The sequence below is a fragment of the Ochrobactrum sp. BTU1 genome (assembly GCA_018798825.1).
GTDB lineage: Bacteria > Pseudomonadota > Alphaproteobacteria > Rhizobiales > Rhizobiaceae > Brucella.
Map to the genome: position 1 here is coordinate 1,988,015 of CP076354.1, position 46,986 is coordinate 2,035,000.

A 46,986-nucleotide genomic window follows, 5' to 3' on the forward strand; every position below is an offset into this window, starting at 1 on the left:
TCGCTCTAATACTTTTTATTTACAGCATAATCTTATCGATCCTCGTTTCATTCCGGTCGGATTATGTTCTAATACAGCTATCTATATTGAACCCAAAAGCCCCGACAACACTATGTTGCCGGGGCTTTTTCTTTGAGAACTTGATAAATAGGATGGATTTTCGCAAACGAAAGTGCACCCTATTAATTAGCCTGCAAATCTTATCAAAGAGGCGGGATAATCGCTCTAAAATACCCCTATTGCTTTCGTTTGATATTCATATTATTTCGATTAAGTTCATTTAATGCATAAATGAAATAAAGGGTGTCAGCGAAAAAGCATTGGGAGTGCTGCAATACGGGCCTGAATTATGTTGAAGTGGCCACCCGCTCAAAAAGAGCAACGTGGTTTTTGGAGAGATGCATATATTCATTCGAGATTAGCGAAAATGGGTTGCAACGGAATACATATTCGCATCCTGACAAGATCTCTGCCATTCGAGCGGGAGGAGCATAGTAAATGACACAGTTCGTCGGTTCCATCGATCAGGGAACCACCAGTTCACGTTTTATCATTTTTGACCGGAACGGCGATATTGTCGCCATGGATCAGCGCGAACACGAGCAGATCTATCCCAAGGCTGGCTGGGTTGAGCACAATGCCAATGAAATCTGGCGCAACACGCAGCATGTTATCGGCGAAACACTGAAGAAAGCGAAGCTCAAGGCTTCCGATATTGCATCCGTCGGCATCACCAATCAGCGCGAAACAACGCTGCTGTGGGACAGGAAGACCGGCGCACCGCTTTACAATGCCATTGTCTGGATGGACACACGCACGGACGAGCTGGTCGATCATTTTGTCAAAGATGGTGGCGCGGATCGCCTGCGCGATAAGACGGGACTGCCGATTTCGACTTACTTCTCGGGCCTTAAACTGCGCTGGATACTCGATAATGTTCCCGGTGCGCGCGAAAAGGCCGAAGCAGGCGATGCGCTGTTCGGCACGATGGATAGCTGGCTTGTCTGGAATCTCACCGGCGGCGCAAAAGGCGGCATTCACATCACCGATGTAACCAATGCGTCACGCACGCAGTTGATGGACTTGTCTACGCTCAAATGGGACGAGGAAATCCTGCAGCTGTTCGGTATTCCCGCAGCTTGTCTGCCGGAAATTCGTTCTTCCAGCGAAGTCTATGGCGAGATTACCCTGCCCGCGCTTGTCAGTGTGAAGCTTGCAGGCATTCTGGGCGATCAGCAGGCAGCCCTTTTCGGTCAGGCCTGCCTTGAGCCGGGCGAAGCCAAGAACACCTATGGCACCGGCTGCTTCATGCTGATGAATACTGGCGAGAAGCTGGTTCCATCCACCTATGGGCTTCTAACGACTGTTGCCTATCAGCTTGGTGAGCAAAAGCCGGTCTATGCGCTGGAAGGGTCTATCGCAATCACCGGCGCACTGGTGCAATGGCTGCGCGATAATCTTGGCATTATCAAAACCAGCGCTGACATTGAAACACTGGCGCGCACGGTCGAAGACAATGGCGATGTCTATTTCGTTCCGGCCTTCTCAGGCCTTTACGCACCACATTGGGAAGATTCCGCACGCGGCGTCATTGCTGGTCTGACGCGCTTTGCCAATAAAGGTCACATTGCCCGCGCCGCCCTTGAAGCAAGCGCCTATCAGGTGCGCGAAGTGCTGGAAGCTATGGTCAAGGATTCAGGCGTAGAGATTACTGAACTGCGTGCCGATGGTGGCATGACCATCAACGAGCTGCTCATGCAGTTCCAGTCCGACATTCTGAATGTTCCGGTCGTGCGTCCGAAGATCATCGAAACCACAGCACTTGGTGCCGCTTATGCGGCTGGGCTTGCCGTCGGCTATTGGAAATCGACAAACGACATTATTGAGAACTGGCAGGTCGGCCAGCGCTGGCATCCAAAGATGACGGCAAAGGAACGCACCAGTCTGTTCAACGCGTGGGAAAAGGCCGTGCAGCGGTCTCTCAACTGGGTTGATTAAAACTAAAGCATGTCGCGGAAAAGTGGGAACCGGTTTTCCGATAACGACATGCGTAAAAACAATGAGTTAGAGCGAGCGTTGTGGATACAATTAACCGCGACACGCTCTAAGGCTCTCGTAACAGACCGAACTTGAAAACGATCAATGATTATCGACAGCCGGTGAGCACATCCGCTCACCGGGCGGCTTTTTAGTACCTAAATTATTCTCTCGGAGTAGATGATGAGTAATGGTTTTATCGGTGAATTTCTCGGCACGATGGTGCTTATCCTGTTGGGCGATGGCGTGGTTGCAAACGTGCTTCTTGCAAAATCCAAAGGCCAGAATTCCGGCTGGATCGTTATTACCGCAGGCTGGGGCTTTGCGGTTCTCTGTGGTGTGATGGTTGCCGTTGCGGCTGGCAGTGCGGGTCATCTGAACCCCGCTGTGACGCTTGCTTTTTATGCGGCCGGTACTTTTCCGGCGGCTGAAGTAGCACCCTATATTGCCGCTCAGATGCTTGGTGCTTTCGCAGGCGCAGTGCTTGTCTATCTTGCCTACCTGCCTCACTGGAAGCCAACGGAAGACAAAAGCCTCAAGCTCGGCGTCTTCTGCACCGGGCCTGCCATCCGCAACATACCAGCCAATTGCCTGACGGAAATAATCGGCACATTTGTTCTGGTCTTTGTGGTCATTGCCATTGGTGCAAAGGCTGTTGGTGCAAAGGCTGTTGGTGCAACAGGCGTCCTTGGACCACTGATGGTCGGCCTGCTTGTCTGGGCGCTCGGTGTTTCACTGGGCGGCCCCACCGGCTATGCGATCAATCCGGCGCGCGATCTCGGACCACGCATCGCCCACGCATTGCTGCCTATTCCGGGAAAAGGCGGCTCGGATTGGTCTTATGCCTGGGTGCCCGTAGCAGCGCCGATCATCGGCGGCCTTCTCGCGATCACATGCGCCAAAGCTGCTGGCATGATGTAATGATTGAGCGATGAAATCAGCGCGCCGGGATGCGCGCTGACTTTCCTTATCGATCCGCTGGATAAGGTGTTCTTGCGGCAAGCAGAATGCCAATCGCAAAGAAGAGCACCAGCACCGACATCCCTATTGCGGCTGAATGGGTGATCGCGGTTATGGATGCCACGAGGAAGGGGCCGACAAAGCTCGTTGCCCGCCCTGCCAAGGCATAGATACCGAAATAACGGCCTGATTCTTCAGGCCTGATGCTGCGGGCAAACCACGATCGGGAGGACGCCTGCACAGGGCCGAAGGCAGCGCCCAGCATGACGCCGTAAACCAGGAAGGCATGTTCCGCAGGGGTCGCGAACAAACCTTGAGCCGGCAAATATTCCAGTGGCATGATGCCGAACATCAGATAATCGCGCCCTGTCGATACAATCCCAACGGACGCCAGCAACAAAAGCCACAGTGAAATCATAACGATGACTTTAGAGCCAAAACGCGTATCCATGCGGCTCGCAACAAGGCAACTGAAAATCGCCATGACATTGGTGATCATGCCGAACAGGCCGATCTCAGTGATCGACCACTGAAACATGGAGGCGGCATAGCCTGCACCCAGTGCAATGATTGCATTAACGCCATCCTGATAGACCATCCGCGCGATGAGAAATCGTGCGATCCCGGGGCGTTTACGAACCTCGCTTAATGTTGCCTTGAGCTCAGACAGACCTTTGCCCAGCGCCTGTCGCAAGGGCTTTCCTCGCGCCTGATCAGGCGTAAAAAGAAACATCGGCAAAATAAATATCAGATACCAGAGTGCGGAGATTGGCCCGGTTATACGGGCATCTTCGCCTTGCACAGGATCAAGCCCGAACAAGGGTTTCATACCGATAATCGTTTTGCCGGTTTCAGGTGAAGCGGCGAGGCAAAAGACCACAAAGATCAAAACGATCATGCCACCGAGATAACCAAGGCCCCAGGCTAGATTGGAAACGCGCCCAATCTCCTCACGCGGCACGAGGCGCGGCATCATCGAATCGTTGAAGACGATGGAAAACTCTGCCGAAACCATTGCAATGCTGAAGGCAAGCAGAACCCAGAACAGGTTAGCGCCAGGCACTGCCAACCAGAGCGTCATCAGACTGACGATCTTTAGTACGGCAAAGAACCCGATCCACGGCTTGCGAGACCCTGTCTGATCGGCAATCGAACCGAGAATGGGAGAAAGAATTGCGATAGCGAAGCCTGCGGCAGCAAAACCGTAACCCCAGGCGATCTGCCCGGCTTCTGCAGTCTCGGCCATGCGTGAAATGAAGTAAGGACCAAAGATGAACGTGATCACAACTGTAAAAAACGGCTGAGCCGCCCAGTCGAAAAATATCCAGCCCCATACGCCGCGTCGCGAGGCATAACCTCCCGCGCTTAAAGGTTGATCGCTCAACAAATTGCTCCTCGCCCCCGGTGTTAAAAAGCTATTCGGTCATAAATAAGCCAGACCTTATACTGCGGTATCACCACCGACAATAAACAAAAAGGGCGACCTAAGCCGCCCCTTTTAATCAGAGTTGTCGAACCCTCATTGGGTTAAATCGGACATCAGCCCTGCGGCAACTGCCAGACGCGACACGGTGAGATCGCCGCCTTCGGTCAGAGCAACCATACGGTTTCTGATCTGGTCGATACGCGCCGCATCTTCCGCAAACCATGCCGCCGCCGGATCCTTGTCCTTGCCGTGCTTTTTCAGTGCTGCAATCGTGATGCCACGCGCTGCCTGCGTGATCGTATCGCTCGCACGCGATAGTGCCAGACCGTCATAATAGTCGGTGACTGGAATGGTGCGTGCTGCTTCTTCGATACGACCAATGCGGAAGGCTTCCGATACACCGAAATAAGCCTTGGCGGTTGCAACAAGATCGGCAGAAGCCAGATGTGCGATCAATGCGATATCCGGCATGATGCCTGCAAGCTGCAGATTGGCCAGACGCTGAGCAAGCTTCTCAGGCGCACCCTTTTCAACAAAGGTCGCCTTGTCGGCCTGCACGGCATCAATCAAGTAGTCCGGCATCAGACTATCGAAGCGTGGCTCAAGAGCCGAGCGCGCCGTGGTGATGGTGTTCACCAGTTCCGTCAGGTTTGCACGCGTGGTGTCGTTGCGCAGAACCCAGGCGGTCGTCGCAAGCAGCATCTCGCCAACCAGATGATAGAACTGGTTCTGCACATCACCCGCCACCTTGTTATCGAGCGCATCGATAGCGTCATAGATCGCATTGATCTCAAAGCCATCGCGCACCGCCACATAAGCGCGGACGATATCGGCAGGCGACTTGCCTGTCGTATCGGCCAAACGGCTGATGAAGGTGATGCCGCCACGATTAATAATATCGTTAGCCAGCAAAGTAGCGACGATTTCGCGCTTCAGGCGGTGATTGGAAATTTCGTCAGCATAGGTTTTCACCATACGCTTCGGGAAGTAACCAAACAACAGCTGCTCGAAATACGGCTCGTCTGGAAGCCTGCTTGCCACCAGATCGTCCGACAGTGACAGCTTGGCATAAGCGAGCAGAACCGCGAGTTCCGGACGCGTCAGCGGCTGTCCTGATTTCTGACGATCATTAAGCACTGCGTCCGATGGCAGATACTCGACCTTGCGATCCAGCAGCTTGCGCGCTTCAAGCTCGGCCATGAAGCGAGCCTGATAAGGCAGCTCCGTGAGGCCCTGACGTTCGCTTAATGAAAGTGCGAGCGGTTGCAGATAATTGTTGCGCAGCACCAATTCCGACACATCGTCGGTCATACTCACCAGCAGCTTATCGCGTGCAGGACGCTTGAGCTTGCCCGAACGCATGGCAGCAGCCAGTGCAATCTTGATGTTGACCTCAACGTCAGAGCAATTGACGCCTGCAGAGTTGTCGATGGCATCGGTATTGCTGCGGCCACCAGTCAGTGCATATTCGATGCGTCCGCGCTGCGTGACACCGAGATTTGCACCCTCGCCGACAACCTTCGCCCGAACTTCCGAGCCCGTGATACGGATTGCATCATTGGCACGATCACCAACCTGCGCATCCGTTTCAGCACCAGCTCGGATATAGGTACCGATACCGCCGAACCACAGAAGATCAACTTCCGCCTTCAGGATCGCCGTCATGATTTCCTGCGGCGAAGCAGTGGTTTTGCCAAGGCCAATGGCCTTTGCCGCTTCTGCCGACAGCGTGATCGTCTTCTGACTGCGGCTATAAACGCCACCGCCCGACGAGATCTTCGAACGATCGTAATCCTGCCAGCTCGAACGCGGCAGTTCGAACAGACGTTTGCGTTCTGCAAAACCGTCGGCTGGAACAGGGCTTGGATCAATGAAGATATCGCGGTGGTCGAAGGCTGCAACCAGCTTGATCTGCTCCGACAGGAGCATACCGTTACCGAACACGTCGCCCGACATATCGCCCACACCTGCAACCGTAAACGGCTCGGTCTGGATATCCTTGTCGAACTCACGGAAATGCCGCTTCACGGCTTCCCATGCACCGCGCGCAGTGATTGCCATACCTTTGTGATCGTAACCGGCAGAACCACCCGATGCGAAAGCATCATCGAGCCAGAAGTCATGTGCCTGGCTGATCGCATTTGCCGTATCGGAGAAGGTTGCTGTGCCTTTATCGGCAGCAACAACGAAATAAGGATCGTCATTGTCGTGACGAACCACTTCCGCAGGCGGCACAACATCATTGTCATGAATATTATCAGTGACCGACAGAAGCGTGGAAATGAAGACCTTATAGGCATCACGACCGGCTTCAAACACGGCATTGCGATCGCCGCCAACCGGCAGACGCTTCGGATAGAAGCCGCCCTTGGCACCAACCGGCACAATCACCGCATTCTTGACCTGCTGTGCTTTTACGAGACCCAGGACTTCTGTGCGATAATCCTGTGCGCGGTCCGACCAGCGCAGACCGCCACGCGCTACAGCGCCAAAGCGTAGGTGTACGCCTTCCACTTCGGGGCCATAAACGAAAATTTCGCGATACGGACGCGGATCAGGCAGACCTTCGACAAGCCGTGGATTAAGCTTGAACGCGAATGTCACGCGTGGCTTGCCTTCAGCATCCGGCTGATAGGCATTGGTACGCAACGTTGCTTCGATCAGGTTGCGGAAACGACGCAGAATCTGGTCATCATCGATGCTTGGAACGCCGAGAAGTGCCGTTTCGATACCGTCGACCAGCTTCTTTTCAGCAGCGTCGCGACGCTTGGCCGATGGGTTGAAGCGCAGATCAAACAGCGAATAAAGATCACTGGCGATTTCCGGATAGCGGTTGAGTGCTGCGGCAATGAAACCTTGCGAATAGGCAATACCTGCCTGCTGCAGATAGCGGCCATAAGAACGCAGGATCATGATCTGGCGTGCGCTCAGACGTGCGGTCTGCACCAGAGCGTTATAACCGTCATTGTCAGCGAGAGCGTCCCAGACATTGCGGAACACATCTTCCAGCATCTCGCCATCATCGGACAGATCAACAGGCGCGCCATAGGCGTTCACGAGCTGCATGTCATGCACGTAAACTGCAGCACCATCGTTGCCTGCTTGCGGCAGATCGATGGTCTGCTCGCTAACAACGCGGAAGCCCATGTTTTCAAGAAGCGGCACGCGCTGTGACAGCACAACCGGCGCGCCATGATGGTAGAGCTTGAGCGAAACCGCATCCGGACCATCGGTGCGATAACGATAGAAGTCCACGAAAAGCGGGGCTTCTGCACTCAGGCCAGCAATGCGTTCTGCATCGACCAGCGCTTCCGGAGCGGTGAAGATTTCGCGATAGGATTGCGGGAAGCTCGAAGCCAGAGCAATGGTCTTTGCATCTGCGCTGTCCGAGCTTTCACGCACGGCGTCTTCCCATGTGCGAACGATCGAACGCACTTCTTCTTCCAGCGCATCGCGATCCACATGCGGCGTGGAACGTTCATGACGACGGATGACGAACTGAACGCGCGTCAGACCATTCTGCAGGAAGACTGGATGGAATTCGAAGCTGTCGCCGCTATAAATTTCAACGAGGTAGCGACCAATCTTCTCACGCACGACAGAGTCGTAACGGTCACGCGGGATATAGACCAGCACGGTGGCAAAACGGCCAAAGCGGTCAAGACGCGGGATTGCACGAACGCGTGGGCGCTCGCCAAGAGCCAGGATCAGTTCGGCATTGGCTGTGAGGCTTTCCGCATCGATCTGGAAAAGTTCATCACGCGGATATTCTTCCAGCACATTCACAAGCGCCTTGCCGGAATGGTCTTCGCGGTTGAAGCCAAGGTGCTTGATAACCGTATCAGCCTTGGAACGGATGAACGGAATACCGGCAACCGAGCTGATATAGGCAACGGATGTGAACAGACCAACGAGACGCAGCTCGCCAATCGCGTCGCCATTTGGCCCAAAAATCTTCACGCCAACATAGTCGAGGTAAGACCGGCGATGCACCAGTGAAAGCGAATTGGCCTTGGTGACGATCAGCGGTTCGCTGCTATCGAGGAATTCTGTAACCTCGCGCGGCGTAACCGTGTCATCGTCGTCCTTGCGCAGAACGCGGACTTCGCTGTCATTGAGGATGCCGAGTGTTTCCTTGACCGGAACCAGCTCACGCTTTTCGCCCTTGCCCTTGAAGGTTAGCTCGCGCATTCCGAGGAAAATGAAGCGATCATCACGCAGCCATTCAAGGAAAGCGATTGCCTCCGGCATGGCTGGATCAAGCGTCAGTTCCTGAACGCGCTTGTAATCGGCGATGGCGTCATCAAGACGCTTCAGCATCGGTTTCCAGTCGCTGACAGCAGCGCGAACCTGTCCGAGCACGCGCTTGATGGCGGCGGTCAGATCAGCTTTGGCCTGCTTGTCGAGGGCTGGCAGATGGATCTGCACAAGGCTGACGCGCTCAACGCCCTTGGCGGGTGCGAGCTGCGAAGCTTCGCCCAGAATTGTAAGGCCGTCCTTTTCCCGCTCGATATCGAGAACCGGGTGAACAACCATGAAAATCTGGCTGACATGATCGTTCAGCTCACCCATGATCGAGTCGAGCAGGAACGGCATGTTGTCGTTGACGATGGTAATTACGCTGACGGGGCGGCCATGGCGTTCGATGCTGTTATCGACGCTGATGATGCTCTTGCCCTTGCGATAAGATTCAAGCGCTTCATAGCCGTACTGGGCAGATTTATCGAGCGCTGCAGCATCGTAAGCCGCAAGATCTTCGGGCGGTGCCCATTCGAAGAGAAGCTGCGAAAAGGCGATGAGCGCCTTCGACTGTCCTCCCTTCTTCTCCTCCTTGGCTGCCTTAGAACCCTTAACTTTGCTCGACCGATCCTGCTTTGCAGTCACGTCGGATACTCCTGTCATGATGGCAATGCGCGCCAAACTAGCAGATTGCCCATGCGTTTCGATGACAAATCGTTGAAAACAACCAAATATTTCCGTGAAAGTCAGAAAATTCGCATCTAATCCATTTAAATTGGAACAAAACTTCGGAAAGCTTTTCAAAAATTTTAGAATATGCCGTTTGGCTTTCCGGAAATAGTCATGCGAGCTTTACGTAAGCGTCACAAAAGCTAAATTTCGCCACAAATGAGCGTCGAATCTGCCGCGCAATTCAACCGATCAAAGCTCGATCAGATGGTCGTCCAGTTCATTGATATTGTGCTCGCCCGCGGGGAAATGATTTTCCAGCAAAGCCCCCGCCTGACCAATCGCCAGCACGAAACCTTCGGCCACTTCCGCACGCGAAGCATGATGCGTCAGTGTGGCAACAATGCCGTTCCATTCTTCCTGCTCGACCCGCGCATGAATGCCTGCATCGGCAATCACCTCCGCATAATGTTCAGCCATGGAAACAAACAGCAGAATACCGGTGCGATGTTCGGTGATGTGGACATTGCGCGCCAGAAACTGCTGTAGCGCATTGAGATGCGCGCGCTTGTAGCGAATACGGCGCGGCACCAGCAGAAGACGGATTGACGGCAAAAACCGCAGCACCAGCATCGCTGTGATGAACGAGGCCAGCACGGCCAAACCGAACATCGGCAGGCGAATATCAAACCAGTACCAATGCGCAAGAAACGCTGCAATCACCGATGCGATAAGGATGCCGCAGGTCGCAACAAAACCCGCCGCAAAGAAATAGTCATCACTGGTGCGTGCCAGAACCGCGTAGATTTCACCGCTCGTATTCGTTTCAGCAGCACGGATCGCCTCGGCAATGCGCTTGTGATCCTGATCGCTGATAAGGTTTTTGCCTCGCACAGAATTCTCCCTTACCAGCTACCCGAAGCGCCGCCGCCACCCGACGAACCACCGCCGCCGGAAAACCCGCCGCCACCGCTGCTGCCCGATGACCATCCGCCACCACCGCCGGAAAAGCCACCGCCGCCGCCGGAACCGCCACGGGAATTAAAATCCATCACCATGCCAAGCCAGCGATATTTTCCCGGACCGATCTTTTGGCCAAAAATCGGTGTCAGGATTGCCATGCCGAAACCGCCGAAGAAGATCAGGGCCCAGAAGGTAATGAAAACGACGAAAACCCAATCGATGTCATCGGAACCGGAACTCGTCTGAACATTCCGCTTGGCACGCGCTTCAAGTTCGGCAGCATCGCCGGACAGCACAGACAGAATGCCATCGACACCCTGCACGATACCGTTTGAATAATTGCCGGTGCGGAATTCCGGAATAATCGTGCCATTGATGATGACGCTCGAAAGCGCATCCGTCATCGTGCCTTCAAGCCCGTAACCGACCTCGATACGCACCTTGCGATCATTGGGTGCCACAACCAGCAGAATACCGTTGTTTTCCTGCTTCTGACCAAGCGCCCAGGCACGGAACAAGCGATTGGAATAGCTTTCAATGTCCTCGCCATTGAGGCTTGGAACAGTCACCACGACCACCTGATCGGATGACTTTGCTTCAAAATCCGCGAGTTTCTGGGTGAGTTGCTGCCGCTCAGCCGGATCAATGATCCCCGCCGCATCAACGACACGTCCCGTCAGCACCTGTGCCGGCTGTGCTGCATCCTGCGCATTCGCACCAACCGCAACAAAACTCGCAAACAGAAAAAACAGAAAAGCCGCAAGCAGTCGTGGCCCATTCAGGCCACGAACGACCGCCTCACGAAAGGGAAGCAAAGCTGCCACGGAACGCCCGATCAGTTGTTGAAGTTGACCTGAGGCGCCGACTGGCTTGCAGCATCTGCAGTGAATGTCTGCATTGGCACGGCATCACGATACCAGATCCATGTCCAGATCATCGTCGGCATGGTGCGGATCGCCGTATTATAGACGCGGACCGCTTCGATATAATCGCGGCGTGCTACGGCAATGCGGTTTTCCGTGCCTTCAAGCTGCGACTGCAGTGCGAGGAAGTTCTGGTTGGCCTTGAGGTCCGGATAACGCTCCACCACCACCATCAAGCGCGAAAGCGCACTGGTGAGGTTGGCCTGATTGTCCTGAAACTGCTTGAAGAGCTCTGGATTATTGAGTGTCTCCGGCGTGATCTGCACCTGCGTTGCCTTGGCACGCGCGTCGATGACAGCCTGCAGAGTTTCTTTTTCGTGGGCAGCATAACCCTTCACAGTCTCAACCAGGTTGGGAACGAGATCGGCACGGCGCTGATACTGGTTCTGCACTTCGCTCCACGCAGCCTTGGCTTTTTCCTCATTGGTGGGAATGGTGTTGAAACCGCAAGCCGAAAGCAGCGGCACAAGCATCACAAGACCCAGAGCAATGAAAATACGGCGAACCGATGCTGGGAATGAGAAAGAACGGATAGCGGTCACAGCCGACATAGTGTTCTCCTGAAAAAGGCGCCTTCGCAGCGCCAGAGACAATCATGGTTGCCCGCATATGCGTGTTCACGAAAATGCGAGCCGTCAAATCAATAAGATAAAGCAATTTCTCGCATCGTCCAGCCCGTTTGCCAAGATGATCCGAGCATCGTCCTGGACGAAACAAACTGACGCTCTTCTATCATGTTGACTCTATCAACATTCAGTATATTGATAGAGTCAACATAACAGGCGACGTGCAAAGGCAGATGCGGGTATGACACTCAATCAAAATCAGGACGATATTAGCAAGCTGCGCGCTTTCAACCGCGTCTATACGCGTCGCTTAGGCCTACTCAACGCTCATCTCGACAAGAGCCCGTTCACGCTCACTGAAGCGCGCATTCTCTACGAGATCGCACATCGGGCCATGCCGACTGCCGCAGACGTCATGCGCGTTCTCGGGCTTGATCGTGGTCAGCTCAGCAGAACGCTGAAACGATTTGCTGAACGTGGCTTGCTGGAAACATCGCAGCACCCTGATGGTGGCCGTAGCCGTCCGATTGAACTGACCGACGCAGGGCGAAAAGCCTATTCGGCACTCGAAAGCAACACCTGCAAGGCTGTCGGTGGGCTACTCGACGAACTGCATCCGGACCAGCGCACCAATCTGGTGGCTGCCGCAGGCACCATCATGCGCATATTCGATGAGGATCACCGCCCGGAAGTGAAGTTGCGCGACTTGCAGGCTGGCGACCTCGGCTGGATCATCCATAGGCAAGCTTTGCTTTACAGCAAAGAATATGGCTGGAACCACGAATATGAAGCACTCGTCGCCCGTATTCTTGCCGACTACATTGAATCCTTTGACCCAACACATGATGGAGCCTGGGTGGCTGAACTCGATGGTCGCATCATTGGCTCGGTCTTTCTGGTGCGTGGAGACCGGCCAAAACTTGGCAAACTGCGTTTGCTATATGTCGAGCAGGAAGCACGCGGAACAGGTGTCGGGGCGAAGCTGGTAAATGCTTGTATTGAACGCGCCCGCGCAGTCGGTGACGATCAACTCACCTTATGGACGAATAGCGTTTTGACCACAGCCCGGCGTCTCTATGAGCGGGCTGGATTCCAGTTTGTCGACGAAGCACCGCACCATTCGTTCGGCGTTGATCTGATCGGACAGACCTGGGAAATGGATCTGAAGTAAAATCAGGCAGACCTTTAATCAGAACATAAAAAAGGCAGCGGATTGCTCCGCTGCCTTTTCATTCGCAATGTGCGAAAGATTATTCGCTTGCAGCTTCTTCAGCTGGAGCAGCTGCTGCGGCAGCAGCGGCTTCTGCTTCAGCTGCAGCCTTTGCAGCTGCATCTTCTTCAGCCTGCTTGGCAAGAGCGAGACGCTCCTGAGCCTTCTTACCTGGCAGACCCTTGGTCAGGTTGCTGCGTTCTTCACGCTTTGCAAGACCGGCCTGATCGAGGAAGCGAAGAACGCGATCGGTTGGCTGTGCGCCCTGTGCAATCCAATGCTGGATGCGGTCAGCGTCGAGCTTTACGCGTTCAGCGTCTTTAGCAAGCATTGGGTTCCATGCACCAACGGTTTCGATGAAACGGCCGTCGCGTGGGCTGCGAGCGTCAGCAACAACAACGTGGTAGTAAGGACGCTTCTTGGAGCCAGCGCGGGCGAGACGGATCTTAAGAGCCATTTTTTCTTTCCTTTAGACAATAGTTCTGCCCTGACGGGCAATTGGTTGAACCGCTTTTACGGTGTTCAGTTTCCGCTGTGATTGGCAGCGGCATGCTCATGGTGCCGAATGACTTCCTTCACGATGAAGTTCAGGAATTTTTCGGCAAAATCTGGATCAAGATGGGCGTCAACTGCGAGGCCACGAAGGCGCTCGACCTGACGCTTCTCACGGACTGGGTCAGCAGCAGCAAGGCCGCGCTCAGCTTTCAGGACACCCACAGCCTTGGTGCAGCGAAAACGCTCCGCAAGCATGTGGATCAGTGCTGCATCGATGTTATCGATGGACGCACGCAGTGCGAGAAGTTCAGCAGGTACAGTGTTCTGTTCGTCAGCCATCTTACTCACTTCTTCTTCGGCAAACCGGGAAGACCGCCGCCAAGACCTGGAAGCTTAGGTCCACCTAAACCTGGAAGGCCACCACCGGGAAGACCCGGCAGACCACCACCCTTGGTGAGACCAGCTGCTTCTGCCTGTTTGGCAAGCGCTTCAAGCTGCTTTGGGTCCATTTTGGATAGATCAGGCATACCGCCCATACCGCCAAGACCACCAAGGCCCATCTTGTTGGCAAGGCCGCCCATCATCTGCTTCATCATTCCGCCCTTGCCCTTGCCCATGACTTTCATCATGTCGGCCATCTGGCGGTGCATCTTGAGAAGCTTGTTGATGTCGGCAGCATTGGTGCCGGAACCCTTGGCAATGCGCTGCTTGCGGCTGTGCTTGAGAAGGTCGGGATTGGCCCGCTCAGCCTTGGTCATCGAGCCTATGATGGCGAGCTGACGATCAAATACCTTATCGTCAAGACCGACTGCTGCAGCCTTGTCCTTCATTCCGCCCATGCCGGGCATCATGCCCATGATGCTGCCCATACCACCGAGCTTTTTCATCTGGCCCAGCTGGTCAGCAAGATCGTTGAGATCGAACTTGCCTGACTGCATCTTTTTGGCCATCGCAGCGGCTTTTTCCGCATCGATGTTTTCGGCAGCCTTTTCGACGAGCGAAACAATGTCGCCCATGCCCAGAATTCGGTCGGCAATGCGCTTTGGATAGAACTCCTCAAGCGCATCCATTTTTTCGCCGGTGGCGATCAGCTTGATCGGCTTGCCGGTGATGGCGCGCATCGAAAGCGCTGCACCGCCACGGCCATCGCCATCCATACGGGTGAGGACGATACCGGTAATACCCACGCGTTCATCAAAATTGCGCGCGAGATTAACGGCGTCCTGACCGGTGAGGCTGTCTGCCACAAGCAGGATTTCATGCGGATTGGCGGCCTTGCGGATATCCGCCATTTCCACCATCAGCGGCTCGTCGATATGCGTGCGACCAGCAGTATCGAGGATCACCACATCATGACCGCCAAGCTTTGCAGCCTGGACGGCGCGCTTGGCGATTTCAACCGGCGACTGGCCAGCGATGATCGGCAATGTATCGACAGAGGTCTGGATGCCAAGCTGACGAAGCTGTTCCTGTGCTGCCGGACGACGTGTATCGAGCGACGCCATCAGCACCTTCTTGCGCTGACGTTCGGTCAGACGCTTGGAGATCTTGCCGGTTGTCGTCGTCTTACCTGAGCCCTGCAGACCCACCATCATAATGACGACAGGTGCCGGTGCGTTCAGGTCAATCGAAACGCCTTCAGTGCCGAGCATTTCGATAAGTTCGTCATGGACGATCTTAACGACCATCTGGCCGGGCTTGATGCTTTTCAGAATTTCTGCGCCGACTGCCTTCTCACGAACGCGATCGGTAAACGAGCGAACCACTTCCAGCGAGACGTCGGCTTCAATAAGCGCACGACGCACTTCGCGCAGCGCAGCCGTCACGTCGCTTTCAGAAAGAGCGCCGCGTCCGGTAAGGCCGTTCAGAATGGAGCCAAGACGCTCCTGAAGTGATTCAAACATCGAGTTTCCTTTTAATCCGAGAGGAGGCGTAAGGCTTCGTCAGGGATACATCGTTCTTTGATCAGACCAGTTCAAGAAGCAACCAAAGCGATACAGCACCCGAGGGCGCATCGCGCTGTCGGATGTGGACCTCCGGGATCTCTTTATACCTAATGGGTCCCGGTCGGTGGCTCGCGTTCTGAAGATCGCGGATAGATTGGGTGTGGCTTTAGGGGCTTGAGCCTGCAATGTCAAGCAAAAGCCAGAAAACGGCCCCGACACGATAGGTGCGGGGCCGCTTATACAGGCTTTATTCTGCTTGTGAACCAACAAGCGGATCACCGATGCCCATCATATAGAATCCGATCAGCAACAACGTACCTGCCAGTGTCACATAATAGATAGTCGGAATGATCGTCATGCGCATCGTCAAGCCTTCGCGACCCAACAATCCCACAGTTGCAGAAGCGGCCACAACATTATGAATAGCGATCATATTACCTGCTGCGGCACCCACTGACTGTCCCGCAACCATCAAAGCTCCGGAAAGTCCCAACCCTTCTGCAACACCATATTGGAATTGGCTGAGCATGAGATTCGAAACGGTATTGGAGCCCGCAAGGAACGCGCCGAGAGCACCGACGGACGGGGCGAACAACGGATAGATGCTGCCTACCTCGACCGCTACCCAATCTGCCACCATCAGCGGCATACTGACCAACTCCTTTGAATTGACGCCGGAATTGATCATCACACGAACCATCGGAACCGTGAAAAGCAGAACAAAACCTGCTCCGAGCAAGGTCTTCGTACTTTCACCGAACGCCTTTGATAGTTGCGTGACAGACATGCGGTGAATGAAGAAGGTGATCAGACAGACAATAACGAGCAATCCACCGGGCAGAAACAAGGGCGCAAAGTCACCACTTATACCTGTCTCTCCCATGATGTTGGTTGCGGCGAAAGTCACCGACTTCAAAGCATTTCCAACAGCAGGGAATGTGCGACTTACAACGAGAAACAGCGCAAGAAGTATATATGGCGTCCAGGCAAGTCCCAGCGATATCTTTCGAGATGTCAGCTCATCGAGCTTCATCTCGACGCTGCCCATCCAGCCTTCAGGCCACGCTGACGCTGGCGCAAAATCCCAGGTTTGCTTTGGCATTAGAAATCCGGCCCGTGCTGCAAGCGTTGCGAGAGCCAGCCCCACAAGTCCCCCGATCATTGACGGAAATTCAGCACCCAGAAACACAGCGCTGAGAACATAAGGAATAGTGAATGCGAACGCTGCAAAAATGGCGAAAGGCAAGATGGCGAGCCCTTCAGTCCAAGAACGATTTCGACCGAAGAAGCGTGTCATGATGACAACGAGGAAAAGCGGCATGAAAGTCCCACAAACTGCATGCAGGATGGCCGCTTCCGAAGTTATGATGTGAAAGAAGTGTTCCCAGTTCGAACCAGCGCTTTGGAGCTGATCCGTCAATGCCTCGCGATTAAGACCCGATTGAACGCCAACAATCAGTGGCGTTCCAACTGCGCCGAAAGAAACCGGGGTCGATTGAATAATAAGACCGAATGTGACTGCAGCAAGTGCTGGAAAGCCAACGGCAACCATTAACGGGGCGACAACAGCAGCAGGCGTCCCAAAGCCAGATGCCCCTTCGATGAATGAACCGAAAAGCCAGGCAATCAGAAACACCTGAATGCGTCGATCAGGACTGATTTGTGCGAAACCGGAACGGATCGCAGAAATGCCACCCGAATGTTTTAATGTATTGAGCAGCAGGATTGCACCAAAGATAATCCAGAGCAATCCGGCGGTCTGGATCAACCCCTGGATGGTAGAAGCGATGACACGGTTGCCACTCATGCCCCATAGAGCCATCGCAATAACGACTGTAATCAAGTAAGTGACCGGCATGGCGATCCGGGCTTGAATACGAAATCCAACCAGCATTACACCGGCTACGAAAATCGGCAAAAATGCAAATAAAGCAAGAAATCCATTCGACATGTGGCGTCCTCCCTCGTCAATGTCGTGGCCTTAAAGATCAAACTGCAATCATAGTGGTAAATAGTTTTTACCAGCTAGGCTATAGTCCATCGGTATAAAGCACTTTGTCAACCAGAGCGAAAATTGCCGTTCTCAAGCCTTAAACTTGTCAACCTCCCTTATTCTAGCGATAAAACAAACGAAATGGTGGGACTTGGTGTCCTGTTCCGACATGACATTTGGCGTAAAGAATGGCAAATTCGCGCCGAAGTAGAATCAACTCCAAAGGAGAAACGAATGGCATTGATTGCCAAGGGCCGGTCTTGGACCGCAGCAGCAGTTCTTGCAGTGGGTATGATGACGGGTGCAGGTGTTGCCGAGGCAGCCCAGTGCGGCAACAATGCCGTCGGCTATAGTGCCTGGCTCCAGCAGACATTGAAGGAAGCACCGGGCCGCGGCGTCGGCAAGCGTGCGCTCGATGCGCTGGGTAAAACCAAATACGCTCAGGCCACCATCAATGCTGACCGCAATCAGAAGAGCTTCAAGCTCTCCTTCGAGCAGTTCATGCAGAAGCGCGGCGCAAACACGATCATCCAGCGCGGCAAATCGATCAAGAAGCAGAATGCAGCGCTCTTCGCCAATATCGAAAAGCGTTATGGCGTTCCTGCTGGCCCGCTGATCGCGATCTGGGGCATGGAAACCGGCTTCGGCGCATATCTGGGCAAGCAGCATACGCTTTCCGCAGTTGCAACGCTTGCCTATGACTGCCGCCGCAGCGATTACTTCACCGAACAGCTTTACGCAGCGCTGAAGCTCATTGACCGCGAAGATCTTGATCCAAACGCAGTCGGCGCAATGCACGGCGAAATCGGCCAGACCCAGTTCCTGCCAGTCAACGTCCTGAAATATGGCGTGGATGGTGATGGCAGCGGTCATATCGACATGGCCCGCTCGAAGGCTGACGCACTATATTCGACCGCCAACTTCCTGGTCGGCCACGGCTGGCGTCGTGGTGCTGGCTATCAGCCGGGTGAAGCCAATTATGGCGCAATCCAGGGCTGGAATGCTGCGCAGGTCTACCAGCGCGCTATTGCCGTCATGGGCAAGGCAATCGACGAATAATCATACTTATGGCGAAGCGAGAACATTGTTTCGCCATAAAATGAACAGAGAAAAGCCCCGAATTTCGGGGCTTTTTTCGTCTTATGCTGCTGTTTCCGGTGCTTCTATGACCGAACCTTCAGGTCTTTTGAAGTCACCTGTCTGCTGATCCATCACCCAAAGCTCGCCGGTCGAGATATCGAACCATGCGCCATAGAGGGTGAGCTTGCCCTTCTTCTCAAGAATATCGACACATGGGAATGTGCGCAGATTGTTGATCGAATAGCGGATCGAAATACGCTCCAGCGCGGTCTGACGTTCGGTCGGCGTCATCAACTGGTTGCCGCTGACGGTTTCTGCCGCTGGCGCAATCAGGCTCATCCACTTACCGATAAAGTCGCTTGGTGAAAGCGGCGCGCTTTGCGTATCAAGCGCTGCTTTAATACCACCGCACCGGCCATGGCCCATGACTACAATATTCTTCACCTTGAGGCTCTGCACTGCAAATTCGAGTGCCGCAGAAGCCGCATGGAACTCACCATCCGGTTCATAAGGTGGAATAAGATTGGCAACATTGCGCAATACGAAGATTTCGCCCGGTGCCGTGTTGAAAATTGTTTCCGGAGCGGCGCGGGAATCGCAGCAGGCAATAACCAGGGTTTCTGGTGCCTGACCTTTTTCAGCGAGTTCCTTATAACGTGCCGTTTCAGACGCGAAATGCTCGCTCATAAAGGTTTGGTAACCGGCGAGGAGTGTATCTGGAATATCAGCCATGACTTTCCATTATCCCTATCGAAAACGCAGAGCAATCAAAAACGTGAGGCCGCAACTTGCGACCCGTTGCCACTTACAGCGGTTCCAGTTAAGACTGAATCGTTGGAACCGCTGTAACTATTTGTTTTTACGCATTATCCGACGCAAAACCGGTTCCCACTTTTGCTGGAAATGCTATAATCCAACTCTTATGCACGCAATCCCTTGGTTGGATGCACCAATCGTCGGGTTTGTACCATAGCCATCGGCGTTGCGAGGCTTGAGGCGTCCGCTTCAAGCATCAGCTCATCGGCACCCCGTTTCGCTGAACGGGCCATGATCTCGAACACTGCCGCCGTTGTTCTTTGCAGCGCCTTTTCTTCTGAAAAGCCAGCAAGCCTGCGCGCCAGAAACACCGCCGATGTCAGATCGCCAAGGCCATTGGTCGGCCCATCGACACAACGATGTTCCGCCATCAGCGCAAGGGTTGGTGTGAGCAGAATATTGCCGATGCTACCCGCCATCAATGGAAATGCAGATGTCACCAGCATGGTCGCTGGCCCGGTATCAAGGGCTGCTTCCATCAATGCCTTGTTGTCCTCAAGCTCGACACCCGTCAGCCATGACAGCTCAAAACGATTGGGCGTTGCAATATCGGCAAGCGGCATCAGGTGATCGCGGATACCGATCGCTGTGGCCTCCGGCACGTAAAGACCTTTCTGATCGCCAATCACCGGATCGCAAAGGTAAAGCGCATTGGGATTGCGCTCCTTCACCTTTTTAACCAGTCCCGCCACGGCTTTCGCCTGTTCGGGGTTACCCAGATAGCCGGTGAGGATAGCGCCCACTTCGCCAAGCCATGGCGCGCGCTCAAGATCCTGCATCAGTGTTGCAAATTCCTGCGCGGGCGGCACAATACGCCCTGCAGGACCATGGCCCGGATGCCATGGCAATACCACCGTCGGCACAGCCCAAACGGGAAACCCGAGCGTTTCCAGAGCGAAAACGGCGGCACGGTTTCCGACAGAACCGCGAACGACATGGCTCGAGATGACAATAACGGTTGTCGCGTCCGAAGGCGCAGAAAGCGTCATGTTAAACCTGGCTTTGCATGAGATAAGAAATGAGCCAGACGATAATCGCCAGCGTGATGATGAGTCCAAGTCCGCGTCCGATGCGGGTGGCCCAGAGTTCGATAGGATCGTTCTCCGGTGCATCATTGGCAGCAAGATGGCTTGCAGTACGGGAAAGCCCACGACGCACAATACCCTCGGGGCCGGTCTGCTCCCGCTCCAGTCGTTCAAGAATGCGTTGAGCCTCGTCCTGGCGCTCGCGCCCCGGACTGCCGCCCTCGCCTATGCCCGCCTGATGGCGCTCACCCATAATCTGCCTGCCCTCAAGAAAAGACTCGTTTCCCGGAGACCCGAACCGGGACAGGACACAGCATCACGCCCGGATTGCAGTTCTGCAAGCAGAATATTGTCTGATCAGCCTAGTTTCACGATGAGCTTACCGAAATTGCCACCTTCCAGCATCGAAATGAAAGCCTTGGGAGCATTCTCAAGCCCCTCAACGATATCCTCGCGATAACGCACATGGCCGTCAGCAATCCATTTTGCCATTTCATGATAAAAGGCCGGGCGCTGATCGGCAAAATCACGTTGAATGAATCCGCGAATAGTCAGGCTTTTGGTCAGAATATCGCGCATAAGCAACGGCAACCGATCCGGCCCGTCAAAAGCACCACTCTGATTATATTGCGCGATCAGCCCACAGACAGGCACTCTCGCAAACTGGTTGAGCAGCGGCAGAACGGCGTCCAACACCTTGCCACCGACATTCTCGAAGTACACATCGATGCCCTTTGGGCAAGCTAAAGCCAGTTCCTGCGCAAAATTATCCGAGCGATGATCGAGGGCCACATCAAACCCAAACTCGTCGATCAGCGCTTTGCACTTGTCCGCCCCGCCCGCAATACCGACCGCCCGCGCGCCTTTAAGCTTGGCAATCTGTCCAACCGCAGAACCAACCGGGCCAGTCGCGGCGGCTACCACAACTGTTTCGCCCTCTTTGGGCTGGCCGATTGTCAGCAAGCCGGAATAAGCGGTGAAGCCCGGCATTCCCATGACACCGAGCGCCGTCGTGACAGGCACCTGCTGGGGATCGAGCTTGCGCAACGTGGAAGCATCGGCAACCGCATAACTCTGCCAGCCGGAATGCGAGAGAACAAAATCGCCGGGAAGAAAGCCCGCGCTTTTGCTTTCCACCACTTCACCGACTGTTCCCCCTTCCATGACAGCACCGATATCAACGGGTGCCGCATAGGATTTGGCCGCACTCATTCGCCCGCGCATATAAGGATCGAGCGAGAGATAGCGGATTTTCAGCAGAACTTCGCCCTCGCCCGGCTGCTGGATTGCGGCCTCATCAAGCCGAAAATTCTCTGCCGTGGGCCGTCCATCGGGACGCGATGCAAGGACGATACGGTGGTTTATTTTTCCGCTCATGTGGCACTCCTGCAAAACTCGGGCTGATGACTAAGCCTGCAACATAGATGAATCGCACAGACCTTCAAACGACCGCATGGAAATCTTCATGCTTGTTTTTAACGGAGAGATGGAAACTCAGTTCCCTCCCTGTCAGCGCATTGAAAAAGAAAACCCGCCTCATGGCGGGGCATCGTGGGGCGGGGTTTCTCACTTGGCGGGAGGTATTTGACGTCACGCCCCAATGCGGAGCCAAGACGCGCAACATGAAGAAGCGTCTGGCGTCACTTCATCGTTGGGATAACGAATTCCGCACCATCCTTAACGCCATGCCGCGTGCCCGCAGCAAGGCGAGGACACGCAACATAAAGAAGCGTCTGGCGTTACTTCATCGTTGGGATAACGAATTCCGCACCATCCTTAACGCCATGCCGCGTGCCCGCAGCAAGGCGAGGACACGCAACATGAAGAAGCGTCTGGCGTTACTTCATCGTTGGGATAACGAATTCCGCACCATCCTTAACGCCAGACGGCCAGCGCGAGGTGACTGTCTTGGTTTTGGTGTAGAAGCGGAACGCATCCGGGCCGTGCTGGTTGAGATCGCCGAAGCCCGAAGCCTTCCAGCCACCAAAGGTGTAGTAAGCAATCGGAACCGGAATTGGCACATTGATACCGACCATGCCGACCTGAACGCGGCTGGCAAAATCGCGGGCTGCATCACCGTCACGGGTGAAGATAGCGACGCCATTGCCATATTCATGCTCATTCGGCAGTGCGAGGGCTTCTTCGTAGTTCTTGGCGCGAACAACCGAGAGGACCGGACCGAAGATTTCTTCCTTATAGATGCGCATGTCTGACGTCACATTGTCGAACAGACAGCCACCCATATAGAAGCCGTTTTCATAGCCCTGCATCTTGAAGCCACGACCATCGACTACGAGCTTTGCGCCTTCCTCGACACCGAGATCGACATAGCCACGAATGCGGTCGAGAGCGGCCTTGGTGACAACCGGGCCATAATCGGCCGAATTATCAGTCGAAGGGCCAATCTTCAGAGATTCAACGCGTGGGATCAGCTTTTCCATCAGACGGTTTGCGGTATCTTCACCAACCGGAACAGCAACCGAGATCGCCATGCAGCGTTCGCCAGCCGAACCGTAACCGGCACCGATCAGCGCATCCACGGTCTGATCCATATCCGCATCCGGCATGATCAGCATGTGGTTCTTGGCACCACCGAAACACTGGACGCGCTTGCCGTTCGAGCAGCCGCGACCATAGATATACTGAGCAATTGGTGTCGAGCCGACAAAGCCGATTGCCTGTACATCCTTATCGTCGAGCAGCGCATCAACTGCATCCTTGTCGCCGTTGACGACGTTGAAAATGCCAGCCGGAAGACCTGCTTCCATGAACAGTTCGGCCAGACGCATCGGCACGCCCGGATCGCGTTCAGATGGCTTCAGCACGAAGGCATTGCCGCAGGCAATCGCTGGGCCAGCTTTCCAGAGCGGGATCATGGCAGGGAAGTTGAACGGCGTGATACCGGCAACAACACCAAGCGGCTGACGCATCGAATAGGTGTCGATGCCCGTACCTGCATTGTCGGTGAATTCGCCCTTCAGCATATGAGCGGAACCGAGGCAGACTTCCACCACTTCCAGACCGCGCTGAATGTCGCCCTTGGCGTCAGCAATCGTCTTGCCGTGCTCGCGGGCCAGCAGTTCTGCAAGGCTGTCATATTCAGCTTCGACGAGTTCAAGGAACTTGCGCAGAATGCGAACGCGACGCTGCGGGTTGGTTGCAGCCCATGCTGGCTGAGCCGCCTTAGCGTTTTCGACCGCTGCACGTACTTCATCTTTCGTGGCGAGTGCCACAGTGCCCTGAACCGTGCCGTCAAGCGGCTGAAAAATATCAGCCGTACGACCGCTTTTGCCGGCTACATGCTTGCCGCCAATGAAATGTCCTACAGTACGCATCGGAATGCCTCCCAGCTGTGGTGTTCAATAAGGCGACACTAAGAGCCACCTTCTTCAAACACATCCTGACTCTGCAAATTCACAATTGCAAGTCGCTGAAAAGCGTATCCGTTGTGCATTTTTTATAGTACGGTCTTCCGAAGAATACGCTTGAGCAGAGAGTGCCATGAACTGGGATGATATTCGGATATTTCTGGCCGTTGCGCGTTCGGGGCAAATTCTGGGAGCGGCCAAAAGATTAGGCATCAACCACACCACGGTGGCACGTCGCCTGACAGCGCTTGAAGCCGCACTCTCGACAACACTTCTGACACGCCGCACCAATGGCTCGACACTGACGCAGGCGGGTGAAGAGTTTCTTCTGGCGGCTGAACGTATGGAAGCGGAAATGCTTTCAGCCCGTGCGCAGGTTGGCAATGCCGATGTTGCTGTGTCCGGCACGGTGCGTATCGGCGCCCCCGATGGTTTTGGCGTTAATTTTCTGGCCCCCAGACTGGCACGGCTCACACAGCAATACCCAGACCTGACTATTCAATTGGTGCCGGTGCCGCGCTCGTTTTCGTTGTCACGGCGCGAGGCGGATATCGCCATCACTGTGGAACGCCCCGAGCAAGGCAGGCTGATTGCCCGCAGGCTGGTGGATTATACGCTCGGTCTTTATGCCCATCGCAGCTATCTCGAAGAGCATGGCACGCCGCAAACGACTGAAGAACTGAGTGGCCACAGACTGATTGGCTATGTTGAAGACCTCGTGGTCAACCCGTCGCTTGCCTATGCCGCGGAAATCAGCCGTGACTGGAAACCGGATTTCGAAGTATCGAGTGCGCTGGGTCAGGTGGAAGCGGTGCGGGCCGGTGCTGGCATCGGCATTCTTCATGCGTTCATCGCACGCGCCGATCCCGATCTCGTGCCGCTCTTTCCAGATCGCACAATCCGCCGTGCCTATTGGCTCACATATCATGAATCCGCACGCACACTTCGCCGCGTGACCGCTGTTTCAGCGCTGATTTCGGAACTGGTCGAGAACGAGAAATCGCTGTTTAGCTAAAGCAGTTCCAGCAAAAATGTGAACCGGTTTTGCGTTCGGAAATGCGATAAAAACAAGCCGCTCTATCGCGCTTTCCAGTAGATCACCATCACGACAACAATCATGATTGCCGGAATAAACAGCGCATCAAGACCAACGAAATAATGCGCCAGACCACCGCAGACAGCGCCAACCATCAGCGAGAACCAGACCGCGAAATGCTGCAACCAGCGCCAGCGCGGAACCTCGCCACGCAATGATCCGGCAAGATCAGCGGCAGAATTGAACAATGTGCCTGTCACGTAAGTCACGCCAAGCCGCGCAGAACCTATGGGCTGCACGGCCGCATTCTGTGCGCCCATGGCAGCTGCAAGCAGCAGCACAGGATGGACCAGCGCAAGCCCTTCGCGGCGCAAGATACTCACCAGCAGCAACACAATCACTACGCTCGCCATCACCGCGAGGCTTCCATCCTTGCGATAGGCTCTTACCACCAGCGTGCCAAGAAACGCGCCGACAAAGAACAGAGCGATCAATGCAGCTGGCAGCCATATGACGACGTTGCCCATCACGTCGGGCTGACCAGCGATGGCAATGCCAAGCTGCGTGGTGTTGCCACTCATGAAGGATGCGAAAAAGCCTCCCAGTTCAAGAAAGGCAATTGCATCAACGAAACCTGCCGAGGCCGTAAGAGCCAGCCCCGGCGACAGCTGAGAATTCGGTGTCATGTGTCAGGACTTTGAAAAGGAACAGCCCGGTTTTTAGCGCGTCCCGAAAAATGTGAAACGGTTTTCGGGAAGGATGCGCGCCAAAACAAATATTGAGATGCGCCGATCTGATTTAATCAGATCGAAACGCGATCAAAAAACCGGGCCACTACAAAAAATGAAATACGCGATCAAACGCGTTTGACGATCCGCAGAATAATCAGAAGTATCGCCGCGCCGATGAAGGCATTGATGATCGCGGCGATAATACCGCCGCCAACCGAGAAGCCCAGACGAGGCAGCAACCAGCCCGCAAAGAAGGCACCGATCACGCCAACGATGATATTGCCGATGAGGCCGAAACCACCACCCTGCACCACCTTGCCAGCAAGCCAACCGGCAATCAGACCAACGAAAAGGAATACAAGAAGACTCATTCCGTCCATAAACAATTCTCCCTCTCAGAACGCGCCCGCGACGCCTCTGAGACGAGTTGACATGATGTTGCCCCGCTAGACAAGGGGGCTGACGAATTATGGCGCGAGATGCCGGAAAGCGCTCACGACCTCTTCATAGACCTTACGCTTGAAAGGCACGATCAATTCAGGAAGCTCCTGCATTGGCTTCCACGCCCATTCCTCAAACTCTGCTGTATGACCACCGGGCGGCGGATTGATTGCAATCTCACTTTCATCGCCTTCAAAGCGATAGGCGAACCATTTCTGGGTCTGACCGCGATATTTGCCCTTAAGCGCCTGTCCGACAAGACGCGCTGGCAGATCGTAATTGATCCAGTTCGGCGCTTCTTCAAGCAGCGACACCGACTTCATGCCGGTTTCTTCGTAAAGCTCACGCAGCGACGCAACTGCCGGATCTTCGCCCTTATCGATACCGCCCTGCGGCATCTGCCAGAGCTGTGTTGCGCCATCCATTTCGTCGCCCGGAATAACAATGCGTCGCCCGGCCCAGACAAGACCGGCCTTGTTGAGAACCATCAACCCCACGCAAGGGCGATAGGGCAAGCTTTCAGGATCGACGGGGCCTTTGTGCTTCGACATGATATCTCCGTGTAATCGCAAATGTTTTCACAACTGATATGCGGCAGAACATACAGTTTCAATGTTATTGAACTGCGACAAAAGAAAACGCGGGAGCCTGAACTCCCGCGTTTGATGTTTCCATCGCCTTCAAAGACAGATCAGTTCAGAACGCTCTTCTTCGGATCTGGTGGGAAGGCAGCATTAGCCTCTTCACCGCGCAGAAGCTTCAGCGCTTCATTGAGCTGAACGTCATCCTTGGTCTCAAGCGGCACATAAGCGGCCGAACCCGAACCGGCATCGTCTTCCTCATTGCCCTTGATGTGGCCTTTGAGCTCAGACTCACCACGAACGACATCTTCACCACGCAGTTCTGGTGGCAGCGGCTGTTCAACCTTGATGTCTGGCGTGATGCCCTTGCCCTGGATCGACTTGCCCGATGGCGTGTAATAGAGCGCCGTCGTCAGACGCAGCGATCCGTTTTCGCCAAGCGGGATAATGGTCTGGACAGAGCCCTTCCCGAAGGACTGCGTGCCAAGCACGGTCGCACGGCGATGATCCTGCAGCGCACCCGCGACGATTTCCGACGCACTGGCCGAACCGCCATTGATGAGCACGATCACCGGCTTGCCATCAGCCAGATCACCCTTGCGCGCATCAAAGCGCGTCACATCCTGCGGATCACGACCACGGGTCGAAACGATTTCGCCCTTGTCGAGGAAGGTATCGGAAACAGCGACAGCCTGATCGAGCAGACCACCCGGGTTGAGGCGCAGGTCAAGCACATAGCCCTTGAGCTTATCGCCAGGGAGCTTTTCCTGAATGTCCTTGATCGCCTTCTTGAGGTCATCGGAGGTCTGTTCGGTGAAGGAAATCACACGCAAATAGCCGACATCATTCTCGACGCGAGAACGAACGGCCTTAACCTTGATCACAGCACGGTCGATCTTGAGCGTGATCGGCTTGTCTGCGCCCTGACGAATAAGTGTCAGCTCGATTGGCGAACCAACTTCACCGCGCATCTTTTCAACCGCATCGCTGAGGCTGAGGCCACGAACTTCCTGACCATCGATCTTACTGATCAGATCGCCTGCGAGGACACCAGCTTTGGAGGCTGGCGTATCATCGATTGGCGCAATGACCTTAACCAGATCGTTGTCCATGGTGACTTCAATACCAAGACCGCCAAACTCACCCTTGGTCTGCACGCGCATATCCTGCGCTGCTTCCGGGTTGAGGTAGGATGAATGCGGGTCAAGCGACGTCAACATGCCGTTGATGGCGCTTTCCGTCAGCTTCTTGTCATCTGGCGGCGTCACATATTGCTGGCGCACGCGCTCAAAAATATCACCGAAGAGAGCCAGGTCCTTATAGACATCGCTATCTTTCCCCGCTGCGGCAAAAGCAGTGGAGGCAGGCGCGCCCTGAACCATCACCATGGCTGACGCCCCCATCAGGGCCCCGGCGAACAGCAGCGACAGTTTACGTATCATTTTGTGTCCTTCCAGAAAGCCGCTCGGACCACCACGGGGCCGGATCAACGGGTTTTCCATCTTTTCGAAACTCAATGTAAAGCAATGGCGCGCCATTGCCCACCTCAATCGGTGCAACACTTGCGAGAAGTTTTTCACCCATTGCGCCGACAGGTTCACCCGCCAACACAAACTGACCTTGCGCCACATCGATTCGGCCCATGCCAGCCATCACGATATGATATCCGCCGCCAGCGTCCAGGATCAAGAGCTGCCCATAAGATCTGAATGTACCTGCGTATAGTACAACGCCATCGGAAGGTGACGTAATCGTGGCAGCGGGCAAGGTTTCAACCACCTGCCCCATCATGTTGCCACCGACACCGTCTTTTTCGTTAAAATGCCGGAGAGTCTTGCCTGCAGCAGGCAATCCAAGCTTTCCTTGCAGCGATGCAAAATCAATCTGCGCGTGCAGACGGTTCTCGTCAGGCGTTGCTTCTCCAGCCTTTTCCTGCGCTTTTGCAAGGCGATCAGCTTCCGCTTTACGTGCAGCCTCGGCAGCATCGCGCACACCAGCCATCTGCTCATCCAGCCCGTCAATCAGCTCTTTGAGACTGCCTGCTCTGTCAGCAAGTTCTTCCGAACGCTTGCGCTGCGCTAGGATTTCCTGCTCGGACTGGGCCTGCAACTTCTTCTTTTCTTCAAGAAGAAGTGATTGACGCTTTTGCTCTTCGGCCTGTGCTGTGCGTGTTTCCTTGAGCTTGTCCTGCTCTTGAGCGATGGAGGCGACCACGCGCTGCATATCTTTCAGATCGCCGGTCAGCTCTTCCACCTGTTCGCGCATTTCCGGCACAACGGCGCCAAGCAGCACAGCGCTGCGCACCGATGCCAATGCATCGTCGGGCCGCACGAGAATAGCCGGCGGCGGGTTCAACCCCATGCGCTGCAATGCAGCCAGCACCTCTGCCAAAACGCTTCGGCGCGCGCGCAATGAATTGCGAATGCCGTCTTCCTGCTCGCGCAAGGAAACCAGCTTGTCGGCACTATCGGCAATATCCTGCTGCAACTTCTTGTCTGTCTTTGCAGACTGGATAAGCGCTGCCGTAATCGTTGCCTGATCTTTCTTAAGGTTGGCTACCTCGTCTTCGAGCTGTTTAAGCTTGTCGCTTGATACAGAGAGTTCGGTGCTGAGCTGCTCATATTCACTTGCCGCCTTGTCGCGCTGCTGCTGGATTCCTTCTTGCGCAAAAGCCAGCGTTGCGCCTGACATAAGTGCAGTCGCAACAAGGCCAGCCCGCATCAAGGCAGGCAGCAAAGACTTTTTTGAAAGGCGAAAAGGACTCATGGCGCGCTATATCAGAAAGAAACAAGGCCAAAACTAGCCGCAGAGCATTAAGGAATTGTTAGCCATAGTAGCGCCGACGATAATTTCAGTGCTAGGCAGAATATGCCGTCAGTTTCATTGTGGGTCGAATATATGGAAGCGGGATCTGCATAGATGACTTCAGAAGTTCGCGTAGGGGCATCCGACTGGCGCCAGGGGCGCGGTTATATTCATACCTATATCTGCGAGAAAATCGCTTCAACGACGGTTGGAAATCGTTGCGATATCCTCATGATACTCCACGAATTGGGGCTGGAAATTACCGGACAGACCATCGACAGCGTAAGCGTTATCAACCCGCAAACGGGCAATCGCTTTACGCTGAGAGGTAAGATCTACCATGAGAATTGGACCCGCACAGTCTCGTAAATAACCAGCAGTAAATCTCGCTCACGGCGCCAGATCAGGATAGCTCTGTACATATTCGTGCATTTCACGCCGATAACGCCAGACAGCGCGTGCGCGGTGTTTCCAGAGGTCGCGGCGTGGCTGTTTCCATGGCTTTTCCGGACCATGGAAATGCACGATGATATCCGGCACGGATTTGCTTTCTTCAGCATCGCCACCAAGTCGGGCAATGTGGCGCCGTTGCCTCGCGGCCTGTCTCCACGACGAATTATAAGCCGGGTTGAGCAAATGCACGCGATCCCGAAAGACATTGTTGAGATGGTCCTGATCGCCCAACGGGCAGGCAGAAGCACGAACCAGATCATGCATGGCCCGGTGCAGTTCAGGCTCTGCACGGATGGCATCGGTATCAAGCAGAAGAACACCGGAGTTGAAGTAGCGCGATATATCGCTTTGCTGCATCAGTCCCTGCAACTCACGGACACGGGGCATACATTTTTCGCGCACCTTGAGATTGCGAGCAGACCATTTCGCCACAACGCAATCGCGCACCGCCCCAACCGGACACCCATTGAGATTAAGCGCGAAAAGTGGGGCGACGTCGCCCACTACCTGCGTATCGCCATCAATATAGAGAACACGACCTGAAATTCTGGTCGGAATATGCAAACGCCCCATTGATGCGGCAGAGATATAGGCCGTTGGCCCTTTTGCCCCGTCCAAATCATCCTGGGTAAGAGCAAGGCAATTCAGCGTGACTGCAGGATTTTTGGAAGCGACCCGATGCACTGCCTCCCAATCCTCGTCCCTTAATCCGTCACCCCAGAAATGAATGATACCCGGGACAGACAAGTGGCGCAGAACGCCCCACATCGCCACCAGAGTTGGCTTGAGAAAACCACGATCAGTCACGAATGCGATCTGTGGCAGCGTTTTATTCGTCGATGAAAGCGACATGCAATTCTTCAAATGATGCACAAGGCAGTTACAAAACCCGACCCGGCGCATCAACTATTGGAAGAACATGAAATAATTAGGATCGGTGATAAGGATGTCCCGCAAGAATTGTTGCGGCCCGATATAATTGCTCAGCAATCAATATGCGGGCTATCTGGTGCGGCCATGTCAGCTCTCCCAGAGCGAGAACCAGATCGGCGCGCGAACGCAAAGCAGGATCGTGCCCATCCGGGCCGCCAATGGCGACAATCAGCTGGCGCTTGCCATCATCACGCATCCGGCCGATGCGTTCAGCAAAAGCTTCCGAGCCGAGCGCCTTGCCGCGCTCGTCGAGCAGGATAAGAGCAGCACCATTATCGAGAGCTTCATTGATGCGCTGTGCTTCTTCGGCCTTACGCAGTTCAGCCGTCTGTCCACGACTTTCGGGGATTTCGCTCACACCGGCGAATTCAAGCCCAAGCGACGGCCCCGCCTTGGAAAAACGGTCGAAATAACGCTCGACCAACTCCCGCTCGGGGCCGGCTTTCATCCGGCCCACGGCCATAACACTCACACGCATCACGTCCTCTTTACGACTTAGAGCGCATTTCGATCAGATCGGCGCTCTAACTCTTTCTTTTAACGCGCATCTCTATCCGAAAACCGTTTCACACGTTTCGGATGCGCTCAAATCAGTGCACCGTTCCCGATGCGCGCTGATCTTCGAAATCGTCGTTGATCCAGATTTTTTCCAGATTGTAGAAATCACGGATTTCCGGACGGAAAATATGGACGACGATATCGCCTGTATCGATGAGAACCCAATCACCGCCCTCGAGTCCTTCGACCCGCATATCCTTGCAGCCCATTTCACGAAGAGCCTGCAAAAGATGGTCAGCGACAGCCGTCACATGACGATGCGAACGACCAGACGCGACGATCATATAATCGCCGATCGAAGATCTTCCGCGGATGTCGATGGGGATAATGGATTCTGCTTTGGAGTTTTCGAGACTGGCCAAAGCCGCGTCGAAGGCCTGGGACACGAAAGCTGTTTCGTTCATCCCGACCGGTGAAGGCGCGTGGTGAGCCTTCTTCTCAATTGCTGTTCTCAGTGTAGTTCCTTTCCGACAAGAACAACGCAGTACGGCATTCATAAGCACCGTACATACCTAAGATAGGCAGAGTCCCTGTATTCTTTCAAGAGTCTTGAATGGCTTACACCATTCACTTTTTCAATTTCTGTTTGCGGAGTGCGGTTGATGAGAGCGAAGATCGCGGTCCGTGAATGAAGGTCCAGGCCGGTGGTGTACGCCGCGCAAGGAGCGGGGCGTAATGTTCATCTAGCCGGCTATCGGAAAATGTTTGCGCCATGCGTGACGATAAATAAGCCAAGGTCGAACCTGGCCTGTCGATGACAGCAATTGGGAAATTCTGCGCAATCTCCCGCCAGCGCTGCCAGCGATGGAAGGAAGCGAGATTGTCCGCCCCCATAACCCAGACGAAATGCACACCGGGATTGGCCTTGCGGATCAGCGCCAGAGTGTCGGCTGTGTAGCGCACGTCAAAAGCGGCTTCCAGCGCCGTCACCTTGATGCGCGGATCGCTTGCCACATGCTCGCTGAGCTCCAGACGTTCAGCAAGCGGGGCAAGTTCGCGCTTATCCTTCAGCGGATTGCCGGGCGTCACCATCCACCAGAGCTGATCAAGCTTCAGCCGCCGAATGGCGATTTCAGCGACCAGCGCATGACCACCATGCGGTGGGTTGAACGAGCCGCCAAACAGGCCGACCGTCATGCCCTTTTCGACATGCGGCATACGCAAATATTGCGCATCAACGTCCGGATAACTCGCCTTTAATGCGGAAAGCCCGAAGCCGAACTTCATCAGCCTCTAACCTGTCCGTTTCCACGAACACGATATTTGAAAGAGGTCAGTTGTTCGACACCAACCGGCCCGCGCGCATGCATCTTGCCGGTAGCAATGCCAATTTCCGCCCCCATGCCGAACTCGCCACCATCTGCAAACTGCGTCGAGGCATTGTGCAGAAGAATGGCAGAGTCGATCTCGTTGAAGAAGCGCGCAACAACATCCGCATCCTCAGCTACAACAGCTTCTGTGTGGTGGGAGGAGTAACGGTTGATATGCTCAATCGCACCCGAGACGCCATCAACCAGCGCCACTGAAATGATCGCATCCAGATATTCGGTCGACCAATCTTCTTCCGTAGCAGGCGTGGCGGTTGCATAAAGTGCTATGACTTCATCGCTGCCGCGAATTTCGCAGCCCTTGGCAGCCAGATCTTCAAGAACCGGCACCAGATGCGTTTGAGCCACCGCGCGATCCACAAGCAAGGTTTCGGTCGCACCGCAAATACCGGTGCGGCGCATCTTTGCGTTCACAGCAATCGCACGCGCCATATCGAGATCAGCGGACTTGTCGATATAGAGATGACAAATGCCTTCAAGATGCGCGAAAACCGGCACCCGCGCTTCCGATTGCACGCGCGCAACGAGGCTTTTGCCGCCCCGTGGCACGATCACGTCAATCGCGCCATTCAGACCTTTGAGCATTTCGCCAACTGCCGCACGGTCAGTAACCGGAACGATCTGGATAGCATCGGCAGGCAATTGAGCTGCCTCCAGTCCCGCAACCAGTGCCTTGTGAATAGCAGCCGACGAATGTGCAGAATCTGAACCACCACGCAGGATGACCGCATTGCCAGCCTTAAGGCATAGCGCGCCAGCATCTGCCGTCACATTGGGACGGCTTTCATAGATCACGCCGATGACACCCAATGGCGTACGAACGCGCTCGATATGGAGACCATTCGGACGATCCCACTCGGCAATCACTTCACCGACTGGATCATTCAATTCAGCAATAGCGCGAATGCCGTCGGCGATTGCCTGAATGCGATTGTCATCGAGTGTCAGCCGATCAACAAACGAAGCCGCCATCCCGCTTTCCGCAGCATTCGCAAGATCGAGCTTGTTGGCTTCAAGAATGGCATCTTTGCTTGTGAGGATGCTATCTGCTGCAGCAAGCAGGGCTTTGTTTTTCTGTTGAGGCGAAGCGATGGAAAGCGGAGCCGCTGCCTGTCTGGCTTTACGACCAACTTCTGCCATGATGGCTGCGATGTCAGTTCCGGCGTCCACTTTGTTCAACATCCTCTTCCCCTTATGCTTCTTCCGTCTCGCTAGAGCGCCGTGCGCCCTTCCGGGCGCACAAAGGTCGCTCTAAAACTTTATATTTACAGCATAATTTTACCTTAAACTGATTCAAGTTTAAGGAATTATGCTGTAGTGGTTACACCCCGTACCACCAGATCATTGCGATGGATCATTGCAGCGCGCGCATCATAGCCAAGAATGGCGCTGATCTCATCGCTTTTGTGCCCGGCAATTTTGCGCGCATCTTCCGCATCATAAGCAATCAGACCGCGCGCGATTTCACGGCCGTCCTCGTTGAGAACCGCAACCGTGTCGCCACGCTCAAACTGGCCTTCAATCTCTTTCACACCCGCAGGCAATAGCGACTTGCCGGATTTCAGCGCCTTGACTGCACCAGCATCGACACGCAAACGACCAGCAGGTTCGAGATTGCCGGAAATCCACGTCTTCCATGCATTTACCGGAGCACGCGCTGGCTCAAACAATGTCGCGCGTTCGCCCCGATCAATGGCCGAAAGCGGCCCCATACGTGTGCCGGAGGTGATAATCATCGCAGTGCCTGCCGCATTGGCTATCTTGCCGGCGTCAAGTTTGGTCTTCATGCCACCGCGTGAAAGCTCTGATGCCGCAGCACCCGCCATCGCCTCAATCTGAGGTGTGATTGTTGTAACGAGCGGCAGAAACTGTGCGTTCGGGTCTTTATGCGGCGGTGCCGTGTAAAGGCCGTCAATATCCGAAAGCAGAATAAGAAGGTCTGCACCCATCATGGTTGCAACACGGGCTGCGAGACGATCATTATCGCCATAACGGATTTCAGTCGTCGCAACCGTATCATTCTCGTTGATGATCGGCACTGCGCCGAGCTTCAGAAGCGTTTCAATCGTCGCGCGCGCATTGAGATAACGGCGACGCTCTTCCGTATCCGAAAGTGTCACGAGAATCTGACCTGACTTGAGGTCGTGGCCACCGAGCACATCGGCATAGGCTTTCGCAAGCGCGATCTGTCCGGCGGCAGCTGCTGCCTGACTTTCTTCAAGCTTGAGCGATTTCTTGGGCAGACCAAGAACCGTGCGTCCAAGAGCGATAGCGCCGGATGAAACAACCAGAACTTCGACGCCCGCATGATGGAGCGCCGCAACGTCCTGACCCAGGCTCTCAAGCCAATTTTGCTTGAGACCAGTTGAGCGGTCCACCAGAAGGGCTGATCCGATTTTGATAACGATGCGGCGATAGTCTTTGAGTTGTTTCAACATGCCTTCATTCCCTCGCCGCATTCTCAAGCGCATGCCGAAAAGCGTGAAGCGGTTTTCGGACAAGATGCGCGACCAAATAAAACCCTATGCTTATTCGTCTTCAGCAGTACCGGCTTCAACGGCCCGGCTCTGATCAATAACCGCAGCCAGCTGGCGTAGCGCATCGTTCAAGCCTTCATGGCTGACCGCTGAAAGCAGCAGCGGATCGCGCCCGCAAGCCTTCTTCAGCGCCTTCACCTTTTCCTTGCGTGCATCCGGATCAAGCGTATCGATCTGCGACAGCGCCACGATTTCCGTCTTGTCCGCAAGGCCATGCTCATAGGCCTCCAGTTCACCGCGAATGACGGTGTAAGCTTTCGCAACATCTTCTTCCTGCGCCGACACCAGATGCAGAAGCACGCGGGTACGCTCGACGTGGCCCAGGAAGCGATCACCAAGGCCAATGCCTTCACTGGCGCCTTCAATCAGGCCCGGAATGTCAGCGATGACAAATTCACGCGCATCGACGCGCGCGACACCGAGGTTGGGGTGCAGTGTCGTGAAAGGATAATCCGCAATCTTGGGCTTTGCAGCCGTCACACTTGCCAGAAAGGTCGATTTGCCCGCATTCGGAAGGCCGACCAGACCAGCATCAGCAATCAGCTTGAGCCGCAGCCAAAGTGTACGCTCAATACCGTCCTGACCCGGATTGGCGCGACGTGGCGCGCGATTGGTAGAGGTCGTAAAATGCAGATTGCCAAAGCCGCCATTACCACCCTTGGCCAGACGATAACGCTGACCAATTTCGGTGATGTCACAGATCAGCGTTTCATCATCTTCTTCAAAAATCTGCGTGCCAACCGGCACTTTGAGGATGACATCATCGCCCTTGCCGCCGGTCATGTTGCGGCCCATGCCATGCATACCGGTCTTGGCCCGGAAGTGTTGCTGATAGCGATAATCAATCAGCGTGTTGAGGCCATTGACGGCTTCCACCCAGACGTCGCCACCGCGCCCGCCATCACCGCCATCAGGGCCACCGAATTCAAGAAACTTCTCGCGGCGGAACGACACGGCCCCCGCCCCGCCATTACCGGAGCGGATATAGATCTTGGCCTGATCGAGAAATTTCATTGAACCTTACCTCTTACGACGCAATAGAACTTGACTTGGGTGCGTCTTAAACTTTGGGATTGCGCGCAATCTCGCGCAATCCGATTTGCAATTACAGCAAAACCCGTGTCCTGCAAACAGCAGAAACATAAGGTTTTCAGCCTAAATTCAGTTTCCACGCAGGATCACTGAAATCAATATAGAGCAGTTCCTGATCCAGATACTGACCCTGCACATAAAGCGACTTCGGCTCAACACCATAGGATTTGAAACCAAGCTCATAATAGATGCGCTTCGCAGGCTCATTGGTTGCCACGACTTTCGCATCCAGTATCACGACGTGCTCAGCCGCGTGTTCGATAATCTGCCCAACAAGCGCCCTGCCAAGTCGCAAGCCACGCGCTTCCGGCGCGACATAGACACTGACCAGAGTGCCACGATGGCGCTCGGACCTGCGTTCATGGCGGAACAAGCCGGCGATACCCATCAGGTTTTCACCATCAAAGGCACCGAAAATGACATTGCCGTTCACTTGCTCCAGACGGCGTGCAAACACGCTGTCGGAATAGGCATTTTCTTCTTCAAAGGTCGACCCAAAAGCTTGCGGCGCGAGCTGCAATGCAGACAAGCGGATCGCGCGAAACCGGTGCAGGTCTCCCTTATCCAGTGCGCGAACAACAACCCTTTCACGGGCGACAGCGTAAATATCGTTCATTATATTCCCCGATGATTATCGGTCCTGCGATTTTCACGCAGGACCTTTTTTTATGACTGCCAGCTTCTCAGGCCGATCCAGGTCCGCCGGTCAAGGACATAGCGCTCGACAGGGACATTCCCGGCAGCAAGTGAATCCGCCATGCCCATGCTGCTGAACTGAAAGCCGCACTTATGAATCACGCGACGCGAACCGCCATTGCTAGCGTGACACGAAACATGCAACCGCTCGATTGGCGTGGCACGGAAGGCCAGATCGATCAATGCGTGGGCAGCTTCCGTGGCAAAACCATGCCCCCAATAGGGCTCACCCAGCCAATAGCCGATCTCCAGGCCTTCGCCGTGGCTATGCGGGTGGATGCCACAACAACCCATAAAGATACCGGTTTCAGCTTGGGTGATTGCGTAAATGCAATTGCCCATCTCGCCTTTTCGCACGCGCTCGACAAAATCCACGGCATTTTCGCGGGTGTATGGATGAGGCATACGGGCGAGCATAGTCGAGACGCGGGCGTTATTGGCAAGATAGGAAATTGCATCCACGTCTTCGGTATGTGGCGGGCGGAGAACCAGCCTGTCCGTGACGAGGACGGGGCAATCTAACTGATCTGCTAATCCAGGCGAGAGATCAGCATAACTGGCCTCCCGCTCGCTACAGCTCTCGTAATATTCTTCTTCTAAAACTTCGACGACCATTTGTCTGTCCTCCAGATGCAAAAAGGGAAGATGGTTGTCCCATCTTCCCTTCGATCTTTAGGCTGGTCGCCATATATACCGGGTCCAATGGGACGCCGGTATTTATGAGTGCCCGGCTTACTCTGCTGCTTCCGCGATCGGGTTTACCGATACGTAGGTGCGGCCGTTGGCCTTCGTGCGGAAAGCAACGGAACCGTTGGTGGTAGCAAAAATGGTGTGGTCTTTACCGAGGCCAACATTGGCGCCCGGATGCCACTTCGTGCCGCGTTGGCGCACGATGATGTTGCCAGAAACGACAGCTTCGCCGCCGAACTTCTTCACGCCAAGGCGCTTCGACTCTGAATCGCGACCGTTACGCGACGAACCACCAGCTTTTTTGTGTGCCATTGGATTTCTCCTTTAATCTCTTCTACTTACTCAGCCGACTCGGCCTTGGCTGCAGCCTTCTTAGGCGCTGCCTTCTTTGGCTTTGCGACTTCGCCTTCAGCGGTGTCTGCCTTAGGAGCCTTCTTCTCAGCGGCCTTCTTCGATGGCTTTGCGCCGTCGGTAAGGATCTCCGAGATACGGATCGTCGTCTGTTCCTGACGATGACCGCGGGTGCGCTTCGAATTCTGACGGCGACGCTTCTTGAACGCGATAACCTTGCGCGCACGGCCCTGTTCAACGACTTCAGCCGTTACGAGAGCGCCTGCTACGGTCGGAGCACCGATCGTCGTGCCAACCAGCAGAACTTCTGCGAATTCTACGATGTCGCCAGCTTCGCCAGCAACTTTTTCGATCTTGATCAGGTCATTTGCGGCAACGCGGTACTGCTTGCCACCGGTCTTAATGACTGCGAACATTTGTTGTCCTTTCGGTTGTTCGGTCCGGCTCTCATTTCCACGACATTTGCGCCGAAGTGATGGGCCGTCTTTTTATCAGTCGGTTGGTGAGTGGGCTTTATGCCCTTGATTACAACTCCGGAAACCCGAAATTTCGCAATCAAAACAATAGGCGCGGATTACTCCACGCCTGAAGTCTGGTGCTTATAGGTGTGAAGCAGCAGAAAAGTCAAGAATTTTCACAACAGAATGCAAATTAGCTCTTGTCTAATCGTCTCTGGCTCGTTATTGAGCCGCTACACACTTAGCATTCGCTTTAGATGCTTATCAACGGCGCGATTTTATGGATCGCTTTACCCGTGGTGCACAATGCGGAGAGGTGGCTGAGTGGTCGAAAGTACCGCACTCGAAATGCGGCGTGGGGGTAACTCCACCGTGGGTTCGAATCCCACCCTCTCCGCCATTTTATCTATTGAAACGACATCGCACCGAGCATCGCTGATTGACGTCAGTTCTCCCCTGCGCGGCCCACAATCATCAACTGCTGGACCACGCCTGAGACGAGGTAATGCTTGCGGATTGAAGAGCCGCTAAAGGTTCTTCTGAGCAAACCGATCAAATGCCTTCAGGAACTCACCAAGGAACTTGGCCGTATCAGGCACCAGCTTGCCGCTTTCATCCAGCAGCTTGTCAACATGTGCGAGATAAGCCTCTGGCTGCTGCAAAGTCGGCATATCCAGAAATACCAACGACTGACGAAGATGATGATTGGCACCGAAGGCTGAAATATTGCCCGGAGAGCCGCTGATGATCGCAGCAGGCTTTCCACTCCAGACACTCTGGCCATATGGACGTGAACCGACATCGAGCGCGTTCTTTAAGCCTCCGGGCACCGACCGGTTATATTCCGGCGTTACGAACAACACGGCATTGGCCTTGCTCACCTCAGCACGGAAACGTTTCCAGGCAGCGGGTGGGGCGTCGGTATCCAGATCCGGATTATAGAGCGGCAAGTCGCCGATCTCGACAATCGTCAATGCCATGTCGTCTGGTGTTACTGCATTCAAGCCGAGCGCAACCTTATGATTGAAAGAATCTTTTCTCAAGCTCCCAACCAGAACAGCTACATTCACTTTCGTCATAGCAATTTCCTCTTTGAAATCGAACAAGCCTCACTTGCAAAGGAAGTAAGAGACAAAGCCAAGAGGTCAACTCGCCTGACACAGAATGATCTTGCTGAGTGCTTCCGGCCACCGCTTCTCAGCAATGGCCAGTCCGTGCTAGAAGGCCGTCATGAGTGTGTTGTCAGATGTTTCTCCCGTTTATAATCCGCCGTTAGAGCCATATGTTTCGATCATCCATCGCGACGTGGATATTCTGGTTCTGGATAAGCCAAGCGGACTGTTATCCGTGCCCGGACGTCATCCGGCGCTTTCTGACAGCCTGGCCACACGCGTCCAAAAACAGTTTCCAAAAGCTTTGATGATCAATCGTCTGGATAAAGACACGTCCGGTCTTGTGCTCATGTCGCTCAATCGCAAAGCCCACGCCGCTATTGCTGCGCAGTTTGAAGCGCGCACGACAGAAAAGCGCTACATTGCCGAGGTTTGGGGTCGGGTGGAACAAGACGGCGGACTGATCGATCTGCCATTGGCAATTGATCCGGACAATAAACCGCGTCATCGTGTCGATCTTGATAATGGAAAGCCAGCCCAGACACGCTGGCAGGTGCTGGAACGTCATGAAAACAGCACAAGAATGCAGTTGTTTCCGCTGACTGGTCGTACTCATCAATTGCGCGTTCACATGAAAGCGCTGGGGCATGTTATTCTTGGCGATGAGTTTTATGCCGAAGGTGAGGCACTTGGCGCAGCAGACCGCTTGCTTCTTCATGCAGAAGAAGTCGCTTTCCATCACCCGGATGGTAGGCATGTGAAATTCACGGCCCCTTGCCCTTTCTAACAATGGCTATGTTTCGGAAATACCCATGTCGCAGAAAATAGACACATCGGAACTGGTTGTTGATTTTGTCGGTGGTGCCGTCGGGCATCGCTTTCGTTCCGGTGAGGGACGCGGACAGGCTCTGGCAAAGGCGGCGGGTCTTGCGAGTGGCATCACGCCAGACATTGTCGATGCAACAGCCGGTCTTGGCCGCGACGCTTTTCTGCTCGCCGCACTGGGTGCGAAGGTAACGCTGATAGAGCGATCAGAGAAAATGCACAGGCTGCTGGCTGAAGGGCTGGCGCGCGCTGCAGCTGAAGGCGGTCAATATGCGGAAACAGTGGCGCGCATGACGCTATTACATGGCGATTCCTGCCTGCTGATACCGGCATTGAAGCCAATGGTCGTTCTTGTTGACCCCATGCATCCACCGCGAGGCAATACGGCTCTGGTCAAAAAGGAAATGCGTCAGATCCGCGAGATCGTCGGCACCGATGCAGACTCTGAGAAGCTGATGCTTGTGGCTCTTGAACACGCGGTAAACCGTGTCGTACTGAAATGGCCGCTGCGCGCTGAACCCATGGCAGGGCTACGCAAGCCCTCCCATCAGATTCTCGGTAAAAGCACCCGCTACGATGTCTTCGTGAAAGCAAAGATCGTAGCCAATTAGATCAGTGTCCTCAACTTGTTGAGATGCACGCGTTAGAGCACTTCCAATTTTCATTAAATGTTGGAACTGCTCTATCTATTTTGCGCGCATCTTGTTCTGCAAAACCGCTTCGCACTTTTCGGAATGCGCATTACGCTCTAATTCGAGCACTTCACATCATAAGACAGGACCGATGGCGTATCACCTACCGTTGTGACAGACAGGCTGTGGCCGGCATTCTTATAGGAGAAGCCGCAATAGCCGAAGCCAGTTCCTGAGCAGCCATCAACCTCGCTGATACCCATCTCTCGCAAACCCTTCGATATGATGTCCAGCTCATCCTTGCTTTCTTCTGGCTGCCAGCCATGTTCAATGAGCATGATACGCGCCAGACTAATCGGCAGTCGATAAATATTGGGAACCGTCACTTGGCCTGAACAGAATTTCTCTTCGCCCGGTAGTGCGGTGACAATGATACCTTTGCCACCAACCAGCTTCACATCAGCAACCGGCTGCTGTACCCAGTCGCCATCCCAAATGCGTATGCCTTCACCGTTCTGTTCGACACGCCCCAGACTGATGGCTGCATTTTTGGCGGCATACGCAAGTGCAACAAGTTTGCCGTCTTCATAAAAGGCAAGATTGCCTTCTTTCAACAAGCACGATCCGCTTGTTCCTTGTTCCATATCGGCCACGAAACTGACAGCCTGCAACGCGCCAAGCTTCGCTTCCCCGGTCACGGTCCAGCCCCGCTCTTCCACCGCACGCGCCTCGGCGCTTGTCGTTTTGGTGTCCTGGTTATCACAAGAAGCGGCGTCTCCGCTTTTCTTTGGTGCCTTTGGCAGCTCTGCAAGCCGCACAATATCAACGCCGCTGACTTGTGAAACAGGGATGATCTTATCCAGAGATGTTGGATGAGTAGTATCCGATTGAGCATTCGCTGAGCCAGCCAACACCAAGGTCATGCCAACAACGAGAAAACGTGAAATCATGCCACACCATTCCGAAAATCTGTGTTCTTGCGAGCAAAACGGTGCATCGGATGAAACGGTGCCCCGCGTGATTCTGGTACAAGATAGCAGCCAAACGACAGTTTCAAAGCCAGAACATTGTTTTTGCTGTATCTTCATCGAAATTAGACTGGATCGTCCAAGATAGGGATTTGTATTGTTTGAGACTTGGAAGCATTATCAAGCGAACTCGATAGTCGCGTAACCATGACATAATACAGTTCAACATGATTGAGGCCGGATGAAAAAGACCATTGATCTGACAACCGCGCCCATCAATCAGGCACTGTTGCTTTTCGCTCTGCCAACGCTCGGCTCGTCAATCCTGCAATCGGCGAACGGCTCCATCGATACAATCTGGATCGGTCAGTTGCTGGGGACAGACGCTCTCGCAGCGACAACAAACGGCAATCTGGTAATGTTTCTGCTGACCGCCTTTGTCTTCGGCTTCGGCATGGCATCGACGATTCTGATCGGCCAATCCTTTGGGCGGCGGGATATCGAAACCGCACGCGCCATCACAGGTACGACACTCGGAGCCTTCATTCCTGTCAGCATTATTGTGGCTGTGGTCGGCTGGTTCCTCGCACCTTACGTCCTTGGCCTGCTCGGCACTCCGGAAACGATTGAACCGCTGGCGCGCGCTTTCCTGCAAGTAACCTTCGTTGCAATGCCTGCCATTCTCATGCAGACCATCCTGATGATGGCGCTGCGCGGCAGCGGTGACTCCATGACCCCGCTGATATTCATGGGCCTCGCCGTCATCCTTGATATAGCGCTTAACCCGCTGCTCATTCTCGGGATCGGCCCAATTCCACCGCTCGGCATATCAGGCTCAGCACTCGCCACAGCAGTAGCCAATTATATCAGTCTCGCGGCTATGCTCATCTATGTCTATCGCAAGGATTTGCCTTTGCGTCTCAAAGGACAGGAGCTTTGGCTTCTGGTGCCGGACCTCAAGGTCTTGAAGCTGATTTTCAGCAAAGGTCTTCCGATGGGTATTCAGATGATCGTGGTCTCGAGTGCCATGCTGACGATGATGCGGTTGGTCAATCAGGAAGGCGTCAATACGACCGCAGCCTTTGGCGCAACGCAACAATTATGGACCTATGTTCAGATGCCGGCTATGGCGCTTGGCGCAGCGGTGAGTGCAATGGCTGCGCAGAATATCGGCGCTGGCAAATGGGATCGCGTCAACAGCATCACACGGATCGGCGTCTTTTACGCCATTCTGATGACTGGTATTCTGGTTGTTGTGCTGCTCATTGCCGACAAGCAGGCCATGCAGATATTCCTGGGCTCTGACAGCCCTGCCATCCCGATCGGTCAGCACATCGGCAAGATCGCAACCTGGGGCTTTATCGCCTTTGGCGTTTCCATGGTTCTGTTTGGCACCGTGCGGGCGAATGGACAAGTTATCTGGCCACTTATCATTCTGTTTGTTTCGATGTACCCGGTGCGGCTTGGTGTTGCCGTCGGCATGAGAGACTGGCTCGGACCGGATGCCCTGTGGCTCAGCTTCCCTGTTGCCATGCTTTCGACGATGCTTATGGCTGGCGCGCTTTATCTTCATGGCGGATGGCGTAAGAACCAGTCAATGCATGTCGATAAGTTTGAGCAGGAGGGCACGGCTGCGGCCACAGCCCAGACAGCAGAAGCCGCCCCTTCCTCGAACGCGCTGACACCGAACCCACCGCACGTTCGTGAGAATAGTTAGAGTTGCCGCACCGTTGGTTACGTCGATGGTATGCAAGCAGATTTCAATTCATCGTTTTGGAATCAAAAAGCCCGGCGACAGTTTGCCACCGGGCTTTGAGTGTTTAGAGCGCGTTTCGATCCGATCGGCGCTCTAATTCTCTGTTTTAACGCGCATCGTTGCCCGAAAGCCGTTTCACACCTTTCGGGATGCGCTTTAGATCAAGCCTTCTTCTTTGAGAGCCTTCTGTACGGCAGGACGCGCCATGACGCGTTCGCGCAGAGCAAGAGCCTTCGGATAGGCGCTAAGATCGACCTTCAACATAAGGCCCCAACCGATGATGACGGATACATAGGCATCGGGTTGGGTAAAATTGGCCCCAAGCCAGAAGTCGTGGTCGCTCGAAAGCATCGCCTCAAGCTGACCCATGCGACGATTGATGGAGGCAACCACTGTGGTCTTTGCTTCCTCCGTCAAATTGGGCGCGAACAGACCGCCGAACGCTGTATGCAGATCACCGCAAAAGCCGAGCGCTTCCTGCAAACGAGCACGTTCAATCGCGCCATAGGCAGGCTTGAAGGCTGCAACATCAGAGTGATCGCCGATATACTGCAGGATTGCCGCGTTCTGCGTAATCACGACACCGGGCTCAACCTCGATAGCAGGTACTGCACCACGCGGGTTGATTTTCAGGTAGTCGGCACCACTCGCTGTTTTCTTTTCCTTGAGATCGACCACTTCCAGATCATAGGAAAAGCCTGCTTCGCTGAGCACGATGTGGGGTGCCAATGAACATGCGCCGGGTTTGTAATAGAGCTTCATCACAGTCTCCGTTGAGATGGTTTCGCTTGGGCTTCTATCAGTTTGCTACGGGGCGACAAAATTCTTTGCTATCACGATATTGGGATATGGATTTGCTGGCGTGGTGGCTTTGTTGGATGACTTTGCCCTTTAGCCTTCTTCATCATCTATCAGAAACGTCAAAAGCCCGGCTTCTTATGCACCGGGCTTTTTGATTTTATTGATGTTTTTGGGGGATGGTTTCGTGTGATGCTTTTTCCCGTTTGTCGGGTCATCGATATTGGATCGATTACTATGCTCCTCACGGTTCAGGTTATGATGCTGATGAGGTGAGAGCGTTCAAAGATCGATTGATTATCGATTTCAGCTCGAACGGGCTGCTCCATGGAGCTTTCACAAGCCGTACAGCTACGAGCATGGCGTATGCATCGCGGGTTTTAGTATTTTCAGGGAAGGATATTGGTTGCGGGGGCAGGATTTGCCCCGTTCGTCGGGTAATCGATACTCAATCGATTACTTATCCTCCTCACCCTTCAGGTTATGGTCCACAGGACGACGAGCAACGATCGCCAGTGAAGATGAAGTCTTCGTGCCAGCGATAATATTTGGTTTATTTTTTGGAGATTTTGGTTGCGGGGGCAGGATTTGAACCTGCGGCCTTCAGGTTATGAGCCTGACGAGCTACCGGGCTGCTCCACCCCGCGCCAGGGTGTTTATTGAACCGGTTGGGTAGTTTGTGCGCATAGCGCTAGTAAAGCTGTTTTGTATTGATTTGAGAAGATGGAATTATTTGTGTGCTTAGCAGACCTGGCAGCGACCTACTCTCCCGTGTCTTAAGACAAAGTACCATTGGCGCTGGAGCGTTTCACGGCCGAGTTCGGAATGGGATCGGGTGCAGCCGCTCCGCCATAACCACCAGGTCGGCGAAGAACACAAATATGAGAAGCTGGTTGTCTTTCGTGCTTTTATCATCATCAAGCTATGCTTGATGGATATTGTAAATGGGAGTGATCAAGTCGATCGAGCTATTAGTACCGGTAAGCTACATGCGTTGCCGCACTTCCACACCCGGCCTATCAACGTGGTAGTCTTCCACGGCTCTGATAGGGAATACTCGTTTTTAGGTGGGTTTCCCGCTTAGATGCCTTCAGCGGTTATCCCGTCCGTATATAGCTACCCTGCTATGCCGTTGGCACGACAACAGGTCCACCAGAGATACGTCCATCCCGGTCCTCTCGTACTAGGGACAGATCCTATCAATATTCCTACACCCACGGCAGATAGGGACCGAACTGTCTCACGACGTTCTGAACCCAACTCACGTACCGCTTTAAATGGCGAACAGCCATACCCTTGGGACCTGCTCCAGCCCCAGGATGCGATGAGTCGACATCGAGGTGCCAAACAACCCCGTCGATATGGACTCTTGGGGGTCATCAGCCTGTTATCCCCGGCGTACCTTTTATCCGTTGAGCGATGGCCCTTCCACGCGGGACCACCGGATCACTATGACCGACTTTCGTCTCTGCTCGACTTGTCAGTCTTGCAGTCAGGCAGGCTTATGCCATTGCACTCGACGAACGATTTCCGACCGTTCTGAGCCTACCATCGCGCGCCTCCGTTACTCTTTAGGAGGCGACCGCCCCAGTCAAACTACCCACCATACACGGTCCTGGACCCGGATAACGGGCCGCAGTTAGACATCCATATAGATAAGGGTGGTATTTCAAGGATGACTCCACAATGGCTGGCGCCACTGCTTCAAAGTCTACCACCTATCCTACACATGTCGACACGAATGCCAGTGTAAAGCTATAGTAAAGGTGCACGGGGTCTTTCCGTCTAACCGCAGGAACCCCGCATCTTCACGGGGAATTCAATTTCACTGAGTCTGCGTTGGAGACAGCGGGGAAGTCGTTACGCCATTCGTGCAGGTCGGAACTTACCCGACAAGGAATTTCGCTACCTTAGGACCGTTATAGTTACGGCCGCCGTTTACTGGGGCTTCAATTCAATGCTTGCACATCTCCTCTTAACCTTCCAGCACCGGGCAGGCGTCAGACCCTATACGTCGTCTTGCGACTTCGCAGAGCCCTGTGTTTTTGGTAAACAGTCGCTACCCCCTGGTCTGTGCCACCCTCATCTAGTTGCCTAAACAAGGGTCACGCTTCTTCCGAAGTTACGCGTGCATTTTGCCGAGTTCCTTCAACGCAGTTCTCTCAAGCGCCTTGGTATTCTCTACCAGTCCACCAGTGTCGGTTTAGGGTACGGTCTATATGCAGGAGCTATTTCCTGGAACCGCTTCGCTGCACATTCAATCCAATAAGAATGTACAACACACGCAATCCGTCACTACCTGCAGGCCCACGAATATTAACGTGGTTCCCATCGACTACGCCTTTCGGCCTCGCCTTGAGGGCCGGCTAACCCTGCTCAGATTAACTTTAAGCAGGAACCCTTGGACTTTCGGCGAGGGAGTCTCTCACTCCCTTTATCGTTACTCATGTCAGCATTCTCACTTCCGATACCTCCAGGATGTCTCACGA

Annotated in this window: 42 protein-coding genes, 2 tRNA genes and 2 rRNA genes (1 of these 46 running past the window's edge); 10 read left to right on the forward strand and 36 right to left on the reverse strand. The window is 54.3% G+C overall.

Annotated features, from left to right (window positions below):
• Positions 1-498 precede the first annotated feature (498 nt).
• Both glpK and KMS41_09630 read left to right on the forward strand, forming a co-directional pair.
• Positions 499-1,998, forward strand: coding sequence for a glycerol kinase GlpK (gene glpK, locus KMS41_09625; GenBank protein QWK77342.1), 1,500 nt, complete (start codon positions 499-501; stop codon positions 1,996-1,998).
• A gap of 222 nt (positions 1,999-2,220) precedes the next feature.
• A complete protein-coding gene (locus KMS41_09630) occupies positions 2,221-2,958 on the forward strand; it encodes an aquaporin family protein (GenBank protein QWK78837.1) in 738 nt (245 codons plus the stop codon).
• 46 nt (positions 2,959-3,004) lie between these two features.
• On the opposite strand, the gene KMS41_09635 is transcribed toward KMS41_09630, so the two are convergent.
• The 5 genes from KMS41_09635 to KMS41_09655 all read right to left on the reverse strand — a co-directional run bounded on the left by KMS41_09635 (position 3,005) and on the right by KMS41_09655 (position 11,768).
• Positions 3,005-4,381: an MFS transporter gene (locus KMS41_09635; GenBank protein ID QWK77343.1), complete on the reverse strand. Its 1,377-nt coding sequence runs from the start codon at positions 4,379-4,381 to the stop codon at positions 3,005-3,007.
• Between the two features lie 135 nt (positions 4,382-4,516).
• Positions 4,517-9,307 (reverse strand): NAD-glutamate dehydrogenase, encoded by a 4,791-nt coding sequence (locus KMS41_09640; protein ID QWK77344.1) that lies wholly within the window; start codon positions 9,305-9,307, stop codon positions 4,517-4,519.
• A gap of 276 nt (positions 9,308-9,583) precedes the next feature.
• Entirely contained in the window at positions 9,584-10,225 is a 642-nt protein-coding gene (locus KMS41_09645) for a TPM domain-containing protein (protein ID QWK77345.1), read from the reverse strand.
• 11 nt (positions 10,226-10,236) lie between these two features.
• A complete protein-coding gene (locus KMS41_09650; protein QWK78838.1) occupies positions 10,237-11,046 on the reverse strand; it encodes a YgcG family protein in 810 nt (269 codons plus the stop codon).
• An 83-nt stretch (positions 11,047-11,129) separates the two neighbouring features.
• A complete protein-coding gene (locus tag KMS41_09655; GenBank protein ID QWK77346.1) occupies positions 11,130-11,768 on the reverse strand; it encodes a LemA family protein in 639 nt (212 codons plus the stop codon).
• Between the two features lie 256 nt (positions 11,769-12,024).
• Here KMS41_09655 and KMS41_09660 point away from each other — a divergent pair, with 256 nt between their 5' ends.
• Complete coding sequence (locus KMS41_09660; protein QWK77347.1) at positions 12,025-12,954, forward strand: helix-turn-helix domain-containing GNAT family N-acetyltransferase; 930 nt, start codon at positions 12,025-12,027, stop codon at positions 12,952-12,954.
• Between the two features lie 79 nt (positions 12,955-13,033).
• Here the strand turns inward: KMS41_09660 and rpsP are convergent, their stop codons facing one another.
• From rpsP to KMS41_09680, 4 genes are all read right to left on the reverse strand, one after another.
• Positions 13,034-13,450 carry a 30S ribosomal protein S16 gene (rpsP, locus tag KMS41_09665; protein ID QWK77348.1) on the reverse strand — a complete coding sequence of 139 codons (417 nt, stop codon included), beginning with the start codon at positions 13,448-13,450 and terminating at the stop codon, positions 13,034-13,036.
• 65 nt (positions 13,451-13,515) lie between these two features.
• Positions 13,516-13,827 carry a chorismate mutase gene (locus tag KMS41_09670; GenBank protein QWK77349.1) on the reverse strand — a complete coding sequence of 104 codons (312 nt, stop codon included), beginning with the start codon at positions 13,825-13,827 and terminating at the stop codon, positions 13,516-13,518.
• Positions 13,828-13,832: 5 nt separating this feature from the next.
• Complete coding sequence (gene ffh / locus KMS41_09675) at positions 13,833-15,392, reverse strand: signal recognition particle protein (GenBank protein QWK77350.1); 1,560 nt, start codon at positions 15,390-15,392, stop codon at positions 13,833-13,835.
• Positions 15,393-15,681: 289 nt separating this feature from the next.
• Entirely contained in the window at positions 15,682-17,385 is a 1,704-nt protein-coding gene (locus KMS41_09680; protein ID QWK77351.1) for an L-lactate permease, read from the reverse strand.
• Between the two features lie 276 nt (positions 17,386-17,661).
• Here KMS41_09680 and KMS41_09685 point away from each other — a divergent pair, with 276 nt between their 5' ends.
• Complete coding sequence (locus KMS41_09685) at positions 17,662-18,486, forward strand: lytic murein transglycosylase (GenBank protein QWK77352.1); 825 nt, start codon at positions 17,662-17,664, stop codon at positions 18,484-18,486.
• 81 nt (positions 18,487-18,567) lie between these two features.
• Here the strand turns inward: KMS41_09685 and KMS41_09690 are convergent, their stop codons facing one another.
• From KMS41_09690 to KMS41_09710, 5 genes are all read right to left on the reverse strand, one after another.
• Positions 18,568-19,239: a carbonic anhydrase gene (locus KMS41_09690; GenBank protein QWK77353.1), complete on the reverse strand. Its 672-nt coding sequence runs from the start codon at positions 19,237-19,239 to the stop codon at positions 18,568-18,570.
• A gap of 188 nt (positions 19,240-19,427) precedes the next feature.
• Positions 19,428-20,312 (reverse strand): pyridoxal kinase PdxY, encoded by an 885-nt coding sequence (pdxY, locus tag KMS41_09695; protein ID QWK77354.1) that lies wholly within the window; start codon positions 20,310-20,312, stop codon positions 19,428-19,430.
• Position 20,313: 1 nt separating this feature from the next.
• Positions 20,314-20,601 (reverse strand): hypothetical protein, encoded by a 288-nt coding sequence (locus tag KMS41_09700; protein ID QWK77355.1) that lies wholly within the window; start codon positions 20,599-20,601, stop codon positions 20,314-20,316.
• Positions 20,602-20,705: 104 nt separating this feature from the next.
• A complete protein-coding gene (locus KMS41_09705) occupies positions 20,706-21,725 on the reverse strand; it encodes an NADP-dependent oxidoreductase (GenBank protein ID QWK77356.1) in 1,020 nt (339 codons plus the stop codon).
• Positions 21,726-22,186: 461 nt separating this feature from the next.
• Positions 22,187-23,683 (reverse strand): CoA-acylating methylmalonate-semialdehyde dehydrogenase, encoded by a 1,497-nt coding sequence (locus tag KMS41_09710; GenBank protein QWK77357.1) that lies wholly within the window; start codon positions 23,681-23,683, stop codon positions 22,187-22,189.
• Positions 23,684-23,849: 166 nt separating this feature from the next.
• Here KMS41_09710 and KMS41_09715 point away from each other — a divergent pair, with 166 nt between their 5' ends.
• Positions 23,850-24,731, forward strand: a complete 882-nt coding sequence (locus KMS41_09715) for a LysR family transcriptional regulator (protein ID QWK77358.1) — start codon at positions 23,850-23,852, stop codon at positions 24,729-24,731.
• 62 nt (positions 24,732-24,793) lie between these two features.
• Here KMS41_09715 and KMS41_09720 read toward each other — a convergent pair whose 3' ends face one another.
• The 5 genes from KMS41_09720 to KMS41_09740 form a co-directional block, all read right to left on the reverse strand.
• Positions 24,794-25,438: a DUF1275 domain-containing protein gene (locus KMS41_09720; GenBank protein QWK77359.1), complete on the reverse strand. Its 645-nt coding sequence runs from the start codon at positions 25,436-25,438 to the stop codon at positions 24,794-24,796.
• Positions 25,439-25,608: 170 nt separating this feature from the next.
• A complete protein-coding gene (locus KMS41_09725) occupies positions 25,609-25,863 on the reverse strand; it encodes a GlsB/YeaQ/YmgE family stress response membrane protein (GenBank protein QWK77360.1) in 255 nt (84 codons plus the stop codon).
• A gap of 87 nt (positions 25,864-25,950) precedes the next feature.
• The gene (locus KMS41_09730; protein QWK77361.1) at positions 25,951-26,475 is read right to left on the reverse strand and encodes an RNA pyrophosphohydrolase; all 525 of its coding nucleotides are present in this window, start codon (positions 26,473-26,475) and stop codon (positions 25,951-25,953) included.
• 140 nt (positions 26,476-26,615) lie between these two features.
• On the reverse strand, positions 26,616-27,947 hold the full coding sequence (locus KMS41_09735; GenBank protein QWK77362.1) for a S41 family peptidase: 1,332 nt from the start codon (positions 27,945-27,947) through the stop codon (positions 26,616-26,618).
• Positions 27,937-29,271 carry a murein hydrolase activator EnvC gene (locus KMS41_09740; protein ID QWK77363.1) on the reverse strand — a complete coding sequence of 445 codons (1,335 nt, stop codon included), beginning with the start codon at positions 29,269-29,271 and terminating at the stop codon, positions 27,937-27,939. Before KMS41_09740 ends, KMS41_09735 begins: the two co-directional genes overlap by 11 nt.
• 153 nt (positions 29,272-29,424) lie before the next feature.
• Here KMS41_09740 and KMS41_09745 point away from each other — a divergent pair, with 153 nt between their 5' ends.
• Positions 29,425-29,679: a hypothetical protein gene (locus KMS41_09745; protein ID QWK77364.1), complete on the forward strand. Its 255-nt coding sequence runs from the start codon at positions 29,425-29,427 to the stop codon at positions 29,677-29,679.
• A 21-nt stretch (positions 29,680-29,700) separates the two neighbouring features.
• Here the strand turns inward: KMS41_09745 and KMS41_09750 are convergent, their stop codons facing one another.
• The 11 genes from KMS41_09750 to rplU all read right to left on the reverse strand — a co-directional run bounded on the left by KMS41_09750 (position 29,701) and on the right by rplU (position 38,364).
• Positions 29,701-30,615: a hypothetical protein gene (locus tag KMS41_09750; protein QWK77365.1), complete on the reverse strand. Its 915-nt coding sequence runs from the start codon at positions 30,613-30,615 to the stop codon at positions 29,701-29,703.
• 76 nt (positions 30,616-30,691) lie between these two features.
• Positions 30,692-31,174, reverse strand: a complete 483-nt coding sequence (gene rlmH, locus KMS41_09755) for a 23S rRNA (pseudouridine(1915)-N(3))-methyltransferase RlmH (GenBank protein QWK77366.1) — start codon at positions 31,172-31,174, stop codon at positions 30,692-30,694.
• A 112-nt stretch (positions 31,175-31,286) separates the two neighbouring features.
• Entirely contained in the window at positions 31,287-31,658 is a 372-nt protein-coding gene (rsfS, locus tag KMS41_09760; GenBank protein ID QWK77367.1) for a ribosome silencing factor, read from the reverse strand.
• A gap of 163 nt (positions 31,659-31,821) precedes the next feature.
• The gene (locus KMS41_09765) at positions 31,822-32,481 is read right to left on the reverse strand and encodes a nicotinate-nucleotide adenylyltransferase (GenBank protein QWK77368.1); all 660 of its coding nucleotides are present in this window, start codon (positions 32,479-32,481) and stop codon (positions 31,822-31,824) included.
• Entirely contained in the window at positions 32,481-33,764 is a 1,284-nt protein-coding gene (locus tag KMS41_09770; GenBank protein ID QWK77369.1) for a glutamate-5-semialdehyde dehydrogenase, read from the reverse strand. Before KMS41_09770 ends, KMS41_09765 begins: the two co-directional genes overlap by 1 nt.
• Positions 33,765-33,889: 125 nt before the next feature.
• Positions 33,890-35,020: a glutamate 5-kinase gene (locus KMS41_09775; protein QWK77370.1), complete on the reverse strand. Its 1,131-nt coding sequence runs from the start codon at positions 35,018-35,020 to the stop codon at positions 33,890-33,892.
• 90 nt (positions 35,021-35,110) lie between these two features.
• Entirely contained in the window at positions 35,111-36,133 is a 1,023-nt protein-coding gene (obgE, locus tag KMS41_09780) for a GTPase ObgE (GenBank protein ID QWK77371.1), read from the reverse strand.
• Between the two features lie 136 nt (positions 36,134-36,269).
• Complete coding sequence (locus tag KMS41_09785) at positions 36,270-36,827, reverse strand: GNAT family N-acetyltransferase (GenBank protein QWK77372.1); 558 nt, start codon at positions 36,825-36,827, stop codon at positions 36,270-36,272.
• Positions 36,828-36,877: 50 nt separating this feature from the next.
• Entirely contained in the window at positions 36,878-37,522 is a 645-nt protein-coding gene (locus KMS41_09790) for a GNAT family N-acetyltransferase (protein ID QWK77373.1), read from the reverse strand.
• 117 nt (positions 37,523-37,639) lie between these two features.
• Positions 37,640-37,909, reverse strand: coding sequence for a 50S ribosomal protein L27 (rpmA, locus tag KMS41_09795; GenBank protein ID QWK77374.1), 270 nt, complete (start codon positions 37,907-37,909; stop codon positions 37,640-37,642).
• Positions 37,910-37,935: 26 nt separating this feature from the next.
• Positions 37,936-38,364 (reverse strand): 50S ribosomal protein L21, encoded by a 429-nt coding sequence (gene rplU / locus KMS41_09800; GenBank protein ID QWK77375.1) that lies wholly within the window; start codon positions 38,362-38,364, stop codon positions 37,936-37,938.
• Positions 38,365-38,716: 352 nt separating this feature from the next.
• On the opposite strand from rplU, the gene KMS41_09805 reads away from it, so the two are divergent.
• A tRNA-Ser gene (locus tag KMS41_09805) sits at positions 38,717-38,806 on the forward strand.
• 127 nt (positions 38,807-38,933) lie between these two features.
• Here KMS41_09805 and KMS41_09810 read toward each other — a convergent pair.
• Positions 38,934-39,485, reverse strand: a complete 552-nt coding sequence (locus KMS41_09810) for an NAD(P)H-dependent oxidoreductase (GenBank protein ID QWK77376.1) — start codon at positions 39,483-39,485, stop codon at positions 38,934-38,936.
• A 151-nt stretch (positions 39,486-39,636) separates the two neighbouring features.
• Here KMS41_09810 and KMS41_09815 point away from each other — a divergent pair, with 151 nt between their 5' ends.
• Positions 39,637-40,305: an RNA pseudouridine synthase gene (locus KMS41_09815; protein ID QWK77377.1), complete on the forward strand. Its 669-nt coding sequence runs from the start codon at positions 39,637-39,639 to the stop codon at positions 40,303-40,305.
• A 25-nt stretch (positions 40,306-40,330) separates the two neighbouring features.
• The gene (locus KMS41_09820; protein QWK77378.1) at positions 40,331-40,954 is read left to right on the forward strand and encodes a class I SAM-dependent methyltransferase; all 624 of its coding nucleotides are present in this window, start codon (positions 40,331-40,333) and stop codon (positions 40,952-40,954) included.
• Positions 40,955-41,091: 137 nt separating this feature from the next.
• On the opposite strand, the gene KMS41_09825 is transcribed toward KMS41_09820, so the two are convergent.
• Positions 41,092-41,925 (reverse strand): hypothetical protein, encoded by an 834-nt coding sequence (locus tag KMS41_09825; GenBank protein ID QWK77379.1) that lies wholly within the window; start codon positions 41,923-41,925, stop codon positions 41,092-41,094.
• Between the two features lie 259 nt (positions 41,926-42,184).
• Between KMS41_09825 and KMS41_09830 the strand changes: the two genes are divergently transcribed.
• Entirely contained in the window at positions 42,185-43,660 is a 1,476-nt protein-coding gene (locus KMS41_09830) for an MATE family efflux transporter (GenBank protein ID QWK77380.1), read from the forward strand.
• 195 nt (positions 43,661-43,855) lie between these two features.
• On the opposite strand, the gene KMS41_09835 is transcribed toward KMS41_09830, so the two are convergent.
• The 4 genes from KMS41_09835 to KMS41_09850 all read right to left on the reverse strand — a co-directional run.
• Positions 43,856-44,461, reverse strand: a complete 606-nt coding sequence (locus KMS41_09835) for a glutathione S-transferase family protein (GenBank protein ID QWK77381.1) — start codon at positions 44,459-44,461, stop codon at positions 43,856-43,858.
• 606 nt (positions 44,462-45,067) lie between these two features.
• Positions 45,068-45,144: transfer RNA gene (locus KMS41_09840), tRNA-Met, on the reverse strand.
• A gap of 101 nt (positions 45,145-45,245) precedes the next feature.
• Positions 45,246-45,360: ribosomal RNA gene (rrf, locus tag KMS41_09845) — 5S ribosomal RNA — on the reverse strand.
• Positions 45,361-45,447: 87 nt separating this feature from the next.
• Positions 45,448-46,986 (reverse strand): 23S ribosomal RNA (locus KMS41_09850) (it continues 1,273 nt past the right edge of the window).

Coding starts and splice junctions, on each gene's coding strand:
- rpmA (QWK77374.1), bottom strand. CDS start 37,909: ATGGCACACAAAAAAGCTGGTGGTTCGTCGCGTAACGGTCGCGATTCA.
- KMS41_09820 (QWK77378.1), top strand. CDS start 40,331: ATGTCGCAGAAAATAGACACATCGGAACTGGTTGTTGATTTTGTCGGT.
- rlmH (QWK77366.1), bottom strand. CDS start 31,174: ATGCGTGTGAGTGTTATGGCCGTGGGCCGGATGAAAGCCGGCCCCGAG.
- KMS41_09740 (QWK77363.1), bottom strand. CDS start 29,271: ATGAGTCCTTTTCGCCTTTCAAAAAAGTCTTTGCTGCCTGCCTTGATG.
- KMS41_09750 (QWK77365.1), bottom strand. CDS start 30,615: ATGTCGCTTTCATCGACGAATAAAACGCTGCCACAGATCGCATTCGTG.
- rplU (QWK77375.1), bottom strand. CDS start 38,364: ATGTTCGCAGTCATTAAGACCGGTGGCAAGCAGTACCGCGTTGCCGCA.
- glpK (QWK77342.1), top strand. CDS start 499: ATGACACAGTTCGTCGGTTCCATCGATCAGGGAACCACCAGTTCACGT.
- KMS41_09790 (QWK77373.1), bottom strand. CDS start 37,522: ATGGTCGTCGAAGTTTTAGAAGAAGAATATTACGAGAGCTGTAGCGAG.
- KMS41_09775 (QWK77370.1), bottom strand. CDS start 35,020: ATGTTGAAACAACTCAAAGACTATCGCCGCATCGTTATCAAAATCGGA.
- KMS41_09690 (QWK77353.1), bottom strand. CDS start 19,239: ATGGCTGATATTCCAGATACACTCCTCGCCGGTTACCAAACCTTTATG.
- KMS41_09735 (QWK77362.1), bottom strand. CDS start 27,947: ATGATACGTAAACTGTCGCTGCTGTTCGCCGGGGCCCTGATGGGGGCG.
- KMS41_09705 (QWK77356.1), bottom strand. CDS start 21,725: ATGAGCGGAAAAATAAACCACCGTATCGTCCTTGCATCGCGTCCCGAT.
- KMS41_09815 (QWK77377.1), top strand. CDS start 39,637: ATGAGTGTGTTGTCAGATGTTTCTCCCGTTTATAATCCGCCGTTAGAG.
- KMS41_09655 (QWK77346.1), bottom strand. CDS start 11,768: ATGTCGGCTGTGACCGCTATCCGTTCTTTCTCATTCCCAGCATCGGTT.
- KMS41_09785 (QWK77372.1), bottom strand. CDS start 36,827: ATGAACGATATTTACGCTGTCGCCCGTGAAAGGGTTGTTGTTCGCGCA.
- KMS41_09835 (QWK77381.1), bottom strand. CDS start 44,461: ATGAAGCTCTATTACAAACCCGGCGCATGTTCATTGGCACCCCACATC.
- KMS41_09710 (QWK77357.1), bottom strand. CDS start 23,683: ATGCGTACTGTAGGACATTTCATTGGCGGCAAGCATGTAGCCGGCAAA.
- KMS41_09725 (QWK77360.1), bottom strand. CDS start 25,863: ATGGACGGAATGAGTCTTCTTGTATTCCTTTTCGTTGGTCTGATTGCC.
- KMS41_09770 (QWK77369.1), bottom strand. CDS start 33,764: ATGTTGAACAAAGTGGACGCCGGAACTGACATCGCAGCCATCATGGCA.
- KMS41_09745 (QWK77364.1), top strand. CDS start 29,425: ATGACTTCAGAAGTTCGCGTAGGGGCATCCGACTGGCGCCAGGGGCGC.
- obgE (QWK77371.1), bottom strand. CDS start 36,133: ATGAAATTTCTCGATCAGGCCAAGATCTATATCCGCTCCGGTAATGGC.
- KMS41_09830 (QWK77380.1), top strand. CDS start 42,185: ATGAAAAAGACCATTGATCTGACAACCGCGCCCATCAATCAGGCACTG.
- KMS41_09685 (QWK77352.1), top strand. CDS start 17,662: ATGGCATTGATTGCCAAGGGCCGGTCTTGGACCGCAGCAGCAGTTCTT.
- pdxY (QWK77354.1), bottom strand. CDS start 20,312: ATGACGCTTTCTGCGCCTTCGGACGCGACAACCGTTATTGTCATCTCG.
- KMS41_09765 (QWK77368.1), bottom strand. CDS start 32,481: ATGAAGTTCGGCTTCGGGCTTTCCGCATTAAAGGCGAGTTATCCGGAC.
- KMS41_09810 (QWK77376.1), bottom strand. CDS start 39,485: ATGACGAAAGTGAATGTAGCTGTTCTGGTTGGGAGCTTGAGAAAAGAT.
- KMS41_09670 (QWK77349.1), bottom strand. CDS start 13,827: ATGGCTGACGAACAGAACACTGTACCTGCTGAACTTCTCGCACTGCGT.
- KMS41_09730 (QWK77361.1), bottom strand. CDS start 26,475: ATGTCGAAGCACAAAGGCCCCGTCGATCCTGAAAGCTTGCCCTATCGC.
- KMS41_09630 (QWK78837.1), top strand. CDS start 2,221: ATGAGTAATGGTTTTATCGGTGAATTTCTCGGCACGATGGTGCTTATC.
- rsfS (QWK77367.1), bottom strand. CDS start 31,658: ATGAACGAAACAGCTTTCGTGTCCCAGGCCTTCGACGCGGCTTTGGCC.
- KMS41_09715 (QWK77358.1), top strand. CDS start 23,850: ATGAACTGGGATGATATTCGGATATTTCTGGCCGTTGCGCGTTCGGGG.
- KMS41_09700 (QWK77355.1), bottom strand. CDS start 20,601: ATGGGTGAGCGCCATCAGGCGGGCATAGGCGAGGGCGGCAGTCCGGGG.
- KMS41_09720 (QWK77359.1), bottom strand. CDS start 25,438: ATGACACCGAATTCTCAGCTGTCGCCGGGGCTGGCTCTTACGGCCTCG.
- rpsP (QWK77348.1), bottom strand. CDS start 13,450: ATGGCTCTTAAGATCCGTCTCGCCCGCGCTGGCTCCAAGAAGCGTCCT.
- KMS41_09660 (QWK77347.1), top strand. CDS start 12,025: ATGACACTCAATCAAAATCAGGACGATATTAGCAAGCTGCGCGCTTTC.
- KMS41_09825 (QWK77379.1), bottom strand. CDS start 41,925: ATGATTTCACGTTTTCTCGTTGTTGGCATGACCTTGGTGTTGGCTGGC.
- KMS41_09680 (QWK77351.1), bottom strand. CDS start 17,385: ATGTCGAATGGATTTCTTGCTTTATTTGCATTTTTGCCGATTTTCGTA.
- ffh (QWK77350.1), bottom strand. CDS start 15,392: ATGTTTGAATCACTTCAGGAGCGTCTTGGCTCCATTCTGAACGGCCTT.